39 protein-coding genes are annotated in these 46650 nt (G+C 74.0%); 17 read left to right on the top strand and 22 right to left on the bottom strand.

Annotation, left to right across the window (positions count from 1 at the left end):
* Window positions 1-493: 493 nt before the first annotated feature.
* The gene (locus tag MXD60_RS18825; protein WP_248820630.1) at window positions 494-943 is read right to left on the bottom strand and encodes a hypothetical protein; all 450 of its coding nucleotides are present in this window, start codon (window positions 941-943) and stop codon (window positions 494-496) included.
* Window positions 944-1806: 863 nt separating this feature from the next.
* Here MXD60_RS18825 and MXD60_RS18820 point away from each other — a divergent pair.
* From MXD60_RS18820 to MXD60_RS18810, 3 genes are all read left to right on the top strand, one after another.
* Complete coding sequence (locus tag MXD60_RS18820; RefSeq protein WP_248820629.1) at window positions 1807-3273, top strand: hypothetical protein; 1467 nt, start codon at window positions 1807-1809, stop codon at window positions 3271-3273.
* Window positions 3270-5684: a CHAT domain-containing protein gene (locus tag MXD60_RS18815; RefSeq protein WP_248820628.1), complete on the top strand. Its 2415-nt coding sequence runs from the start codon at window positions 3270-3272 to the stop codon at window positions 5682-5684. Before MXD60_RS18820 ends, MXD60_RS18815 begins: the two co-directional genes overlap by 4 nt.
* Before the next feature lie 2607 nt (window positions 5685-8291).
* Window positions 8292-11258: a hypothetical protein gene (locus tag MXD60_RS18810; protein ID WP_248820627.1), complete on the top strand. Its 2967-nt coding sequence runs from the start codon at window positions 8292-8294 to the stop codon at window positions 11256-11258.
* Between the two features lie 4 nt (window positions 11259-11262).
* Here MXD60_RS18810 and MXD60_RS18805 read toward each other — a convergent pair whose 3' ends face one another.
* The 3 genes from MXD60_RS18805 to MXD60_RS18795 form a co-directional block, all read right to left on the bottom strand.
* Window positions 11263-12294, bottom strand: a complete 1032-nt coding sequence (locus tag MXD60_RS18805; protein WP_248820626.1) for a hypothetical protein — start codon at window positions 12292-12294, stop codon at window positions 11263-11265.
* Window positions 12295-12446: 152 nt separating this feature from the next.
* Complete coding sequence (locus MXD60_RS18800; RefSeq protein WP_248820625.1) at window positions 12447-13238, bottom strand: SDR family NAD(P)-dependent oxidoreductase; 792 nt, start codon at window positions 13236-13238, stop codon at window positions 12447-12449.
* A gap of 169 nt (window positions 13239-13407) precedes the next feature.
* Entirely contained in the window at window positions 13408-14532 is a 1125-nt protein-coding gene (locus MXD60_RS18795) for an Rv3169 family protein (protein ID WP_248820624.1), read from the bottom strand.
* A 277-nt stretch (window positions 14533-14809) separates the two neighbouring features.
* On the opposite strand from MXD60_RS18795, the gene MXD60_RS29465 reads away from it, so the two are divergent.
* Window positions 14810-16813: an ATP-binding protein gene (locus MXD60_RS29465; RefSeq protein WP_248820623.1), complete on the top strand. Its 2004-nt coding sequence runs from the start codon at window positions 14810-14812 to the stop codon at window positions 16811-16813.
* Between the two features lie 228 nt (window positions 16814-17041).
* Here the strand turns inward: MXD60_RS29465 and MXD60_RS18785 are convergent, their stop codons facing one another.
* The gene (locus tag MXD60_RS18785; RefSeq protein WP_248820622.1) at window positions 17042-17305 is read right to left on the bottom strand and encodes a hypothetical protein; all 264 of its coding nucleotides are present in this window, start codon (window positions 17303-17305) and stop codon (window positions 17042-17044) included.
* A 60-nt stretch (window positions 17306-17365) separates the two neighbouring features.
* Between MXD60_RS18785 and MXD60_RS18780 the strand changes: the two genes are divergently transcribed.
* From MXD60_RS18780 to MXD60_RS18765, 4 genes are all read left to right on the top strand, one after another.
* Complete coding sequence (locus MXD60_RS18780; protein ID WP_248820621.1) at window positions 17366-17908, top strand: ABC transporter substrate-binding protein; 543 nt, start codon at window positions 17366-17368, stop codon at window positions 17906-17908.
* Between the two features lie 195 nt (window positions 17909-18103).
* Entirely contained in the window at window positions 18104-18535 is a 432-nt protein-coding gene (locus MXD60_RS18775; protein ID WP_248820620.1) for a nitroreductase/quinone reductase family protein, read from the top strand.
* Entirely contained in the window at window positions 18532-19665 is a 1134-nt protein-coding gene (locus MXD60_RS18770; protein ID WP_248820619.1) for an SDR family NAD(P)-dependent oxidoreductase, read from the top strand. The genes MXD60_RS18775 and MXD60_RS18770 overlap by 4 nt, the downstream gene beginning before the upstream one ends.
* Window positions 19666-19826: 161 nt before the next feature.
* Window positions 19827-20003, top strand: a complete 177-nt coding sequence (locus MXD60_RS18765) for a hypothetical protein (RefSeq protein WP_248820618.1) — start codon at window positions 19827-19829, stop codon at window positions 20001-20003.
* A 105-nt stretch (window positions 20004-20108) separates the two neighbouring features.
* On the opposite strand, the gene MXD60_RS18760 is transcribed toward MXD60_RS18765, so the two are convergent.
* Window positions 20109-23465 (bottom strand): DEAD/DEAH box helicase, encoded by a 3357-nt coding sequence (locus MXD60_RS18760; protein ID WP_248820617.1) that lies wholly within the window; start codon window positions 23463-23465, stop codon window positions 20109-20111.
* A 254-nt stretch (window positions 23466-23719) separates the two neighbouring features.
* On the opposite strand from MXD60_RS18760, the gene MXD60_RS18755 reads away from it, so the two are divergent.
* Entirely contained in the window at window positions 23720-24667 is a 948-nt protein-coding gene (locus MXD60_RS18755) for an NAD(P)-dependent oxidoreductase (RefSeq protein ID WP_248820616.1), read from the top strand.
* A 50-nt stretch (window positions 24668-24717) separates the two neighbouring features.
* On the opposite strand, the gene MXD60_RS18750 is transcribed toward MXD60_RS18755, so the two are convergent.
* Together MXD60_RS18750 and MXD60_RS18745 are read right to left on the bottom strand one after the other, a co-directional pair.
* A complete protein-coding gene (locus MXD60_RS18750; RefSeq protein ID WP_248820615.1) occupies window positions 24718-25467 on the bottom strand; it encodes a DUF4184 family protein in 750 nt (249 codons plus the stop codon).
* 99 nt (window positions 25468-25566) lie between these two features.
* Complete coding sequence (locus MXD60_RS18745) at window positions 25567-26274, bottom strand: IclR family transcriptional regulator (RefSeq protein ID WP_248820614.1); 708 nt, start codon at window positions 26272-26274, stop codon at window positions 25567-25569.
* 330 nt (window positions 26275-26604) lie between these two features.
* Between MXD60_RS18745 and MXD60_RS18740 the strand changes: the two genes are divergently transcribed.
* The 4 genes from MXD60_RS18740 to MXD60_RS18730 all read left to right on the top strand — a co-directional run bounded on the left by MXD60_RS18740 (window position 26605) and on the right by MXD60_RS18730 (window position 27579).
* The gene (locus MXD60_RS18740) at window positions 26605-26805 is read left to right on the top strand and encodes a hypothetical protein (RefSeq protein ID WP_248820613.1); all 201 of its coding nucleotides are present in this window, start codon (window positions 26605-26607) and stop codon (window positions 26803-26805) included.
* On the top strand, window positions 26802-27047 hold the full coding sequence (locus MXD60_RS18735; RefSeq protein WP_248820612.1) for a hypothetical protein: 246 nt from the start codon (window positions 26802-26804) through the stop codon (window positions 27045-27047). Before MXD60_RS18740 ends, MXD60_RS18735 begins: the two co-directional genes overlap by 4 nt.
* Window positions 26941-27213, top strand: a complete 273-nt coding sequence (locus MXD60_RS29985; RefSeq protein ID WP_368861253.1) for a glycosyltransferase — start codon at window positions 26941-26943, stop codon at window positions 27211-27213. Before MXD60_RS18735 ends, MXD60_RS29985 begins: the two co-directional genes overlap by 107 nt.
* A gap of 81 nt (window positions 27214-27294) precedes the next feature.
* Window positions 27295-27579 (top strand): hypothetical protein, encoded by a 285-nt coding sequence (locus tag MXD60_RS18730; protein ID WP_248820611.1) that lies wholly within the window; start codon window positions 27295-27297, stop codon window positions 27577-27579.
* A gap of 26 nt (window positions 27580-27605) precedes the next feature.
* On the opposite strand, the gene MXD60_RS18725 is transcribed toward MXD60_RS18730, so the two are convergent.
* The 10 genes from MXD60_RS18725 to MXD60_RS18680 all read right to left on the bottom strand — a co-directional run bounded on the left by MXD60_RS18725 (window position 27606) and on the right by MXD60_RS18680 (window position 39644).
* On the bottom strand, window positions 27606-28661 hold the full coding sequence (locus tag MXD60_RS18725; RefSeq protein ID WP_248820610.1) for a type III polyketide synthase: 1056 nt from the start codon (window positions 28659-28661) through the stop codon (window positions 27606-27608).
* The gene (locus MXD60_RS18720) at window positions 28658-29959 is read right to left on the bottom strand and encodes an acyl-CoA dehydrogenase family protein (RefSeq protein ID WP_248820609.1); all 1302 of its coding nucleotides are present in this window, start codon (window positions 29957-29959) and stop codon (window positions 28658-28660) included. Before MXD60_RS18720 ends, MXD60_RS18725 begins: the two co-directional genes overlap by 4 nt.
* Complete coding sequence (locus MXD60_RS18715) at window positions 29956-30744, bottom strand: class I SAM-dependent methyltransferase (protein ID WP_248820608.1); 789 nt, start codon at window positions 30742-30744, stop codon at window positions 29956-29958. Before MXD60_RS18715 ends, MXD60_RS18720 begins: the two co-directional genes overlap by 4 nt.
* 265 nt (window positions 30745-31009) lie before the next feature.
* Complete coding sequence (locus MXD60_RS18710) at window positions 31010-31894, bottom strand: UbiA family prenyltransferase (RefSeq protein WP_308222535.1); 885 nt, start codon at window positions 31892-31894, stop codon at window positions 31010-31012.
* Window positions 31895-32142: 248 nt separating this feature from the next.
* Window positions 32143-35544, bottom strand: a complete 3402-nt coding sequence (locus tag MXD60_RS18705; protein WP_248820607.1) for a protein kinase domain-containing protein — start codon at window positions 35542-35544, stop codon at window positions 32143-32145.
* Window positions 35544-36860 carry a protein kinase family protein gene (locus MXD60_RS18700; protein ID WP_248820606.1) on the bottom strand — a complete coding sequence of 439 codons (1317 nt, stop codon included), beginning with the start codon at window positions 36858-36860 and terminating at the stop codon, window positions 35544-35546. The genes MXD60_RS18705 and MXD60_RS18700 overlap by 1 nt, the downstream gene beginning before the upstream one ends.
* Window positions 36857-37651, bottom strand: a complete 795-nt coding sequence (locus MXD60_RS18695) for a hypothetical protein (RefSeq protein WP_248820605.1) — start codon at window positions 37649-37651, stop codon at window positions 36857-36859. Before MXD60_RS18695 ends, MXD60_RS18700 begins: the two co-directional genes overlap by 4 nt.
* A gap of 10 nt (window positions 37652-37661) precedes the next feature.
* The gene (locus tag MXD60_RS18690) at window positions 37662-38522 is read right to left on the bottom strand and encodes a vWA domain-containing protein (protein WP_248820604.1); all 861 of its coding nucleotides are present in this window, start codon (window positions 38520-38522) and stop codon (window positions 37662-37664) included.
* Window positions 38523-38622: 100 nt separating this feature from the next.
* Complete coding sequence (locus MXD60_RS18685; RefSeq protein ID WP_248820603.1) at window positions 38623-39222, bottom strand: hypothetical protein; 600 nt, start codon at window positions 39220-39222, stop codon at window positions 38623-38625.
* A gap of 56 nt (window positions 39223-39278) precedes the next feature.
* Window positions 39279-39644, bottom strand: a complete 366-nt coding sequence (locus tag MXD60_RS18680) for a hypothetical protein (RefSeq protein WP_248820602.1) — start codon at window positions 39642-39644, stop codon at window positions 39279-39281.
* A gap of 222 nt (window positions 39645-39866) precedes the next feature.
* On the opposite strand from MXD60_RS18680, the gene MXD60_RS18675 reads away from it, so the two are divergent.
* Window positions 39867-40250, top strand: a complete 384-nt coding sequence (locus MXD60_RS18675) for a response regulator transcription factor (protein WP_248820631.1) — start codon at window positions 39867-39869, stop codon at window positions 40248-40250.
* On the opposite strand, the gene MXD60_RS18670 is transcribed toward MXD60_RS18675, so the two are convergent.
* The 4 genes from MXD60_RS18670 to sigK all read right to left on the bottom strand — a co-directional run bounded on the left by MXD60_RS18670 (window position 40232) and on the right by sigK (window position 44321).
* The gene (locus MXD60_RS18670) at window positions 40232-40960 is read right to left on the bottom strand and encodes a response regulator transcription factor (RefSeq protein WP_248820601.1); all 729 of its coding nucleotides are present in this window, start codon (window positions 40958-40960) and stop codon (window positions 40232-40234) included. The two genes, MXD60_RS18675 and MXD60_RS18670, sit on opposite strands and share 19 nt — an antisense overlap.
* Window positions 40957-42765, bottom strand: coding sequence for a sensor histidine kinase (locus tag MXD60_RS18665; RefSeq protein WP_248820600.1), 1809 nt, complete (start codon window positions 42763-42765; stop codon window positions 40957-40959). The genes MXD60_RS18670 and MXD60_RS18665 overlap by 4 nt, the downstream gene beginning before the upstream one ends.
* A gap of 198 nt (window positions 42766-42963) precedes the next feature.
* On the bottom strand, window positions 42964-43686 hold the full coding sequence (locus MXD60_RS18660) for an anti-sigma factor (RefSeq protein ID WP_248820599.1): 723 nt from the start codon (window positions 43684-43686) through the stop codon (window positions 42964-42966).
* Window positions 43683-44321 carry an ECF RNA polymerase sigma factor SigK gene (gene sigK, locus MXD60_RS18655; protein ID WP_248820598.1) on the bottom strand — a complete coding sequence of 213 codons (639 nt, stop codon included), beginning with the start codon at window positions 44319-44321 and terminating at the stop codon, window positions 43683-43685. The genes MXD60_RS18660 and sigK overlap by 4 nt, the downstream gene beginning before the upstream one ends.
* 344 nt (window positions 44322-44665) lie before the next feature.
* Here sigK and MXD60_RS18650 point away from each other — a divergent pair, with 344 nt between their 5' ends.
* The 3 genes from MXD60_RS18650 to MXD60_RS18640 all read left to right on the top strand — a co-directional run.
* On the top strand, window positions 44666-45454 hold the full coding sequence (locus MXD60_RS18650) for a ferritin-like domain-containing protein (protein WP_248820597.1): 789 nt from the start codon (window positions 44666-44668) through the stop codon (window positions 45452-45454).
* Complete coding sequence (locus MXD60_RS18645) at window positions 45454-46326, top strand: ferritin-like domain-containing protein (RefSeq protein ID WP_248820596.1); 873 nt, start codon at window positions 45454-45456, stop codon at window positions 46324-46326. The genes MXD60_RS18650 and MXD60_RS18645 overlap by 1 nt, the downstream gene beginning before the upstream one ends.
* A gap of 86 nt (window positions 46327-46412) precedes the next feature.
* On the top strand, window positions 46413-46650 hold a 238-nt coding region (locus MXD60_RS18640), incomplete at its 3' end, for a hypothetical protein (protein ID WP_248820595.1).

The raw sequence follows: 46650 nt of genomic DNA, 5'->3' as shown, positions 1-46650 counted from the left end.
GCAGGGTGATGTAGTTGCCGCCGAGCTGGGGATCGCCGGTGGCGCCGAGCACCTCGGGGCGCAGTTCCAGGCGGCGGGCGCGGCCGCCGGGGGGGGGGGGGGGGGGGGTGGGGGGCCCCCCGGCCGGCCGCGGGCGGAGAGCGGGCAGGTGGCCACCGGAGGGTGGTCGGAGCAGTGGGTGCGGGGCGGGCTGGTCGTCGGGACGGGGGGTGGCTGCCCGCCGGTCGGCGTCTCGGCGGACCCGGGGCCTGCCGGTGGAGGCACCGGTCGGGGTCGCGCGCCGGCGCGTGGGGGCACGGCGGGCAGCCGGTCTGGGGCGAGTCGACCAGGGCGGGCCGACTCGGGACTGGGGGTTCGGTGTGGCGGGCTGCCCGCCGTGAGGGGTGCGGCGGGCAGCCCGCAGGTCCGACGCGGTGAACCAGGGAAGTCCGATCCGCGCAGGCCATCGCTGGGGCCCGGCGCGGTCCGCCCTCCACGGACCGCGACGAGCCGGCTATCCGGTCGGGCGCGGCAGGCGGGGGCGCGGCGGGACGGCCCGGGAGCGGTCGGGGCCGTCGTCCCGGGGACGCACCGGTTTCAGTGCGCTGCCGTGCATGGTCCGGAACCCGCTCGGGCGCCGTTCGACACTGTCGGCGTCCCCGCGGGCGTCGAGGTCGTCGACCGCGTGTGCCCGGACGGCGACCAGGATCTGATCCCAGATGATCGCCGGCAGGCGGCTCTCCAGCCGCGCCTGCGCCGCGCCGTGCCGGATGATCACCTCGTCGGGCAGGGCCCGGGCGACCTCGCCGCCGCCGGCGCCCCAGGGGGTCCAGCCGCCCGGGGCATCCGACGGCGCGAGCCGGTCCAACCGGCCGCGGCGCACCTCCTCGACGAAGGGCGACCACAGCGCGGTGGGGACCCGCAGCTCCCGGGTCCGACCGGCATACCGGTAGCGAATGATCACCTCGGCCTGGTGGCGGGCGAACCGGAGCCCGGGAGCGCACGCCGGTCGGCGCCACCGCGGCGGCACCGCCACGACCGGCGGGCCCTGTCCGTCCCGCGCACCGCCCGCGGCGGCGCCGTTCTCGTTCGGGCGCGGCGTGGACTGGCCCGTGGCCTCCGCGTCGCCGTCCGCCGCACGACCAGGCCCCGCCGAGCGGCGGGGGTGGTCACCGGAAGCGGACGGCCCGGTGGAAACCGAGCTGGCCGCCGCGATGTGGCGGGTGGTGCTGGGGCGGGTGGTGTGAAGGTGGGTGGTGTGAAGGGGACCGGCGGTAGGAACGTAGATGGTCGAAGAAACAGGAGTGGAGGTGGTGGCGGTTGCCAGCCGCCGCGAACTCGTGGAAACAGGGTCCGGGAGAGGACCCCTGCATGCGATGCCCAAGGTCCTCTCCCGGTGTGCCTCACCGCCCATGAAGGCCCGCGTGGCGACTCGCCCTCGGCAATGGGTTGTCGGATGCGGGTGGGGCAGCAACCCTCGGCGGAATCCGCTGTCCCAGGAGGTGGACCCCGTCGCTCTCACCAGGTGTCCTCCTCGCCTACGGATGCTGGGACGCGGGCTGCGCGTCCGCCGGTGGACACATCACACCGTGCTGGGCGCATCAGGAACAGACCGCAACAACTTGGTGCGGCCCCGCACCTTGCCGTTGCACTGTTTTCCGGTGGCAGGCGCGGCCGGAGCCGGCGGCGGGCCGTGATGGCCGGCCTCCGCAGCGGCGTGATTCTGTTCGCTCCGGCGTCGAAAGCCCCCAGGGGCGGATAGCGGTCAGGCCGACGACAGCAGATGGGACGTACTGTGGCCAACTGGGTACTCTTACGGCCGTGGGGGTGGATCTAGGATCCGAGCGCGGTGGCAGGCGGGTCGATCGTTCGGCGGCGGCGGTCGGCCAGGCCCGTCGGGAGGTCGTCGCCTGGTTCGCCGAGCGCACCGACGATCCCCGCTTCGTCCGCTTCGGCCCCCAGCTGCGCGTCCTCGACGTGGTGCTCGGCAGGATGCTGGCGGCTCTCGACGGGCGCCTGCGCGAGCTGGGACCGGAGCTCGGCCGGACCTACGACGACTGCCGTGCCGTCGAGACGATGCTCACCGTCGTCCGCCGAACCTTCGCCTGGTACCGCGACCGTTACGACCAGCGCGTCGATCCTCGGCTCGGCCCGGTCCTGCTCGCCGCCGACGAACTCGTCCGCTCCTGCTGGACGCAGCCGTTCGTCGCGCTGCGACGGACGCCCCCGCAGGGACCGCTCGCCTACGTCGACCCGCGTTTCAACGCCTTCGCCCTCACCCGCGCGGCGGTGCCGGTGGAGCTGCGACCGCCCGCCCGGACCGACGCCGTGGACGGCGCGGTGCACGCGCTGCTGCGCGAGTTACCCGTCGCGACAATCGCGCTGCCGGAATGGGTGACGCGGGAGGCGTGGTGGCTCGCCGTCGCCGCCCACGAGACCGGCCACCTCGTCGCCCGGGAGATCGACGCACTGGACCTCGATGGGTCCGGATCGGGCCGCGGCCTCGCCGACGTGACCCGGTCGGTCCTCGCGGAGACCGTGCATGCAGCTGACGATGGCCGCCCCGACCTGGCCGAACAGTGGTCGAGCTGGCACGGCGAACTGTTCGCGGACGCCTTCTCGGCGGTGATGATCGCCGACGCGGCGGCCTGGGCGGTCGACGAGCTGGAGCACGGCGGCCCGGACCGGCTCGCGGCCCTGTCCGCGCCGGGCTACCCGTACCCGCCGCCGCTGGTTCGCCGGGCGCTGCTCGGTGAGCTCGCCCGCCGAGTCCGCGGCGCGGACCCAACCCAGGCGGCGGCTGCGGCGGGCGGGGTTGCCGAGGCCGAAGCATGGCTGGGCACCGACGCCGGCACCGCGGAGCTGCGCCGGCACCTGGCCGTCGTTCCCGCGGTCGCCGACGCCCTGCTCGCGCTGCCCTTGGGCGGTCAGAGGCTGCTCGACCTCGGCGCTGTCGACCAGGCATGGTACAGCCCGCACGGGCGAGTCGACGGCTGGTCCTCGGCACTGCGCCGTGATCCGGTGCCGATCACCCCCTCGGCGCTGCGGGGGCGTCCGGCGGCCCGGCTCGCGGTTCAGGCCGGCGTTGCGGCCCAGCTCACCGCGTCCCCCGGCGACCTCGCCGGTCTGCACGGCAGGCTGGTCACGGTCATGCGCGCCGCCGGCCCGGAGGGCACCCTCGCCCCGCCGCCGGTGCCAGCCGGCGACCTGGCCGACCTGGCCACCCGCCTGACCACGCGGCTGCTGGGCGGCACGCTGACGGCTGGTCCGGACCGGGAACGCGAGGGACGGTGACGATCCCGCGGATCCTGGTGGACGTGGCGCGTCGCGGCGACGGATGGGCCGTGCGGGTCCACGGATACGGCGACGGACCGCCGGCGGGTGTTGATCCCGTCGACGTCCGGTCGGAACACGAGATGGCCGCCGTCATGGTGACGGACGTCGACGACTCACCGCGGCAGGTGCCGGCCGTGCCGGCGGTGCGGCTCGGCCAGCTCGCCGGCGACCTGCCCGCGTCCCTGGCGAGCCTGTGTCGTGGCGACGCCGAGGCGGTCCACGGGCTGCTCGTCCGGGTCGCCGGGCTCGACCTGCGGCCAGGAGACGCGGAGCTCTACGGGCGCTGGCTGTTCGAATGCCTGCTCGCCCCGGTCTGGCCGGCGATCCTGCGCGCGGCCGGCGGCCACGGCCCTGGGCACGGCCACGGGGTGGAGCTGGCGTTGCGGTGGCCGGCGGGTGACCGCGCGCTCGACAGCCTGGTGTGGGAGTCGATGCACGACGGCGCCGCGCCGCTGCTCGGACACCCGCTGATCCTCATCGCCGTCACGCGGGTCGTGCCGGCCACGACGCCCGCGCCGGCCACGATCCGGCGCGTGCCGCGGGTGCTGTTCGCGGCCGGCTCCGCGTTGGACGAGGCGGTGATCCGTCCCGGCGCGATGTTCATGGGGCTGGTCCGCGCCTTCGAGGCCGAGGGGCTGTGCGTGTCACGGCTGCTGGACCGGGTGACGATCACCGAGCTCGGCGAGGCCTGCGCCCGGCACGCACCAGACGTCGTGCACCTCGTCGCCCACGGGGATGTCGCCCACGGGGATGTCGCCCACGGGGATGTCGCCCACGGCGACGGCGAGGGCTGGGATGACGCCGGCGAGCATGCCGCCCGCGACCGTCCGGTCATCCGCCTCGCGGACAAACCGGTGGGCGCGCGTCGGGGTGACCCACCGACCGGCTCGCGGTACGTCGATGCCGAGGCGCTGGCTCTCGCGCTGCGCGGGCCGGCCGGCATGCCCGCCGTGGTGGTCCTCAGCGCCTGCGGCAGCGCCCTGCCCGCTCCGGCGGGCGGCGCCGACGCCGGTGGCAGCGGCGGTGTCGCGCGGGTGGCTGGCCGGTCGATGGCCGCGGAGCTCGTCGAGCGCGGCGTGCCGATCGTCGTCGCGATGTCCGGTGAGGTCAGCGAGCAGGCCAGCCGGATGTTCGCCCGGGGCTTCGTCCGGGCCGTGCACGAGGGGGCGTCGGTGGTCGCCGCCGCGACGGCCGGCCGGCGGGCGGCCCTGCTGCACGGCGACCCGCCCAGCGGCTACCTGGACTGGGCGATGCCGACGCTGCTGCTCGCCGAGAACGTCCCGCCGGATCTGCGGCTCGTCGATCCCGAACCGGTCGCCCGGTTGCGCCACGTCGCGGAGAGCCTCGAACTGCGCCACGCACCGATGTTCATCGGGCACGAGGCGATCCTCGACGCCGTGGAGGATCTCGCCGGCCCGGCGGTCGGCGGCGGTCCGGGCCTGCTCGCCGCGGTGGCGGAGCGCTCGATCAGGGGGCTCGGCGGCACCCGGCTGCTGCGGGAGACCGGACTGCGGCTGCTGCGGCGCGGTCACCTGCCACTGCTCGTCGGGCCGTTCGGGGACGGCGCCGCGCCGCAGGACGTGGGCGCGGTGGTCGTCCAGATACTCGCGAAGATGATTTCGGTCGCCAGCGCGCTGAGAATGGATCCGAGTTCCCTGACCGTGCTGGGCGCCGACCCGGCGGAAACGCCGCCCGGAAACGTCGCCGGCGGGTATCCGCCAGCGCTGGACGAACATGCCCGGCTGTTGCGCATCGCTAGATTGCAGGGCGCGGTCGACCGATTCGCAGCCAGTCCCTCGCCGTATGGTCCGGAGACGCTGCGGGCCCTGCTGAGAATCGATCTGGCGGCCTTCGCCGGCGCGGCGGCCGCGCTGGGCGAGCCGTTCGGCCCGGAATCCCGGGTGGTCGTGCTCGGCGACGAGGTGCACCGGTGGGCTGGCGCGCTCGCGCCGCTCCTGGCCCTGATCAACCGTGATGGGCTGGGCGAACCCGGCCGTCCGGTGCCCGTGGTGGTCACGGCCTCGCTCGTCGGCGGCGCGGGCGAGGTGCTCAAACGCCGGCGGGACGCACTCGCCGGCCAGCCCGGATACCTTTTCCCCGAACTGGCCCCGCTGTCGCCGGCGAGCGCGATACTGGGATTCCAGTGGATTCTTCTGCACCCGTGGCGCCCGGATTTTCCGCTGGTCTACGCCGCGGCCCGCGGTGCCTCCCGGGAGCAGATCGAGCGGAACATCGGGCTGCTGAGGCGGATGCCGACCGCGGTGCGGGAATCGCTCTACCTGATAGCCGCGTCGATGGAAATAGGTGGGATCCTCGTCGGCGCTGACGACGAGCAGGCACTGCGGATCTACGAGGAGCAGTTCCAGTGAACACGCCGGCGGACCGGGCGACCGGCTCCCCCGCGGCCGCCGGGGAGCCGCTGGACCTCGCCGCGCTGCTCGCGCGGGCCCGGCGGGAGTCGCTGGCCGGCTTCGACCCGGCCCAGCTGTGCCGGTTCGCCCTGCTCCCGGAATGGACGGACGACACCGCCGTCCGCTTCGGCCTCGCCAGCGCCGAGGACCTCCCGGACCTGCATGCCCGGCTCGACCGGGCCGGGCTCGTCGACCACCGCTCGTCGACCGGCCCGCGCGGAGCCGCCATCCGGGTGTTCTGGCTCCGCCTGTCCCGCCGCGACGAGGTCGGCCGCTACCTGCGCGAGCTCGACCTGCCAGTGGACCTCGAGATCTCCAGATTCGCCGAGGCCGTCGTCGCGGCGATCCGCCTGCCCGGCGAGGCCAACCGGGTGCTGGCCGCCGAGCTCGCGCCGTGGCTGGAGGTCGCCACCGAACATCGCTACGACCGCTCCGGCAGCGTCCTGTACGAGCGCGTCGACGACCTGCTGGCCGGGGAGACCGGGCTGGCCGCCGCGACGCGGTTGGTCGCCGCCGCGCGGACCATCGGCGTGATCAGCGGCGGCACACTCGCCGAGGCGGCGCGCCGCGCCGGCTGGCGGCTCGACCGTGCCCACCGGGACGCCCAGGACGCCGACTACCTGCGGGACTACCAGAGCCGTGCCGACGTCGAGGACGCGCTCGCCGCGATCATCGACGGTGCGGGCCCCGGCTCACCCTGGGCACTGCATCTGCTCGGCGCCGGCGGCATCGGCAAGACGATGCTGCTGCGCTACCTGGCCTCGGGGCGGTACGCCGCCGCCCGGGACCTGCCGCCGTTCCCCGTGGCGCGCGTCGACTTCGACCATCTCGACCCGCGTTACCCCGAACACCGGCCGGCGGAGGTGCTCCTCGCTCTCGCCGACGAGCTGACCGGCTACGGCCGGAGCCGGGCCTGGTCCTACGCCTACCGGCGGTTCTGCGACGCCGCCGGCGCCCTGCACGAGCATCTCGGCCGGGACGAGGCCGAGCGCGGGCCGGACCCGGCGTCCGGCCGGCCCGAGCAGGTGTACGGCAGCGCCCTCTACCCGTCGCACGGCCCCACCCGATCCACCATCGGCGCGATCCGGGCCGCCGCCGCGCAGACCCTCCAGGTCCTGTTCGCCGAGGTGGTGCGCGCCTTCGCCAAGGTGCTGCGGGAACTCGGCCGTCCGCGGGTCGTCCTGGTCCTCGACACCTGCGAGGAACTGTCCAAGCTGTATGTGCCGGGAGCGCCCGCCCCCGCCATCGACCGCACCTTCGACCTGCTCGAACGCCTCCACGGCGAGATGCCGGACGTGCGGATCGTCCTCGCCGGCCGCCGGCCGCTGACACCGCCCGCCGACGCGAACGCCCGGGCCGCCGGACCACGGCTGCACCATCGCGACTACCTGCGCGTCGTCCCCGTCACCGGTTTCACCGCCGACGAGGCCGAGAGCTTCCTCGACGCGGGACTCGCCGCGGTGGACAGCCCCGACGCGCCGGTCCACCCCGGCCCGAGCGCCGATCTGCGCGCGGCGCTGCTGGACCTGGCCCGGATGCCCGCGCCGACACCGGAGGAGGCCCGGTACAACCCGTTCGAGCTGGCCGCCTACCGCGACTGGATCACCCGCGAACCCGACCTGCGCCCCGAGGTGCTGCGGGACTCCGGTGACCCGCTCGTCGAGCGCCGCATCATCCAGCGCCTCGCCGACGACGACACCCGCGGCGCCCTCGGCGTCGCCGTCGAGCTCGGCCGCTTCGACCACGCCATGATCGCGCCCGCGCTGCGCCGCGTCGGCCTCGACCCCGGGGCCGCCTTCGACGGCCTCGCCGCCCAGGAATGGGTCCAGGTGGCGGCCGTCGGTGCCGACGGCCGTCCATCGTTGCTGGAGATCGACGAGCCGCTGCGGGAACGGATCCGGACCGTCATCGCCGCCGACCCGGCCGGCTACCCGATGGACCGCGCCGCCCTCGGCCGCGACGCCGCCGCCCTCGTCGACGCCGGCCCGCTCGCCGAGGTTCGCGCCGAGGCCGTCGTCGCCGCCGTCCGGCTGCTCCCCCCCCGACGAGGGCGCCGACTTCTGGTCGAGGCTGGAGGCGCGGATCGTCGCGACCGGCGAGTGGGCCTGGGCCGCCCAGATCACGGCCCGCGCCGCCGCCGCGGAACGCCCCCGCGCCGAGGCCGCCGAAGCCGCCGAGGCCGCCGAGGCCGCCGAAGCCGCCGAAGCCGCCGAAGCCGCCGAAGCCGCCGAAGTCGGCACCGACTCGGAGGCCGCCACGCAACGGCGAAGCCCCGCACCACCGGCGGGGAACGTCACGATCACGGCGGCGATCCTCGCCACCCAGGCCGCAGCCCGCATCCACACCGGCCATCGCGCCGACACGCTCCCGCTGTGGAACGCGGTGTCCGACCACGCACCCCGCCATCCGCGCCCCGCCGAGGGCAGGTGCCTGGCCACGCGCGGGCTGCTGGGACGCATCGCCGCCGGGGGCGGTCGCGACGAGCGGTTCCCGGGTCTGCCTGTCGGCCGTGTCTCGGCCGGGGTCATCGGGGACCAGCTCGTCCTCGCCGGCTCCGTGCCGGGCGTGCCGGCGGGCTCGGTTCTCGGCGCCCTGGACGCCGTCGTCAACGAGGAGCCACCCGACGACGACCCGTCCGTCTTCGCACGGTCAGGCGCCGAGTGGGAAGAGGATCTCGCCCGGCTGCGCGACCACAACGATTCCACCGTCCGGCTGGCCGCCGAGCTGGCCGGAGCCGTCCTGGGAATGCGTGCCGGTGCTCAGCCCGCGTGGGGGACGGTTCCGCGGTTGCTGGCCTCCGTTGACACCTTCGAGCGGACCAGCCGGGAGGCCCGGACATCCTGGGCGGACTGGGCGGCCCCACCGGGCCTGGTCGATCGCACCCACGCCGTCGTTCTGCTGATGCGGTCCAGCGCGCTCACGTCGAGCGATCCGCCCGACCTCACCGGCGGCTGGGTCGACGGCGTGCTTGCCCGCGTCGAGGACATCGACGCCGAACGGCACGCCGCGACGGCGCTCCGGCTGGCCCTTGAGCATCGGGTCGTGCCCAGGGAGATCCTGAGCCGGTTCGACCAGCACGTCACCTACATGCCGGGACGCGTGCCCACGGCCTGGTCGCACCGTCAGACGCGGTCGCTGGCCGCCGAGGTCGCCGATGCCTGGGCGCTGCTCGACGAACCGCACCGGGCCGCCTTCATCCTCACCGTCTACCGGGAGGACGCGCGGGCAACCGGTGCCGATCCCGGCGCCGTCGAAGAATGTGACCTGGCGTTGTTGGACCTGTGCCGGCGCTACCGGACAACCGAGTTCTGCCCCTCCATCCGCCAGCTGGCCAGAGAGGGGCCGCCGCGCGTGCGGGCCGAGGCATGGCTCGTGCTGACGCTTGTCGAGGGCAGTCGTCCCGAGACTCCCACCGAGGCCGGCAGCTGGCACGGCTGGTGGCGCTGCCAGGACTATTACTCGCTCACCCAGGGCGACGCGGCACGCTGGATGGAACCCCAACTGACGTCCCCCGACGCCCGCTGGCCGGCACGGACGGCGGACGTCGACAACGCCGAGTGGGCCCGTCTGCGTGGCCTGCCAGCCTCCTCGGACGATCATGCCATGCCGGGCGGAAACCCGTGGGACCCACACCTGTGGCTGCGATGGGCCGCCCTGCGCGCCACCGAACCCGACTCCTGGCCCGACGAGGTGCAGGATCTGTTGGATGGGCTGCCTCCCCTGGCGGGCACACGCGCGGCGGTACGTGTCGCTGAGGAGCTCAACCAGCGTCTGCCACGCGAGGCGCTGGCGCTGATCGACTCCCCCGGCCGTTGGTCCCGGCGGAGTTCTGAAGCACTCCGCTCGGCGGGTGACGTGTTCGGAGCCGCCGCCGCAACGATCCTGCGTGCGCGGATCCGGCAGCGGGCCGGACTACCCGTTGACGACCGTGCCGAGGTAGGGCGAGCTGCGACCGCCCTCGCGGGCTGGCCGGCGTGGGCGCAACGGGCTCGCCTGGCCGTCCTGGCCGACGGTGCGCAGGTCCAGCTGACCACGACGGAGGCGTCCGTCGAGATGTCCGGCGAGGTGGTGCCGCCGCCGAGCATGGACCTGGACGGGTGGGGCGCTCAACCGGGCGTCCGCCGACAGCCCGGTGAGAGATCCACCGTCGGGGAAGCCGGTGGCCTGGCGCCGGCTCGCCGCGCCGAGCCTGCCGATGTCATGTCGGCCATTCCGGTGCTGCGCCATAACCCCCCCGGGAGCGTGAAGTCATCGCCTGACAGGCGGACAGCGGTCCGCCGAGGAGGCCCCGTCACGGGGTCTGGCCTGCTCGCGCGACGCGTTCTGGGGGGCGCGTGGCTCCTGATGTCGGTTCCGCTGATCATCGTGGCGACGTCGATCGACCTGCCGCGGGCGGTGCAGGTCGCTCTGCTGGTGCTGGCGGCCGTTCCGATCGTTGGCAGCGCGGGACTGATGGCGATCTTTACCTGGGACTGGGCGGAGCAGCGCCATCGCGGGCGGCTGCCGGCGCAGCTGCTGAACCCGCTGCCACCGCGCCGGTTCGGACCGTACCGGGTTCGCCGCGGCGGATGGTTCTCCGTGGGCGTGGATGGGAGAGTGCGTCCCGCTGAGCCGCGCAGGCCGGCGCGCGATCGGCTCATACACCCGTCGTTGACGCTTCCTGCCATCGCGGTGGACTGGTTGGCGAAGCTCGTCAGGTCGCTAGGTCCACGTCTGCTGTCCGGCCGCTCGCTGTGGGACCTCAGGGATGGTCGAATCCGGGGCAGCGGTCGGGCGCGGGCGGGGCGGGCTCCCAGGTCTCAACCCGAGCTGCGACTCGTGGTGCTGGAGGTCGACAGGCTGGAGGACGGCGGCGACTGGGAGCGACGCCTCGCCGAGGTCGTGTCCCCCGAGGCCAGCCAGTGCGTGGTGTTCGCACGATTGAGGCCGGGCACGCTGAGGGGGTACCTGCGCTTCGGCCGGAGACCTTCCGGCGCCGCGGACTTCCACGGCCCGCCACACCTACGGCCGACGGACGCCGCCGGCGCGCCGATCACGGTCCCCGGGCTGACCCACGTGATCGGCACTCCGGTGCGTACCTCGTCGGGCATACGTCTGCGCGTCGCGGACGGCGACGCCGAACCCGAGGGCCCACGAGGCGGAATGCTGCTGGGCATCGAGGATCTCGACGTGCATGGCAGCGGGCTGACCGTGTTGCAGGCCGATCCGGTCGACGGCGGTGCCGCGCCGCTGGACGAGGATCGGCGCGGCTTCGTCGACCTGGCGATCGCGGCGCTCGACGCGGGATCACTCGCCGTCATCGTGCTCCCGCCCCTGCCGGACGCGCTCGCGGCCGCGGCGGCGGAGGCGATTTGGGTGGCCGCCAGAGCCGTGCGGCCGGGCGCGGATCGCGGTGCGCGCAGCGGCGACGTCCTGCCAGTCATCGCCGTCCGCGAGGCGAAGGCGGCGATCTACGCCGGGCTGCGAGCGGCGTCCGGGGAACCGGCCACCGATCTCCGCGCGGGCGACGATGTCCTGTTGTTCCTGGGCTGAGCCGTCACCGGGCGAGGAGGTCGGGCAGGGTGAGGCCGGCGAGGGCCGGGTCGCCCTGGGCGGGGAGGTGGGCGAGCACCTCGTCGGTGAGGGCGACGTCCGGGTCGGCGCCGGCGCCCTGTTCGCCCGGGTCGAGGGCGGCGGCGATGGCCGTGGCGATCCGGGCCCGGTCGGACTCGACGTAGTCGCCGGACGTCCAGGCCAGGGTGAGGGCCTCGGCGCGATAGTCGGCGAAGGCGGCCAGCCGTCCGTGCGCCCGGGCCAGGCGGGCCTGGGTGACCAGGGCCAGGAGCGCGGGGGAGAGCCAGACGTCGTGCTCCGTGCGGGTCTCGACGCGTACGACGAGGTAGTCGACGCCGATCAGGCGGCGGGTCGAACCGTCGACGAGCAGTGCGAGGCGGCCGTCGGCGTCGATCGTGAGTTCGCCGGGCAGTGAGCCGGGCGCCGCGTGCACCACGGCGAGGTGGCCGGCCCGCACCGGTTGCCCCCCGCCGCCAGGGCTTGTCAGCGCGTGGTGGACGCCGAGAACCGGCTTGTCACCGGCGGCGCCGATCAGCGTGTCGAGGCCGGTCGAGACGGCTTTGGCGACCGACGCCGCGGTCGCCAGCGGCGGTCCGAGCAGCTCCGCGAACCCGCTGACCAGCTGCAACGCCGTGCCCAGCGGGCCGCCGGCGGTCGCCTCGTAGACGGCGGCCTCGATCTCGATGATCCCACCGTTGAACGGCAGCAGCGGGGTGACGGAAAAATCGACCTGGTCGCCGGGCGCCGCCCACGCGACCGCCGGTCGGGAGAAGCTCGTGAACGCGACCTGCCCGGACGTCCCGAAGTCCAGCGAGGCGCCCGCGTGCAGCACCGGGAAACGATCCTGCCCCCAGCCGCGGGCCCGGGCGAGAAACCCCTCGGCGAGCCACAGCCGCACGTATCCCTGCGCCGGCCAGATCGGCGCCGACCCGGGCTCGGGCAGGAAACACGTCGTCACATGCTCCGCGTCCGCCCCGAACCAGCCCCTAACCCGCTCCCACAACCCCCCGGCCATACACATGATCCTATCGCTGCGATTCCAGGCGGACCGGCTTTTGTACTGAGCGCAGATCCTGGTCCCTCTGTACGGTTCCGTGTCCTTTTTGCCGTACAGAGGGACCATTGATCGCGATTACCGGGGGGGAGCCCGGCGGCACGCCGGAGCTGTCAGATTTCCGGGCGGGCCGGTGGGGGGACGGCGCCGTGCATGGCGGTGAGGCCGCCGTCGGCGGCGAGGGTGGCGCCGGTGACGTAGGAGGCGTCGGGGGAGGCGAGGAAGAAGATCGCGGCGGCGTGTTCCTCGGCGCGTCCCCAGCGTTGCAGCGGGATGCGGCGGCCGACCGCGTCGACCACGTGGGGATCGGTGCGGTGGCGGGCCATCAGGGGGGTGTCGGTGAGGCCGGGGGCGATCGCGTTGACCCGGATGCCCTCAGCGGCGTGGTCGAGCGCGGCGGCCCGGACCAGGTTGATCACGGCGCCCTTCGAGGCGTTGTAGGCCCAGTTCCCGGCGTCCGCCGCCAGCCCGGCGCTGGACGCGGTCACCACGATCGACCCGCCGCCGCCGGAGCGTATCGCGGGCACGACCGACCGGATCCCGATCGCGACGCCGCGCACGTTCACGGCGAGGATCCGGTCGAGCCGGTCGATGGCGTCCTCGTGCGCCCACGGCAGCGTGCCGCCGATCCCGGCGTTGAGCACCGCGACGTCGAGCCGGCCGAACCGCTCCAGCGCGGCCTGGACCATCGCCGTTCCGGTCGCCTTGCGGGCGACGTCCCCGACCAGCGGGACGATCGACGCCGCCGGGCCGGCGTCCGTCCCGCCGGGGCCGGCCAGCGCCGCCAGGCCGGCCTCGTCGACGTCGACGGCGACCACGCCGAAACCCCGCTCGGCGAACAGCCGTACACAGGCGCGTCCGATCCCGGACGCCGCGCCGGTGATGACGACCGAGGGGGTGCTCACACGTCCTCCAGCGAGCACCGGCGTGCGTCCGCCCCGGCGGCGAAAGCGGCCCCGCGCATCCGCAAAGCATCACCGACCGGTGCGAACAGCCGTTGTCCGCACCGTGACGTCCCGGTGCGGCGACGGTGACCAGATGGGAGGTTGATCAGAAGGGACGGTGATAAGACGGTCAGCTGGCGGGCCGCGCCGGGGCGCCGTCGAACAGTTCGCGGAAGCCGCCGGGCGCGTAGGGGCCGATGATGAGCTGCTCCATCACCCCGAGGCCGCGGCGCTCGCCCCAGCTGGCCCGCATGACCTGCTGGACGTGGATGCAGTCGAACGAGAGCGTGTCCAGCTCGGCGGACTTGTGCACCTCGCCGCCGACGACGAGCTCGTCATGCCACTTGCCGTGCCCCCAGACCGGGTGCTGGTAGCCGACGCCCTTCATCCGGAACGTGCGGATCGGCTCAAGCTCCACCGCACCGGCGTCGCCGAGGTGCAGGGTCGCGCCCTCGGAGCGGCGCAGGCCGGGGGCCCACCGCACGTCGTGGTGGGATTCGCCGAGCCACCGCGTGCCGGTGTCGGGACCGAACACCGGGCCACCCTCGGCGATCACGGGCAGCACCGCGGCGGTCCGCTGGCGCGGCCGGCCGAGCTCGTCCTCCATCGACATGAAGTGCAGGCACTCGTCGGCGAAGTTCAGCGGCGCCCAGAGGAAGAACGTCTGTGGCTTCATCGGCCGCGGCGCCATCCGAATACGGTCGCCGAGGCCGCGCAGCCCCCAGGACCGGTCCTTCGAGCCGACGACCGGCTGGCCGCCGGACGTCGTGACCGGAACGGACTGGCCGCCGGCGGTGATCTCGCCGGTCCAGCTCACCATCTGGGTGGCGCGGGTGTTGTCCATCAGCGGGTAGGCGCCGTCGTACAGGGTCTGGCGCGGCTCCTCGAAGGCAGCGGTGCGGGCGGTCGCGGTCAGGTCGGCGACCAGCCCGTGCTCCGGCGCGTCGACGCGGATCCGGGTGATCCGCAGCGGCTCCACGATCTCCACGCTGATCGGGCCGATCCGGGTCCGGGTCCGGTCGAGCGGGACCCGGCCGGAGGCGAACACCGACCGCTGGACGTCCTCGTGGACCACGGAGAACGCCGCGTCGATGATGCCGCGGTTCGGGTAGACGCCCATCGCGAGCGCGAAGAACATGTCCTCGCTGTAACCGTTGAACCAGAACCGGTCGAAGTGGTCGGGGTGTCCGTTGCCGACGTGGGCGACCGGCAGGGACGTCTGGTGCACGGGGTAGTCGTCGAACGGCGTGAGCATGCGGGGGGATTCCCTTCGAGCATCGGCGCACGGGCGGAACCCGCCCCGCCGGTGGGTCGCGCGTAGCTCGCCGGTCCGTTCGGAGCGTAAGTGACAGCATCCCGAGACGGCACCAACGTACCCGAGGCGGGTCGCCGCCAGGTCGGTTGACGCCGCCCGCGCCGGCTGCCGAGGATGAAACGGGGCCGCACCGTCACGATGGAGCCGCGCGGCGCCGGGCAGCGGCAGCCGTCGAGGGGGTCGTCGTTGAGCGGGCAGCCGGTGCTGCGAACATCTCGTGGGCGCCTGCGCCGCGCTGGTCGACGCGCTCCTGGACGCCTGCGCCGAGCTGCGGTTCCTGGTCACGAGCCGGGAGTCGGTCCGCGTCGACGGGGAGGCGGTGTACGTGCTGCGGCCGTTCCCGGTCGCGGGCTCGGGCTCGGGCCCGGGCCGGGAGAGTCCCACGGCGGATCACGACGCGGTCAGCCTGTTCGTCGAACGGGCCCGCGCGGTCCGGTCCGACTTCGCGGTCACCGACGCCAACCGCCCCGCCGTGCGGGAGATCTGCCGCCGGCTGGAGGGCATGCCGCTCGCGATCGAGCTGGCCGCGCGGCGCACCCGGGCGCTCGCTCCCGCGGAGATCCTCGCCCACCTCGACGACGGCGACCCCGAGATCCTGCGCCAGGACGGCCGGCGGGTCACCGCCCGCCAGCGCACCCCGCACGACAGCGCCGGATGGAGCCACGACCTGTGCACCCGGCTGGAGCAGCGGCTGTGGGCGAGCCTGTCGGTGTTCCCCGGTGAGTTCGACCTCGACGCGGCCGCGGCGATCGTCGGCCCGGACCTCGACGGGTCGCCACTGGAGCTGATGTTCGCGCTGGTGGACAAGTCCGTTCTCACCGTCGGGCCCGGGCCGGTGCGCGGCCGCTTCCGGCTGCCGCAGGCGCATCGCCGCTACGGCCTCGCGACGCTCGCCCGCCACCCCGGTGAGGCCGCCGCGCTGCGCCGCCGGCACCGCGACTGGTATGCCGCGATGGCCGCCCGGGCCACCCGCGAGGCCGGCGGCGCCGACTGGTCCGGCTGGCTGGGTCGGCTGCGCCGCGACGACGCGAATCTCCACGAGGCCCTGCGGTTCTGTGCCGAGGCGGGTGAGGGCCGGGCGGGCCTCACCCTGGCTGGTTCGCTGCACCGGTTCTGGCTGGTCGACGGCCGGTTCGCGCAGGGCCAGCGCTGGCTGACCCGGTTCCTCGACCAGACCGACGGCGACGACCGGGACCGGCTCGACGCCCTGCACGCCGCGGGCTGGCTCGCCACCCTGCACGGCGACCGGGACGCCGCGGCCCGGCTCCGTCACGACGGAGCGGCGCTCGCCGCCACCGCCCGGCCCGGACTGGACCGCACGGGCGGCCGCGCCGGACTGGACGGCCTGACGGGACGGGACGGGCCGGACGGACGCCGTGCGCTCGTCGCGCAGCTCGCTGGGCTCGGTGCGCTCTACGCGGGCAGCCCCGGCGCCGCCGAGGTGCTCGAACCGGCCCTGGCCGCGTTCCGCCGCGACGGCAACGTCGACCACCAGTTGAGGACCCTGTCGCTGCTGATGCTCGCGGCGGCGTTCGGCGCCGACCCGGGCCGCGTCGAGCGCTACCAGCGGGAGTGGCTTTCCATCGCGGAGCGGCTCGCCGCGCCCCAGCTTCGGACGTACGCGGACTGGGCGTACTCCATCGCGACCTGGCGCGGGGGCGATGCCGCGCGGGCCCGGAAGATCTCCTGTGCGACGCTCGCCGCGGCCGCCGACCACGACGGCGGACGGCCGGGCGAACTGGGTGTCGCGCTGCAGCTCGACGCGGCGGCCTGGTTCGAGAGCAGCCTCGGCGAGCACACCACGGCCGCCGTGCTGCTGGGCGCGGCGGATCGGGGGTGGGAACGGATGGGGACGTCGACCGCGGCGCTGCCCGGCCTGTTCGCGTGTCGTCGCCGGGCGGAGACGGCCGCCCGGCGAGCGCCGGGGGCCCGCGCGTTCGAGGCAGCCTGGGCCCGGGGCACCACCCTTGACCTGGCGGAGGCCCGTGCCTGCGCGGTGAGCGGCGCCGGTTCCCCCGCGGTGGAGCCGTTGACTCGACGGGAACTCGAGGTCGCCGAGCTGCTCGGCCGCGGGCTGAGCAACCGGGAGATCGCGGCCGCTCTGGTGATCTCCCCGCGCACCGCGGAGTCCCACGTCCAGCAGATCCTCAACAAACTCGGCATGCGTTCCCGCGCCCGGGTGGCCGCCTGGCTGGCGGCCCAGCCCATCAAGGCGTCCTGACGGGCCGTCGCTGTCGGCCGGCGCGGGCATCGTCGCCCGAGCCGAACGGATTCGCCGAACAGGCGGGGGTGCCCGGTCAGCAATGCGACATCTTTCAGCAACACTCGGGCTGGAAATACGACGGGATAACAGCCCGGCGGCGGCGGCGGCGAGGCGAGGCGAGCCGGCTGCGGCCCGGCTCGCGGCCTCGACGTCCGTGGCCGAGGTGCGGCCAGCGGCCCGGTGGGGCTACCCCTCGGTGACCGCGCTCCAGCGACGGTCGTGGGAAACAGCCGCGCCGGCGTCCTGCAGGCGCCGCAGCGCCGCGGTCACCTCGGCGGCGGGAAGGCCGAGGACGTGGGCCAGCGTTCGGGCGCGAAGTGGCTGGTCGGCTTGGCTAAGCGCCGCGTGGACGCGGGTGACGTTCCGGTCCGGTCGGCCGGGGTTCTCGCCGCCGGCCCGGGACTGCTGACGAGGTAGGTCAATACCTAAGTCGGCTTCTGTACCCGCCATGGTGACGGGATCCACATAATTCATTGGGTCACTCTCCAGAATTAGCCGTCGCCTATAACAATGCAACACGGAGCGGCTTTTCTGAATGCGAGTTCCATCGCGTCACCCGATGTAATTGTCGTAGTACGGCCCGGTGTTGGGTTGACGTGGTTCGTCGCGTGGTGGCGCGCATCGCTGTTCGGCGCCCGCCGCGGGTGGAGTCCGTCCGGACGCGCTAGGGTCGACGGCGTCTTCCCCTGGCTCCAGGGCAGGATCGACCTGTCGAAGAGCACCGCGCTCGACACCAGCGGCGACCTCAACCTGGAACCGATCGCAGGTCTGCACCCCGACCTGATCCTCGCCACGAACTTCTACAACCTCGCCGACCACTACGACCGTCTCTCCAGGATCGCGCCGACCGTCCACCGACGGCCGCGAGGCGGTGGATCTCGCGCACCGCAGCGCGTCGCTACGGGTGCACGCGGGTCCCCGGCACGCCGGCCGACAGCGGTGCGCCGTACACGGCACAGTGCGCGGCGGCGCACCTGGCGGCGCGCCATGTGCTGCGGCACACCTGGTTCGTGGGCATCGGTGGATCGCGACGGGACCCACGCCGGCGGCTGACGTGCTCCGATGGGCCTTCTCGCGGGTGGTGTGCGACGGGGGTACCCCGGTGGCGCGAACAAGACAATCCGGGCGCGGTGCATCGAGGATGTGCCAGCATCGGGCAGCGATCCGGTGTGCGCCCTCCCTGGCCGTGAGGAACACGGCGTTCGCCGGACCCCAGCGGGGAGGCTCCGGACAGGGGAGAGTTGGCGGGTGGCGAGGGACCGGATGTTCAAGGCGATGAACGCCGCGCACGGCGTTCTCCTGCGGGTGACCCGAGGGCGGCTCGGCGGTCGGGCCGGCGGGATGCCCGTGCTGGAGCTGACCACGACGGGCCGGCGCAGCGGGCGTGCCCACACGCTGCGGCTGACCTCCCCGATCCAGGAGGGCTCGACCATCGTCCTGGTCGCCTCCCGCGGCGGGGACGACCGCAACCCGGACTGGTACTTCAACGTCTGCGCCAACCCCGACGTGCAGGTGCGGCCCACCGGAAAGGACTGGCAGGCGATGCGTGCGCGGACAGCCACCCAGGAGGAGCGGGACCGCCTGTGGCCCCGCATCGTCGCCGACAACCGCTGGTACCGCGGCTATGAACGCAGGACGGAACGGCTGATCCCGCTGGTTCTGCTGGAGCCGGTGACATGACGCTTCGCCTGGACGGTGCCCGGAGGGTGCGACAACCGGGGATGTTCGGGGTGCGCCGCGGCGCACTCCGGAGGAGGACCCGTTCCGACCGCCAGCCGTGGACCCTCGCCGACGTGCCCGACCAGGATGGCCGGACGGCCGTCGTCACCGGCGCCGACTCCGGCATCGGCTTCGAGATCGCCCGGGTCCTCGCCGGCAGCGGCGCGACCGTCGTCATGGCCTGCCGCGACCTGGATCTGGCTGAGCGGGCCGCCGACCGCATCCGGGCCGACGCCGGCCCGTCGGGCGCGGACGTCCGCATCCAACGCCTCGACCTGGCCCGCCTCGCGTCCGTCGACGCGGCCGCCGACGCGATCCGCGCCGCGCATCCCCGCCTGGACCTGCTGGTCAACAACGCCGGCGTGATGCGCCCGACCGCCAGCCATACCGAGGACGGTTTCGACGCGACGTTCGGGGTCAACCACCTCGGGCACTTCGCCTTCACCGGCCTGCTGCTCGACCGGCTGCTGCCCACCCCCGGGTCGCGGATCGTCACCGTCAGCAGCCTCGCGCACCTCTGCGGCCGCCTGCGCGCCGACGTGCTGTCCCGCGTACCGGCACGGGCCGAACCGGCCGCCGCGATCATCGGCCGCCCCGCCGACGCGGCCCGCGTCCTCGGCTACCTGCCCCGCCCTCGGCGCAGCGCGGACGACACGCCCAGCGCCCCGCGGATGCGACTGCCGTATCCGAGCTCGAAACTCGCCAACCTGCTGTTCAGCCACGAGCTGCAGCGGCGCCTCGCAGCGGCGGGCGCCGAGACGATCGCGGTGGCCGCCCACCCCGGCATCGCCCGCACCGACCTGGTCCGAGAGCTCCCACCGTTCGCCCGCGCGTTCGTCACGGGACGCCTCGCACCGGCGATGGGCTGGCTCATCCACAGCTCGCAGGCCGGCGCCCTGTCGCCGATCCGCGCGACGGTCGACCCGACGGTGCGCGGCGGCGACTACTACGGCCCCGACGGCCTGTTCGGCGGCACCGGCCACCCGGCACCCGCCCGCGCCGGTCGCGTCACCCGCGACCACACCCGCCGCCGCCTGCTGTGGACCGAATCCGAACGCATCACCGCCGTCACCTACCCCCTGCCGCGCTGACACCGCTCGCGCTCCGCGGACACTGACCGCACCTGATCGGACTGTTCGTGAACTTTCGAGCGTGCGCTGCGATGCCTGTATTGGGCGTGGCGGTAGCGCATCATCACTGATGCCGGCGCCGCGATCGCGGCGGTGCCTCGGGTGTGGATGGTGATGGGGATATGCCTGAGCGTTCTTCGGGGCCGCCGCGGCCGCTCACGCCGCTGCGCCAGGTCCGGCTGGCCCGGAACTGGACCTTGGAGCGGGTCGTCCAGGAGATCGACCTGCGGACCGTGGGTGGTCACAGCGGGGTGACGCCGAGCATGAGTCTCCCACCGCTTCCTGTTAGCCGGCTGTGAGAAAGTGATCAGGACTGTCACCACCACCGTCACCAGCCCCGCGGCCGCGCCATCACGCTCCTGCGCGCCGGACGTTCCGCGCGCGGCCGCTGCGGTCGGGGAGCGTCAGGACAGCAGTTGGCGGATGTCGTCGGCGTCGAGGGTGGTGTCGACGAACTCGCCGCCGTCCAGGACGCTGGCGAACAGTTCCGCCTTGCGTGCCTTCAACGCCATAACCTTTTCCTCGATGGTGTCCCTGGCGACGAGGCGGTACACCATGACATTGCGGGTCTGGCCGATGCGGTGGGTACGGTCGACCGCCTGGGCCTCGGTGGCGGGATTCCACCACGGGTCGAGCAGGAAGCAGTAGTCCGCCTCGGTCAGGTTCAGACCGGAGCCGCCGGCCTTGAGACTGATGAGGAAGACCGGGGCGGTGCCCTCCTTGAAACGGCGCAGGACCGCCGGCCGGTTGCGGGTCGCGCCGTCGAGATAGCAGTAGTCGATGCCGGCGGCGTCGAGGGTTTCCCGCACCCGGCCGAGGAATCTGGTGAACTGGCTGAACACGAGCGCGCGGTGCCCGCCGTCGACGACGTCGTGCAGATGTTCGAGCAGGACGTCTATCTTCGCGCTGGGCAGGTCGTCGTGCGCCTCGTCGACGAGCCCCGCGTGCAGGCTGAGCTGGCGCATCGTCGTCAGGGACCGCAGGATGGTGAAGCGGTTGCGGTTCATGTCGTCGATCAGGCCCAGGACCTTCTGTCGTTCGCGCTGGAGCCGGGTCTGGTAGACGCGGCGGTGCCGGGGGTGCAGGTCGACGTCGATGACCTGTTCCTGCTTGGCGGGGAGGTCCGGCGCGACCTGTTCCTTGGTCCGCCGGATGACCAGTGGCCTGATCCGCCGCCGCAACCGGTCGAGGAGTTCGGCGTCACCGAGTTTCTCGATGGGGCGGGCGTAGTAGTCCTGAAATCGCGTCCGGTTCGGGAACAGCCCCGGCGCGGTGATCGACAAAAGCGACCACAGCTCCATCACGTTGTTCTCGAGCGGCGTTCCGGTGACCGCCAGTTTGAACGGCGCGGCCAGCAGCCGCGCGCACTGGTAGGCCTTCGACTGGTGGTTCTTGACGACCTGCGCCTCGTCGAGAACCAGCCCGGCCCAGTCGGCCGCGGAATACGCGTCGGCGTCGAGTCGGAAAAGCGTGTAGGACGTCACGATGACGTCGGCGGCAGCGCGCACCTCGTCGAGGGTCTCACCCCGGCGCCGCAGCGTGTCGGCGATGGCGGTGATCCGCAGGTGTGGGGCGAACCGGGCGGATTCGGCGGCCCAGTTCGCCACGACGCTCGTCGGCGCGACGATGAGGAACGGCGGCAGATCCGGGTCGCGCGCGTGGGCGTGGCAGATCAGCGCGAGTGACTGCAGCGTCTTGCCGAGGCCCATGTCGTCCGCGAGGATCCCGCCGAGCTGGCAGTCCCACAGCCGGCTCAGCCAGCGGAAACCGTCGACCTGGTAGGGCCGAAGGCCGGCCCGCAGGGTGTCCGGCGGCTGCTGCGCGCCGGCCGTGTCGACGGACAGCAGGGCCTCGACCTGCCGCTGCCAGGCCCGCGACTGGCGGGTGACGACGCCGAGTTCGACCAGTTCCTCCCACAGCCCGGCCTGGAACCGGCTCAGGCGCAGCGTCCCGCCGGCGGTGTCCTGCAGCGCCCGTGCCTCCTCGATCAGCGCGCGTAGCTGCCGCAGCTCGGGTTTGTCGAGGCTGAAGTAGGCGCCGTCGTCGAGCAGCAGGTGCGACTCGTCCCGGCCCAGGGCCAGGAAGACGGACGAGAAAGGGATCTCATGCCCGTCGAGGCGCAGGGTGATCCCGAGATCGAACCAGTCCGGTTCGTTCGGCACGTCGTCGGTCGACACCTCGATCCGCAGCGCGTCCCCGGCCTCGCGGTAGTCGGCAGGCCGGCCACCGACCTCGACGGCGATCCGGTCGTCCGCGGCCAGGCGCGGCAGCAGTTCGGTCGTGAACCGCATCGTGTCGACGCCGCGCAGCCGGACGGACGCGGCCAGGCCCGCTGCCCCGTCGCCGCCGGGCGCGAGGAGCCGACCGGCGTCGGCCGGCAGGTTCAGGCTGGTCAGGATCTCGGCCTCGGCGGCCCGGTCCCGGTGGGCGGCCGCGGCCGGGTCCGGTCCGTCGTCGTACAGGGGGGCGCGCCGGCGGGTGTCGCCGACCGCGTAGTCCCACTCCCAGCGCAGGTCGACGGTGTGGTCGGGGCCGTAGTCCGCCCGGGCGACGAGGGCGGGCGGCGCGATCACCGGCGGTTCGAACGACCCGTCGTGGGAAACGATCCTGGCCAGTCGGGTCAGGCGCGGGTAGTAGTCGGCGAGGAACCGCGGCCGCTCGGCGGCCGGAATCCGCAGACTGCTGTTCTCCACGGCGATCCGGACCAGTGCGGGCGGCACCGGCGCCGTCAGCCGGGCCAGCCTGAGGTGCCAGCTCTCGTGCTGGTCCGTCGCCTGGATCTCGGCGCGATCGACCCCGACGACGCCGTGACCACCGAGGAAGGCGAACGGCGCGACGTCCCGCTGCGCCTCGCCGTCCCGCTGCGCCTCGACGAACCGCAGCACCGGCCGGACGGTGAGCGCCGCGGCGGAGTCGGCGATGTCAAGGCACAGCTCCGCCGACCCGTATGGCTCGACGGTCCCCACGCTCTTGCGGCGGTGCACCAGCGGCATTCCCGCGGCCGCGGCCTCGTCGAGCAGCGGCCACAGCCGCGCACTCGCGAACGCGCAGAGGTCGAGGTGCTTCACGTCGGCGTAGCCATAGGAATACTGGCCGTACGCCGGCACCTCCTCGCCGGCCTGGTGGACGGCGTACATCTCCCGCAGGATCCGCAGGTGCGCCGGAAGATATGCCTCCCGCTGATGGTGCCCGTACGGCGACATCAGTTTCGACCAGGGGAGCGCCGCCACCCAGCCGGATTTTCCGGGCTTCACGATGCGCGCCAGCACGCGCAGGGACGGTTTGCCGCGTCCGGCCCGTCCCGTCGGCGCCTCGGCGGACAGCGTCAGCTCGATCGCCAGCGGCGTCGCCTGCGCCGGCCCGTCCTCGCCCGGCCCGTCGCCGAGCAGATCCGACAGGGTGGAAGCCCAGGTGGGAGCGGACGTCCCGCGGCGGCCGGTGGCGGCCCCGGTCGCCTGCTGGGCCGCCGTCAGCACGAGCGCGGCGGCGTGCTTGCAGTCGACACTCACCGGACAGCTGCACTCGCCGCTGCCGAACTGCCACGGCTGCGGATGGTCGCCGTCCGTGAGGAACGCGGTGGTCAGGTAGACCTCGCCGTGGCTTCCCTTCACCCGGCCCGTGATCGCGTTCGTCGCCCGTTGCCAGGACACCGCGCTGACGGCGCCCTGCTGGGTGTACTGCAGCGCGCGTTTGTAGGTGAGGTCTCCCACGACGGCCCGCAGCCGGACGCGGTCGATGGCCCGCAGCTCACCTGGCAGCATGCCAGCGACGTTACAGCGGCCCGTCGGTACGCGGCCGCACGGTACCAGCGCAGACCACGCTGGTTTCCGCTCCAGCCGAGATACCCCATCCTGAGATCGCCGGAGTGCACACCAGGTGATCGGCCCGCGTGGCGTCCACACCCCGGTCGGCGACCAGTGCACCGCCGCCGCGACCGTGTGGTCGACGATGCTTTTCGGATCGAATACCGTTCGCGAGTCGTTCGGCAACGGCTACCGGTAGACCGGCAACATCCATGAAACGGGAGTGCGCGCTGATGCGGGTTGCCTTCATCGGTCTCGGGAAGATGGGCTTTCCGATGGCCGGCCACATCGCGGGGGCAGGGTTCCAGGCGGCGGTCTTCAACCGCACGCCGGCCACGGCGCAGCGGTGGGCCGAGCAGCATCAGGGCACGGTGGGTCGGACCCCGGCGGCAGCGGCGGCGGGCACCGACGTGGTCTGCCTGTGCGTGGGCGCAGACGACGACGTCCGCGCCGTCGTCACCGGCCCGGACGGTGTGCTGGGCGCGCTGGCGCCGGGCGCGACGATCGTCGACCACACGACGACGTCCGCCGAGCTGGCCACCGAGATCGCCGCCGAGGCGGCCAAGCGCGGTGTCGGGTTCGTCGACGCGCCGGTGTCCGGCGGGCAGGCCGGCGCGGAGGCGGGGAAGCTCAGCATCATGTGCGGCGCCGACCCGGATGTCCTCGAACGGGTCCGTCCGGTGCTGGCCAGCTACGGTGCGACGATCACGCGGATCGGGCCGGTCGGCAGCGGTCAGCTCACCAAGATGGTCAACCAGATCCTCGTCGCCGCGGCGATCGAGGGCGCGGCGGAGGCGCTGAACTTCGCCGTCGCCGCCGGCCTCGACCCGGCCGTGGTGCTCCCCGCGGTCACCGGCGGCGCCGCCAGCTCCTGGTATCTGAACAACCGTGCCGAGACGATGATCCGCGACGAGTTCGACTTCGGTTTCGCCGTCGACTGGATGCGCAAGGACCTGCGGATCTGCCTCGCCGAAGCGGCCCGGCGCGGCATCCCGGTGCCCCTCGCGGACCTCGCCGAACGCGATTTCGCCGCCTCCCAGGCCCGCGGCGAGGGCCAGCTCGACGCCACCGCGATCATCCGCCTGCGCCGCGCCGCCACCACCGCAGGTACGACGGCAACCACCACCACCCAGCCGCACGCCGACCCGTCGTCCCCCTGAGGCGCCGCCGCTAAGCGGTGGGATGACCGTGCGTGGTCGGCTCCGGTGGATCAGGTGGGGTCCGGCCCGGCGAGCGGCCGTCGCCACCGCGCCACCCGCCATCCGACGGCGATCAGGAGCAGGCCGGTCGCCAGCGTCATGACGGCGGTGACGATGCCGTGATACGCGGCGGTGCGCACCCCGTCCGGCAGGTTCGCCAGCGCCGCGGCGGCGCTCGCTGCCACGGCGATCGCGCCGATGCCCGCGAGCACGGCCGGCCCCGACGCGTGCCGCGGCGGCCGTAGCGGCCCGCGCGGCGCCGCGCGCAGCCAGGCGACGCTGGCCGCCCCGACGACAGCGAACCCGAACACGCTGGACCCGTACTGGAGCCACGCGTGGCCCGCCAGGCCGCCATGGTCGGCGGCCAGCCACGGCACTTGGCGCACGCCCCACCGGTCATGATGGGTGAAGGCATCCCAGCCGACGTGCGTCATCGCCCCCACGGCCGCGGCGACCGGCGCCAGCAGCCACTGACGGCGCGTGGGCCGGGCGCGGGCCGTGAGTCGCGACCTGACCGGATCGGGGCTCAGGTCGACGACGGCATCGCGGATCAGGCAGAACCAGAGGGCCAGGGCGGCCACGGCCAGCACCGGGTCGGCGGTCACCACCCCGAGCGGGCTGTGGGTGAACCCGTAGACCCCCGGCCAGCTGAAGAACACCGGGATGTCCGGCACCATCGACCCGGCCACCAGCGCGCTCATCGGCAGGCCCAGTCGCCGCAGCGGCAGCACCGCCGCCGGGTGGCTCAACGTGAAAGGCACCTGTCCGCTCCCCGCTGCCACCGCGATGAATGATGCCCAGACGTCGGAGAGTGACGATATACGAGGGGATAGGTCGATCTTCCGCGCGTGGCGCGGGAATCAGCGGCGCTCCACGAGCGCCACCGGCCCGGTCGGTGAACCGGGGATCCGCCGACCGAGCTGGGTGGCGGTACGCCGGAGCTGTTCGACCAGGCCGGCGGGTATCTGGCTGGCGATCATGACGGATGCCAGTGCGGCCACCACCGCACCGTCCTGGTTCCGCACGGGTACCGCCGCACAGCAGACCCCGTCGGCGAGATCCTGGCGGTCGAGCGCGGCGCCCTCGCGTCGGATGGCCGCCCGCGCCCGTTGCCACTGCCGCGGCGACATGCTCGGCGGCGGTTCGGACTCCGGCGCCGCGGCGAGCAGAACCTGGCCCACGGCGGTGTCGAGCCGAAACGAGGTCCGCGACTCACGCAGGTCGATGCCCCGCTCGGGCGCGGCGACGGCGGCCATCATCAGCGTCCGCTCCCGCAGGACGACCAGCGTGATCGCCGAGCGGGTGCTCGCGCTCAGCGACGTGACCGGCGGCCGACCGATCCGGGTCAGGCCGTGCAGGGCCCGGTCCGGCGCCGCCAACCGGCGCAGCCCGCCGCCGATCCGGTAACTGCCGTCGTCGGTCCGGTCGACAAGGTCCAACGCGGTCATCTGCTCGAGCAGCCGGTGGACGGTCGTCTTCGGCAGCCCGATCAGCCGGGTAAGGTCCGACAGCCCCACCGCCTCGAAGCGCGACAGCGCGTCGAGGACGTCCACGGCACCCTCGAGCACGCCCCGTCCCCGGCTGCCATCCCCTCGGGCCGGCAGCCCACCGTCGGACGCACCCGGTCTCGCCGCCGAAGCGGCATCATCACGCCGGATCCGCAGCTCCGGCGACCTCTCGGCCGGCTCGGACACCAGCGGAGGGCGCAGCGCGGCAGAGTGCGGCAACTCGATCATTGCGGGCCATACCCCCCGTGGAGAGTCCGCGACGCGGTAGGAGCGCGACAACCCCACAGTTTCCCATGATTCCTGGCTGGAATGTGGCCGGAAGATCCGACCTGTCGAACCTCATTCGCTGCCTGGTGGCAGGTTTCCGGCCTGGGAACCAGGCGCGGTGGTGTGGAAATCGGTGAAGCCCGGGCCGTCGAGCTGCTGGGCCAGGGCGAGGATGAGGGCCGAACACACTGTGCTGCCGACCGCGACGCTGGGTCCGGCGCCGAAACCGTCGAAGGGACCGCGGTCGTCACCGTCGACCGCGTGCCACTCGCGCTGTGGATGCTGCGGAACTTCGCCGTTGATCCCTGGCGGGATCTACTATGAAAGCCGACCGATCCGTGACCAGATTCGCGAAGGAGCAAAAAGCCATGGAGAACCAGCCGGGCCGTTTCGCACCCGAGACGATCGGGGTGAGTCTCGTGCTCATGCTGTGTACTCTCGCCATCTTCGGCTCCAGCCGTGTCCTCAGCGGGCCCTGGATTGTCGCCGCCCAGATCGTGGGAATGGCCATTGGTGGCGTCTTTCTGGTTCTCCTCGGGGTTCTTGTTCAGCAGGTCCGACGGTAGTCGGAACTCGACGGACCACGCTTTCCTGCTCCTCTCGGCGGCTCCCGATCCGCGGGTGAGAGCGCTGGCCACGCCGGTCCGGCGCGGGCCGGGTCAGGCCCGGCGGGCCGGCTGCGCGGCCGCACAGGGTCGGCTGATCTCCTCTCTCGACCATGACGACTGGTGACCGCCGCGCCTGTAACGCCCCGCGCGGCAGCGCACCGCGAGTCCCGAGCCGGGTAGTCCCCGCCGGAGAAGGATGTGCTCCATGAGCGAAGGCACGAACTCCGCAGGTGAAGCCCCTACGTTTGTGGTCGACGGCTACGAGAACGTGGTTGAGGCCATCGCCGCGCTCCGCGAGCACGGCGTGGTGATCGCGGATTTTCGCGGGGCGGACGACCCGGTACGGCGGCGCATCGCGGACGCGCTCACCGGCGCCGGGCTGGCAAACGGGAACTCGCCTTTCATGCTGACCGAGAACGTACTTTTCGTCACCGCGGGAAGAATGCCGAACCGCGCGGAGGTCGAGCGGTACCGCGACGGCGACAAATGATCCGCCGGCGTCGGGGGAACGGCCGGTCAGCGGTGGCGTAGCAGCGCCAGGCAGAGCGTCAGGCCGGGACCGAAGGCCATCGCGACGACGGTCGCGTCGGCTGCGAGGCCCCGGCGGAGCTGGTCGAGGACGAGCAGGACCGTGCCCGACGAGCAGTTGCCCCGGGTGTCGAGGACGCCGCGGGTCGCCGCGGTCTGCGCGGGGGTGAGGCCCAGGCGTTCCTCGACGACGTCGACGATGCGCGGGCCGCCGGGATGCACGGCCCACCCGCCGACGTCGGTGATGTCCGCGCCGGTCGACGCGAGCAACGCCCCCGTCGCCTCCTCGACGTGCTTGGCGAGCACCCCCGGCACCCGCGGCGACAGGCCCATCCGGAAGCCGTGGTCGGTGACGTGCCAGCTCATCAGGTCCTCGCTGGCGGGCGCGGTCACGGCGGTGGTGTCGAGGACCTCCAGGCCGTGGGCGGCGTCGGGGACGACGACGACCGCGGCGGCGGCGTCGCCGAACAGCGCGTGCGCGACGACCTGCTCCAGGTCGCGATGTTCCTGCGCGGGCTGGACGTGCAGCGACGTCAGCTCCACGCAGAGCACGAGCGCGGGCAGCCCGCGGGCCCGCACGAAGTCCGCCGCCGCCCCCAGCCCGGGAATCGCGGCGTAGCAGCCCATGTGGCCGACGAGCAGCCGGCGCACGGTCGGCGCCATGCCGAGCTCGCGGGCGAGCCGGATGTCCAGGCCCGGCGTCGCGTAACCGGTGCAGGACACGACGACGAACAGCCCGACGTCGGCGGCGCTGATCCCGGCGTCGGCCAGCGCCTCGCTCGCCGCCCGGTGGCCCAGGGGCGGCGCCTCGTCGAGGTAGCGGCGCATCCGGGCCGCCGTCGACCAGTCGCTGACGTCCTCTCGACGCGGATTCACCACACCATGGCGGGTGCGGACACCGGAGCCGAGGAACAGCCGGCGGGACAGCGCGTCCCCCCGGTACCGGTGGGTGAAGTAGTCGTCCCAGAGCTCCTGCTGGTCATAGACGTCGGGGAAGGCCGAACCCAGGCCGGTGATGACCGCGGCGGCGGGCGCCGCGCTCACCACCGAGCCACGTCCGCGTCGGCCTCCGGGTCGCCGCCGAGCGCCGCGATGCCCAGCCAGTCCGCGCAGACGTCACTCGTCGCGGGTTGCAGTGAGCCGCACCGGGCATCGCGGTAGAGCCGTTCGAGTGGATGCCCGCGGCGGGTGACCGACGTTCCGCAGGCCTCGACGATCGAGGCGGCGACGTCCTGCGCGGTACGCCCGGCGAGCAGCTTCGCCCGCCACACCCACTGGTTCGTGGACGGCGACCCCGGGTCGGCATCCACGCGGCGGGCGCATTCGTCGACGACGGCGTCGAGTGCGGCGAGCGCGGCATCGGCCTGGCCGAACCGGGCGCGCACGGCGGGCAGCCCGGCGAGTCCCCGGGCCAGCCCGGTGCCGGCGCGGCCGCGGGCATGGGTGATCCCGGCGTCGAACACGGCCCGGCCCACACCGGCGTAGACGGCGGCGTAGGAGGCGACGAGCCACTGCGGCATGACCTGCGCGACCAGCAGGCTCAGCCCGGCGACACCACCGACCAGCGCGTCCGCCGGCACCCACACGTCGAGGTGCACGTCGTGGCTGCCGGTGCCGCGCATGCCGAGGGTGTCCCAGTTCGGTTCGACGCTCACCCCGGGTCCGCGCGGGACGAGAAAATGACTGACCGTCGCGGGGGCCGACGGGTCGGATTCGGCGGCGCGGGCGGCGACGAAGAAGACGTCGGCGTGCGACGCCCCCGAGCAGAACGACTTCGTGCCGGTGATCCGGTAGCCCTCGCCGTCGGGCTGATAGCTGGTCCGCAGCTCGGACAGCCGGGAGCCGGCACCCCGTTCGCTCATCGCGACGGCGATGAACGTCCCGGCCGCGGCGTCCGCCAGCGTCCGGTCCCGGGCGGCGAAGAACGACTCCGGCGCGCCCATCGCCCGGGCGAGGTCGTCGGGCGTCCTGGCCATCGCCCCGACGACCGAGGTGTGCATGTTCAGGACCAGCGCGGTCGCGCCGCTGCCCGCGGCGAGGACACGCGCGGCGTCCGCCCAGTCGGCGAAACCACCGCCGGACCCGCCGAGCCGCTTCGGCACGAGCAGGCCCAGCAGCCCGGCGCCGCGCAGCTCGTCGAGGTCGGCGGCGGGCAGCTCGCCGTCGCGGTCGGCCTCGGCGGCCCGCCCGGCCAGGCCGTCGACGGCACCGCGGGCGAGCGCGGCGCCATCGACGTCGCGGACGGCGAGTTCGTCGCCGTCGACGTCGACGTGGGCCGGTTCGGTGCCGTTGGCGTCGTCGTGAGTGGCGAGAGTGCGGGGCGACGGGATCGGGGCGTTCACAGGTGGTCCTTTCCGGTCACGGATCGGACGCCCACCGCCTGGTAGACCCCGGCGGTGGAACCGGTCGGCAGCATCCGGACCGCATCGGCGCGGCGCGCCAGCCACCGGGCGTAGTCGACGAGCGACGGGCGCAGCCCGCCGACGACGGTCATCTCGATCCCGGCGCGGCCGAGCGCGCGGGCCAACCGGTCGGGCGAGACGAGCAGCTTCGGGTCATGCAGTCGCCGCGGCGGCCCGCCGGGCAGATGCTCGGCGACGCGGATGAGGGCGAGCCGGCAGAACAGGGTGTCGGCGAGCGTGTCGATGACGACGGTGCCGCCCGGCGCGAGCACCCGGCCGATCTCCGCGCAGGCACCGTCGAGGTCGGCGAGATGCTCGAACAGCTCACCGGCGACGACGCAGGAGAACCGCGCGTCGGGAAACGGCAGGTGGTGCACGTCGGCGCGGATCGCCGCGACCCCGTGCCCGGCGGCCTGGCGCAGCGCGGGCGCCGACAGGTCGACGCCGACGTGGCGCCAGCCGGCGAGCCGGCCGGTGAGCGCCACCGACAGCAGCCCGGCGCCGCAGGCGAGGTCGAGCAGCGGCGCGCCCGGACGAGGCGGATCCGGGATGAGTCGCCCCCGGGCCTCGGCGAGCCAGCGCAGCGCGGCGAACTGCCCGTGCGTCCCCCACCACTCGTCGGTGAGGTCGTCGTACTGGGCGGGATCGTTCCTGGGCCGGCGAGGGGCGGGCCGGCGAGGGGCGGGCCGGCGAGATGCGGGCCGCGGCAGCGGGGGAGCGTTCACGGGTCTCCCGGTTGGGCGTCGGATCCGTCGGCCGGCGACCGAACCGGTATCTCCCCGGCACGATCTGCGGTGTAACCGATCTCAAGGTAATGGTAGGCCCAACCCATTCCCACCATCGACACAATGGCGGTACACGTTCGACCGGGCCGGACGTGGCGCGAGCAGGCCCGCCTCCGCCGACAGCCGGTGGCCGGCGGCAGGCCGGCGGCTGGCGGCAGGCCGGCGGCTGGTGGGCACGGGCGCGCCGGCGGCGGTGAGCCGCCGGTCAGTCCAGCCGGGTACCGGCGGCGACGACGAGCGCGACGTCGATCGCGGCGACGGCCATCGCGGTGCGAAACGCGGTCTCGTCGTCGCGGCGCAGGCCGACGCCGGTCAGCACGCCCACCGCGGTCAGCACGCTCACCCGCCAGGGCGACGGCCGAGCCGGCCCGAGCACCGCCACCGCGGAGCCGGCGGCGAGCAGCAGCGCGGCCGATCCGCGCGAACCGTCCGCCCCGAGGCGCTGGGGCAGGCCGCGCACGCCGGTGCGGGCATCGGCGTCGAGGTCGGGCAGCACGTTGGCGAAGTGCGCGCCCGCGCCGAGCAGCGCCGCCGCCGCCGGCAGCCACCACGGCGGCTCGGGACTGCCGGGCAGCCCCCGCACGACGAACGTGGGCAGCAGCGCGAACGACACCGCGTACGGGACGACGGACAGCGGCGTCGCCTTCAGCCCGAGGTTGTAACCCCAGGCGCTCGCGACCGCCGCTAGGTGGGTGAGCCCGGCCCGCCGCCCCGACGCCAGCGACAACGGCACACACGCGACCAGCGCCGACGCCGTGGCCGCCGCCACCGTCCCCGCCGCGAGCCCGTCGGCGACGAGCGGTTTGTCCCCCCGGCCCCCGGCCGCGTCCCGGTGCCGGTCGACGAGATCGTTGCTCCACCCCACCGAGAGCTGCCCGGCCAGCACCGCCGACGCCACCAGCCCCACCCCGCCCGCCGTCCGCCGGCTGGACCCCGCGAGCGCCGCCGCGAACAGCGTCACCGCCGCCGTCGGCTCCGGATGACACGCCCGCACCAGCGCCGCGACCTGCTTCGTGACGGCAGGCCGCCGCCGTGGCGTGCCGAGGCCGGGGATTCCAGCGAATCGCCGTCCCACGGCCGGTCGTGCCACAGGGGTGATCGTCGCACGAATCTCGCGTGCGGGACCCGCACCCGGTACCCCCGACGACACCGCGCCGCTGCGTGTCCACCGCCCGCTAGCCGAGGGCCTCGGTAGGGGTATGCAACGACAGATCGGCGCTCTTCGGGAAATATAATTCTCAACCTTCGAGCGTCATTGTTCAGAAAGACACCAACAGCCCCTGCGGCATGACGCGACGCGGGCGATGGACAGGCTCTCAGAGGTACTGATGGCGGCGGTCACCGGCCGCGGCGCGAGGTCGACCCGCGGCGCAGCGCGAGCCAGATGGCCCCGGCGAGGGCGGCGGTCAGCAGCAGCAGGGCGGCGAGATCGAACGTCCAGGTGCCGGCCTGGTCATGCCACAGGGGGTCATCGGGACCGTGTTGATAGCCGGTCGTCGCCGCGACCAGCGCGAAGCCCCACCTGGCGGGCATCAGGTACGCCACCTGTTCCAGCGGCGGCCTGTGGTTCAGCGGTACGAGCAGCCCGCACAGCAGGAACTGCAGCAGCAGGATGACGACGAGGATCGGCATGCCGCGGTCGGCGTTCGCGATCAGCGCGGAGACCAGCAGCCCCTGCACCATCGCGGCCAGCGTCACGGCGGTCATGGCGGCGGCGATCTCGGTGACCCCGTCGCCCAGGACCAGCGGGTGGTCCGGCCCCGGCTGGCCGGCCAGCCCCACGACGGCCAGGATCACGGCCTGCACGCAGGTGATCAGGCCGAGGACGGCGAGCTTCGACCAGAGGTAGGCGCCGCGGGACAGCCCGATCGCCTGCTCCCGCTGGAAGACCGAGCGCTCCTTGACCAGCTCGCGGAACGATCCGGCGAACCCCGTGAACGCACAGCCGAGGATGAGCACGAGCATGAGCGGCGCGATGTCCGTGCGATCCGCGCCGGGACCAGGCCCACCGCCGGGACCCCCGCCCGGGCCGACCTGCAGGCTCCGCCACGACAGCCCGGCATCGCCGGGCAGCAGCTGCGCGAAGAGGCTCAGGACCAGCGGCAGCGCCAGGAGGAACACGGCGTAGGCCCGGTCGGCCGCGATCACCGCGAGGTAGCGGCGGGCGAGCGCGGAGAACTGGCGCAGCGCCGGCTGCTGGCGCGGCGGCGCGTCCGGCACGGCCCGCGCCGGAGCCGCGGCCGGCGGCGCCGGGGCGCTCGGCGTCCCGTACTTCGCGTACTGCGGCGAGGCCTTGAACCGGGCCGTCCAGTCGACCTCGCGGGAACGGTCGAGCAGCAGGAACATGTCGGCGAAGTCGTGCTGGCCGAAGTACGCGAGCGCCTCGCCGGGCGGCCCGAAGTAGGCGAGCTTGCCGCCCGACGCGAGCACCAGCAGTCGGTCGCACAGGTCGAGCTGGGCCGGCGAGTGGGTGACGACGACGACCGTCCGGCCGTCGTCGGCCAGCGTGCGCAGGGTCTGCATCACCGACTTGTCCATGCCCGGGTCCAGGCCGGACGTCGGCTCGTCGAGGAAGAGCAGCGACGGGCGGGTGAGCAGCTCCAGGGCCACGCTGGTGCGTTTGCGCTGCCCGCCGGACAGGGTGCTGATCCGCTGCGCCGCCTGGTCGGTGAGTCCCAGCTCGCCGATGACCTCCTCGACCCGGGCGTTGCGTTCGGCCGCCGGGGTGTCGGCGGGGAAGCGCAGTTCGGCGGCGTAGCGCAGGGCCCGGCGGACGGTGAGCTGCGGGTGCAGGATGTCGTCCTGCGGGACCAGCCCGATGCGCTGGCGCAGCTCGTCGTAGGCGGCATACAGGTCGCGGCCGGCGTAGCGGACCTCGCCGGAGTCGGCGGGACGCTGCCCGGTCAGCGCGCCGAGCAGCGTCGACTTCCCGGCGCCGCTGGGCCCGACGACGGCCAGCAGGCTGCGCTGCCCCAACGCGAACCCGACCCCGTCGAGCAGGCGCCGGCCCGAGCGGGTGACAACCAGGTTGTCGGCCTCGAACGAGATGTCGCCGGAGTCGGTGTACTCGACGAGCGTGCCGCCCTGCAGCCGCAGCAGCGCGTGCCCGATGCCGACGATGTCGTCAGGGCCGATCGTCGCCTGGCCGACCCGGCGGCCGTTCACGAACGTCCCGTTCCAACTGCCGAGGTCGACGAGGTGCCACTCCGACCCGACCTGACGCAGCTCCGCGTGCCGCCGCGAGACGAGCGGTTCGGCGAGCACCACGTCACACTCGGGCCCGCGGCCGATGACGACCGTCGCCGCCCCGACCGGATGCAGCGCCGTGGCGCCGCGCCCCCACCAGGTTCCGCTTCGACCGGATGCGGGTGGCCCGCCGCCGCCCGGCCCGGCTGCCGGGAACGTGGCCGGCGGTGCGGCTGGTGCCGGTCGTTTCCAGGAGTGGCTCCCGGCGGCGACCCGGGTGGTTGGCACGGCCGGGGGGACAGGCCGCGGTGGGGCTGGTGGCGTCGGCGGTGCGGCTGGTGGGGCCTTGGGTGGGGCCGGTGGTGCCTTGGGCGGAGGCGGCCCAGCCGCCGATGGGGCGGGTGGTGTCGGTGCGGGGGCGGGTGGTGTCGAGGGCGGGCGGGGCGTCTGCCACCAGCCGGTCCCGGACGCCCTCGGCGGTGCGGCCGGGGTTGGCGGCGCCGCGGCGGCCGGTGTGACGGAGGGCTGGGCAGGCGGTGATGGCGGGGCGGGCGGGCCCTGCGGGATGGACGGGTTCTGCGGGGTGGGCGGGTTCTGTGGGGTGGGCGGGTTCTGTGGGGTGGGAGGTGGCGCTGGGTTGGGCGGCGTCTGGGCGGCGCCGTGACCGCGCGTCCACCAGGCACCTGCGGGGGCCGGGGCGGCGGGTGGCGGAACCGGGGCCGCCGGGGCGGCGGGGGTGAGGGCGGCGCGGATCGCGGCGGCGAAGGCGGACGCGGACGGATGCCGGTCGGCGGGGTCCTTCGCCATGCCCCGCGCGATCACGGCGTCCAGGGCCGCGGGCAGCCCGGGGCGCACGGCGGTGAGCGCGGGCGGCGGGTCCTGTAGGTGCGCCCGGATCAGGCCGAGCCGCTCGGGGGCCTCGAACGGCCGGCGTGCGGTCAGGCACTCGAAGAACAGGCAGGCCAGCGAGTAGACGTCCGTGCGGTGGTCGACCCGCCCCGGCCCGAACCGTTCGGGCGCCATGTAGTCGAGCGTGCCGATCATCGCGCCGGTGGTGGTCAGGCCGGCGCCGTCGACGGACCGGGCGATCCCGAAGTCGACGAGGTAGACGAAGTCCGTCGGCCGGCCGCCGCCGGCGCACAGCACGTTGGACGGCTTGACGTCACGGTGGATCAGCCCGTCGGCGTGCGCGGCGTCCAACGCGGCCGCGACCTGTTCGGCGACGCTGACGGCGATCAGCGGGTCGAGCGGCCCGTCGCGCAGGACCCGGCCGAGATGGTCGCCCTCCACCAGCCGCATGTCGAGGAAGAGCTGGCCGTCGATCTCGCCGTGGCGGTGGATCGGGATCACGTGCGGCTCGCGCAGCTGCGCCGCGATCTCGGCTTCCCGGCGGAACCGCTCGGTGAACTGCCGGTCGCCGGCCAGGCTCGGCAGCAGCAGCTTGAGCGCCACCATCCGCTGCTGCGCCGTGTCGTAGGCGCGGTAGACCTCGCCCATACCGCCGCGTCCCAGCACCGCCTCGATGCGGTACGGCCCGAACATCCGCTCTGCCATCATGACTTCCCCGGTGGTTGTTTCCGCTGACGTCGCCGGCGCATACGGATGAGGACGAGCAGCGCTGGCAGGGCGGCGAGCAGGACGCGCGGGGCCGGCGGCACGCCGGCCGGAGCCAGGAGACTGAAGAGGAGCAGGCAGAAGAACGCGGTCAGGGCTCCCTTGGCCGCGGCGCCCAGCACCTTGCCGGCGGTGCGCAGCCGCCGCCGGTCGCCGGTCGCCGGCCGCGGCTGCTCGGGCGGGGCGGGGCTCGGCGCGGGCTGGGCGGCCTCGGCCGGCTGCTGCCACCAGGTGGTCTGACCCGTCGGCCGGGAGCCAGGCCGCGGCTGGGGATGTGCCGGCACCGTGGTGGGCCCGGTGAACCCGGGCGGCGCGGCGACCGGCGGGTGCGTGGTCTCCGAGCGGGTCCACCAGGGCAGGGGTTGAGCGAGCAGTCCTTCGAGGTCGCCGGCGGCCGTCCAGCCGGGCGCGCAGCAGGCCCGCAGCCGGGCGGCGAGCCGGTCGATCCGCGGGTCGTGGAGCCGCTCCAGCGAGGACCAGGCCCGGGTCTGGTGCGGCGGCTGGTAGTCCTGGTCGCGCAGGAGCAGGTTCTCGCCGTCGTTGAGCTGCTCCCACTGCGCCGGATCGCGGGCGAGGGCCAGCAGCGACAGGTAGATGACGAGGCCGGGGAACGTGTCCATCCACGGGCCCCAGCGGCGGTTCTCGGGCTGGTAGTTGCGGTGCCCCACCTCCGTCGGCGCCGGTGAGCCGGCGAACGGGGCGATCCAGGAGCTGTCGAAGTCGACCAGGCGCAGCCGGCCGGCGGGGTCGACGAGCACGTTGCCGTGCTGCAGGTCGCCGTGCGCGAAGCGGGCGGCCTGGGTGCGGCGCAGCAGGTCGCGCCAGGAGTCGGCGAGCGCCGTCAGCGCCGCCCGGTCGTCGGCCTCGGCAAGGTCCTCGACGTGCTGGTCGAGGGTCCGCCCCTCGACCCATTCCATCTGGACCATCGGCCAGCGCCGCCCGTTGACCAGGATCGCCTGCTCCACCCAGTGGCAGACGGCGACGTCCCCGGTGAGGTTCCGCTCGGTGAACCAGGCGTTGAGCGCCGTGTAACGCACCTCGGTGGCGGCGTCGTCACGGGTGAAGAACCGCAGCGCCTGCGCGCTGCCGCCGACCGTCGCCCGGAACACCACCGCCGTGGAACCCGACGCGGGAACGGGAATGCCCAGCATCGGATGCTCGTCGAAGCGGGCCGCGACCAGCTCGGGCCGGTCGAACACGACCGCGGGCTGCTGCACGGCGCGGATGTAGTCCTCCGCGGAGGGATACGCGGTCACAGGTTCACGACCAGGTCGGCGGGCTCGTCGGTGACGAGCCGGACGCGCAGCAGGGTGACGTCGTCGTTGTGCAGCCGGCCTGTGGCGCGTTGGTCGGCGACGAGGGCCGCGAACGTCGCGTCGTGCGCCAGCTCGACGAGTACCGGCCACAGTGCCGCCTCGTCGTGCGCCGCCTGTGCGAGCAGCCAGGCGGCCAGCGCGTCGGTGGCGATGAACAGCACGTCGCCGGCGCGGACCTCGCCGGCGGCCAGGCCCAGGCCACGCACCATCGGGCCGAGCGCCCGCGGGTGGGTGCTGATGCCGTCGGGGGACAGGCCGAACTCGTCGACGCCGATCGGCGGGAAGTGGGTGAGCAGCCGCCCGGCACGGATGTGGAACAGCACGGTGTCGCCGAGCGCGGCGGCCTCCCAGCGGGCCCGCGGGCCGTCGAGGTCGGCCAGCCGGCAGCCCAGGAACGTCGCGAACGAGCCCTCCGCGCGGAACTTGTGCTCCTCGATGACCGTCGCGAACCTGGTCGGCGCCTCGGCCACCCACAGCCGCTGGACCTGCTCGAACCAGGCCCCCAGCCCGTCGGGGGTGAGGACGGGACCAGGCCGGGCGACGAACGAACCGACAAGGTGTTCCACCCAGCGGATCGCGTCGTACGCCTCGGTCGCCCCGTCCACGACCACATAGCGGGGCACTGTGCCCGCGGCCGGATCGCCGTCGTCGTACGCGGCGGCGTCCTCCCATTCCAGCGCGGCGCTGCCCTGCTTCTCCAGGGCGAAACAGGTGGAGCGGGCGAGGATCATCCGCGTCTCCTCACCGGTCCCGGACGGCGGCGACCCGGGTGCCGATCTCCAGGAACCACACGAGGGTGGCCAGGCCCGCGTTGAACACGAACCCGCGGGCACCGTCGGCGATCTCCACCCGGGCGCCCCGTGCGTTCGCGACCATCGACGCCGGCAGCGCGCTGGAGATCGCGAACAGGTCGGGTCCCGGCGCGGGCAGCCCGGCACCCGTGACGGGGAACAGCACCTCGGGCGCGATCGTCGGCGACAGGAAGATGTTGAACAGCAGCGTCCCGCCGTCCCGGGTCTCGATCGAGGTGAGCCGGGCGGCCCATTCGGCGAGGTCGGCGCCGTCGAACGGGCTGTCGGTGACCATCCCGTCGGTGATGTTGATGACGATCGGCGGGAACGAGTCGGGATGGTTCGCCGCCCACTCGTACACGTGCTCGCCGGCCGCCGCGATGGCCTGGCACATCGGCGTGCGGTAGCCGAACACGGGCTCGACCCAGACGGGCAGCCGGGAGCCGGCGACCGCGTCGACGGTCGGATCGTCGGGGCCACCGCGCAGCGGCTCGACCCGCAGCGGGCTGTCGAACACCTGCGGGATCGGCACGATCGGCCCGCCGCCGAGCGCGGGCTCGACCCCCTCGCCGCCCGCCGTCGGGCAGGCACCGTAACCGAAGACGCCGACGTCGAAGTAGTGCCGGGCCCGGCCACCGACCTCCTTCGCCGACTTCACGCACAGGTCGAGCAGGATCTTGTTCACGGCGCGGGCGGCGCCCTCGGCGAGCGTGCCCCCGCTGGACTGCCACGGCTGCTTCATCGAGTCGGATCGGTCCAGCAGGAACACGATGCAGCCGGGGTTAGCGCGGGAGAAGGTCTGCTCGTACATCTCGTCGTCCGTCCTGATCGTCCATTCGTGCTGGTCAACCGTCCGCGCCTGGTCGGGGCGCGGTCGGCGTCGTGCGAGCTCGTCGTCGGTCGCCAGGTCGTCAGGGGGCTCGGCGCCGACGGCTCGCGACGACGGTGGGCGGCCACGCGGTCCCGGGCCGCCACGTCCACTCGTGGGCGTCGACGCGGCAGCGGAACGCGTATCCGGCCGACGTGTGCCCGACGTCGACGCGGAACGCGCCGCAACGCGGGCACTGCACCACGCGGGGCGCCTCGGGTACCTGGATGGGGTCGTGGGTGGCCGGGCGGTCGGGCGCCGCGGACTCACCCCTGCCGACGGCGGGCGGCGGGGCACCCTGGTTCCACCACCGGCCCGCGGCCGGGGCGCCGGGCGGCCGCTCGACCGGCAGTATCACCTGTGTCGGTCGCTCGACGTCCGGGTCCCGCACGGTCCGCGGACCCGCGTCGAGGGCGCGCCGACCAGCGTGGCGGCCCTCCGGCTCGGTCGGCCGCCGGTGAGCCGGTTCCGGCGCCGGTTCGTCCGGGCGTGCCGGTAGCACCACCAGCCACGCGAGCAGCACGCCGCCGATGGCGGACCCGAGGACGACGGCGAGCGGGGCCCACCAGACCGGCCGGGCGGGCAGCCACAGCATCCAGCCACCCAGGGCCGCGACGAGCGCCCCCGCCACGGTGACAACCATGATCACGTATCGCGGGACCGGCTCCCCGTTGCTCCGTCCCGGCGCGGCCCGCCCGCTCACGGCCCGTCCGCCCGGAGGCGGAACGGCGCGCCGGTCGTCCCGACAACCGGCCGGCATCCCCGGCCGGCCGCTGGGTCCGGGGCGGCGGGATCCTGGGCAGCCGCGGCCGGGTCGGGGGTGGCCTGCGGTTTCGGGTCGACGAGGTGCCAACCGCCCGGAGGTCGCAGGCAGACGGTCGTCGTCGCCCGGGCGGACGCGGTGGACGAGGCGGACGCAGCGGACGGCGTGACCGACACGGTGACGGTGACGTCCGCGGTGACGGCTCCGAACAGGTGCACCAGGAAGACGACGCCGAACGCGACCACCGCCGCGTACACGGGTGCCAGCGCCGGGTGCTGCCACGGCGCGCGGGGCCGGGTCATCCCGGCTGCTGGATGGTTCCGGAGCCACCCCCCGAGCTGCCTCCGGGACCACCTCCGATCGCGGCGAGCGCGCGTCCGAGCACGGCCAGCACAGGCTTCATGCCCGGAAGTCTCGGGTGGTTCGGCCGCCGGCACATCGGTGCCAGCACGGACATTCCACGGCGAGACGCGTCAGTGATGACACTGATGGCATGGGCCGGCCGCGGTGCTACCGTCCGGCGGATGGACCGGGTGGCGGTGGGGCGCGTCTTCATCGTCGACGACAACGCGCCGTTTCGCGCCGTCGCCCGGGCGCTGCTGGAAAGCGGCGGCTACGAGGTCGTCGGGGACGCCGCGACCGGAGCCGAGGCGCTGGCCGGCGTGCCCGCGGCGGGCCCCGACATCGTGCTGCTGGACGTCGCCCTGCCGGACACCGACGGGTTCAGCGTCTGCCGGGAGCTGCGAAGCGCGGCGCCCGACGCGACGGTGGTGTTCTGCTCGGTGCGCGACGCCGAGCACTACGGCGACGCGGTCGAGCGTTCCACCGCGGCCGGGTTCCTGCCCAAGTCGGCGTTGTCGGCGGCGGCGCTGGCGTTGCTGGTGGCGCGTCAGGCCGAGCGCAGGTAGGTCAGCACCGCGAGGACGCGGCGGTTGTGCTCGGTCTCGTCGGGCAGCGCGAGCCGGACGAAGATGTTGCGGACGTGCGTCTCGACGGTGCGGGTCGTCAGGTGCAGCTCGTCGGCGATCGCCGCGTTGGACCGGCCCTGCGCCATCAGCCCGAGGACCTGCCGTTCCCGGGGGCTGAGTTCGGCCAGCTCGTCGCGTCTGCCCCGGCCGCCGGCGAGCAGCGGGACGACCTCGGGATCGAACGCGCAGCCGCCGGCGGCCACCCGGCGGACGGCGTCGAGGAAGTCCGGCCCGGTGACCCGGTCCTTGAGCAGGTAGCCGACGCCCCGCGCGGTGCGTCCGACGAGCTCGTCGAGATGCGCGACCTCCAGATGCTGGGACAGCAGCAGCGTTCCCGTCACGGGGTGGCGCCGCCGCAGCAGCACGGCCGCGCGCAGCCCCTCCAGGTGCTGGGTGGGCGGCATCCGGATATCGACCACCGCGAGGTCCGGGCGCTCCCGCTCGACCGCGTCGAGGAGCCGCTCCGCATCGCCGGCCTGCGCGACGACCCGGCACCCGTTGCCTTCCAGGAGTTCGACGAGCGCCACCCGGAACAACGCCGAGTCGTCAGCGAGCACGACCCGCGTCACCCCCGTCGTCGACGCGGTGGTGGTGGTGGCGGTGGTGGCGGTGGTCGTGGCAGGGGTGGCAGGGGTGGCGGCGATGGTCACGGTCCCTCCAGGGGGAGATCGGCGTGGACGGACGTTCCGGCGCCGGGGAAGCTGCGCACGACCAGGGTGCCGTCGAGCGCGGCGACCCGGTCACGCAGGCCGAGCAGACCGGTGCCCGCCGACAGGTCGGCCCCGCCGACGCCGTCGTCGGCGACGGTGACGAGCAGCCGGTTCCCGGACGCCCGGACGTGCACGTGGACCGCGCTGGCGCGGGCGTGTTTCGCCGCGTTCGTCACGGCCTCCGCGGCGACGAAGTAGACCGTCGCGGCGACCCGGGCCGCCAGCGGCGGCAGTGCGGGGCCGTCGACGACCCGTACCGGCGAGGCGGAGCGGGCGGCGAGCGCCCGCAGCGCGGGGAGCAGCCCGGCCTCCGTCAGCACGGCGGGATGGATACCGCGGGCGAGTTCGCGCAGCTCCGTCAGTCCCGCCTCCAGCCCGTCGGCGGCCCGCCGGAGCAGGGCGTCGAGCTCCCGGTCGGTCCCTTCGGGATCGAGCCGGTCGCGGGCGAGGCGCAGCACGAGCGCGGTGGTGACGAGCTGCTGCTGGGCGCCGTCGTGCAGGTCCCGCTCGATCCGGCGGCGCTGCTCGTCGGCGGCGGCGACGATACGGACCCGGGACGCGCGGACCTCGGCGAGCTGGGCCCGCACCGTCGCGGCGAGCCGCTGGTTGTCCAGCTCCAGGGCCGCGGCGGCGCTCACCGCGTGCAGGACATGCCGGTCGGCGCGCAGCGCGGGGTCGTGCAGGAACACGGCGACCACCCGCTCGTCGCGCCGGACCGGTGTGATCGCGTCGTACGGGCCGGGCGTGACGGGCTGCCCGGCGCCGTCCACGTAGCTGTCGGGGGAGCCCGTCTCGTCCGGGTGGTGGTAGGCGATGCGCAGTGTCGGGTCGCCGAGCGCACGGGCCAGCAGGTCCCGCAGGTCCGCATGCGGTGTCCGGGGCAGGTCGAGCAGGAGGTCCGCGACCGCCGTGCGGCCCAGCCGGACCCGTAGCGCCCCCGCCAGGAACGCCACCGGCAGCCCCAGGGTCGCCAGGTGGGCGACCGCGTTGAGCGACGACGCGCCGGACTCCGCCAGCGCCGAGTCCAGGATCGCCGCGATGCTCCCGACGAGCCCGACGCCGTACACCGGCGCGAGCACCCGTCGCGCGGGCGGGGTGGCGACGATCCAGCGCCGGACCAGCAGCGCGACGACGGCCACGGCGACGACCACCTGCGCGCCATCGAACAGCGTGTTCTGCGGCCGGGACAGATCGGCGACGAACAGCAGGTTCGGCGTCACCGACCGATAGAACGGCACCCCCAGCGGCACGAGGACGCCCACGATCACGTAGACCACGCCGGTCAGGATCCGTTCGACGCGGGTGCGCAGCCGCCCGTCCGGGAAGGCCAGCAGGAGGTGCACCAGGCATCCTGAGGCCGCCGACCGCAGGAACATCCCGGCGGTGTGCGGCCCCGGGTCGCTGGAGATCTGCAGGTCCTCGGCGAACCAGGCGATCCCGACCGTCACCATCCGCAGGCCGAGGCGTCCCGGCCGGCGCAGATGCGTGACCAGGCCGGTGACCAGGTACAGCCCGCCGACCAGGCCGGAGAACAGGGCCGTGGTCGTGTTCGGATCCCGGCCCGAGTCGGACAGCACGAGCACGACCGCGCCGAAAACCGCCCCGGCCACGGCGAGCACCGGGACGCCGGGGCCGGCAGACCCGGCGATCGCCCAGGGACGGCTCTTCCACCCGCGTGATCGCGTCAGGCCGAGTTCGCCGCCCCCGGCACCGTCCCGACCTGACCGCACGATGGATCCGGTCACTGATCGATTATTTGGGTGTCGATCACCGTCGGCAAGCGCCCTGTTCCGCTCAGCGGACCACCTGGATGGCGCGGAGGAGGGAGTTCGCAGGCAGAGCGGGTAGGCGGCGGTGTGTGAGGTCGCCGCGGGAGTCAGGGCCGGATGTCCGCGCGCCCGCCGTCGGCGCCGCGTCTCGCGTCGTGCCCCGGGCCGGCCGCGTCAGCCCGGCAGGGGGGCCGAGCCGATGACCGCGCTGGTCGGCTGCTTGGAGCCGCCGGCTGGCTCGACCGTCACCTTCACGGCCGTCGCCTCCTTGCCGAGCGCGAGGAGCCGGTGTGCCCGTCCGACGTTGCCGCCGACGATGCCGGCGGACTCGACGCCCTTCGCGCTCGCCGCCCAGAGCTGATACACCCGGTTGGCCGGCAGGTCAGGCAGGTCGCGGATGTCGACGAACGCCCGGCCCGCGACGGCGACGACCGCGAGCCGGCCCCCGCCGGCCATCGGCTGCGCCGACCGGGCCGCCACCTCCGACGCGACCGCTTCGAGATCCGCCGCCTGGGCCCGGACGTCGGCGAGCTGATGACGCTGGTTGATCGTCAACGTGCCGACGACACCGAGCGCCACGAAAGCGACGACCGCGGCGACCCCTGAGGCGATCGCGGCGAAGGTCGCCCGCCGCTGCCCGCGGGAACGGCGGTCGGCGAGCCGGGGCGGCAGCTGCGGCGTCGTTTCGATCTCCCGCAGGACCGCCGCGCGCAGCGACGCCGGCGGTGTCCTCGGAACCGCGCCGCCCATCGTGGTCGCGACCGCGCGCAGCTCCCGCAGCTCCGTGGCGCACTCGGGGCAGGCGGCGAGATGGGACTCCAGCCTGGCGCGCTCGGCGTCGTCCAGCGCGTCGAGGGCGTAGGCGCCGATCAGCGTGTGTGCCTCCGGCGAGGTCACGCGGTCACCCCCAGGCAGTCGCGCAGCCGGATCAGTCCGTCGCGCATGCGGGTCTTCACGGTCGGCACCGGGGTCGAGAGCATCTCCGCGACCTCCCGGTAGGTGTAACCGCTGTAGTAGGCCAGGGAGATCGACTCCCGTTGCAGGTCGGTGAGGCCGTGCAGGCAGCGGCGCAGCCGCTCGTACTCCATCCGCAGCTCCACCTGTTCGACGACCTCGTCGTAGCCGGTCTCGCCGCCGCGCGCATCCATGGGGCCGGCCCGCCGCTCCCGGTCCGTCGCGGCCTGCGCGGAACGCACCCGGTCGACCGCGCGGCGGTGCGCGAGGGTGCAGATCCACCCCGTGGCGTTCCCGCGGGCCGGGTCGAACCGGTTCGCCTGCCGCCAGACCTCGACGAAGACCTCCTGGGTGACCTCCTCGGCCTGCGCCGGGTCCCGGACGACCCGGCGGACCAGTCCGTAGACCCGGGCGGCGAGCTGGTCGTAGACGACGGCGAACGCGCGGGTGTCGCCGCGGCCGGCGCGCAGCAGGGCGCTGTCCACGCTGGACGTGCCGTTGCCGGCGTCCAGCGTGGGGTCGTGATCGGCGACGGCGCGTAGCGCGCGCCCGTCGTCGTCATCGGTTCGTCGTTGCATCAGGCGGGACCTCCAGTGCGGGGGATCGGCCCGGCTGCGCCGGGGGTGGGGGCACCGTCGTCGGGCGCCGCGTCGCCGTCAGGTCGATCACCGGTGGCGCTGGCGCCAGCGGTGCTGCTTCGTTCTTCGGAGCGAGCGAACCGTCGGATTGCCGCCGGGCCAGGGAATCTCGCCGCCGGCCGGAACTTTCCGCGACTCGGACCCATCCGGCTGGCCGACAGCTCCGAATCCTCGTCGTCCACCGCCGGTGCGGCCGCTCGGCGGAGTCGGGGACACGGGTCACCGACGAGCACTCCGACAGTGACCACCCCGACAGCGAGCACCATCGGCCACAGGAGGATGCGGTGTCTGACACCGTTGACGAACGGCGCCTGCGGGAACTGAGCGAGGCGTCCGAGGATCTGCACAGCGACTCCATGCGGGCCAACCGCGCGGCCGTCGCCGACTATGTCGAGGCGACCCCGTCCGGCACCCGTCCGTTGTTCGCCGCCCGCGGCGCGGCGGTCGCCGCCGGCCTGGCCGGCGCGGGCGTGCTCGCGATGGGTTCCCGCGCCTGCGCGGCGACGAACGACGTGGCGATTCTCCAGACCGCCGCGTCCATCGAGAACCTCGCGGTCAGCACCTACCAGACCGCCCTGACGCTGCCGTTCGTCGGCGGCGCCGAGGCGAACGGTGTCGTCAAGGCATTCTCGATGAAGACGATGACGCAGCACACCGAGCATGCCGCCGCGTTCAACGCGGCGGCGGTCCGCCTCGGCGGCAAGGCCCAGACCGCCCCGGACCCGAAGTACGCGAAGGTCGTCCAGGCGGCCGTGCCGACAATCAAGGGGCCGGGTGACGTCGTGTCGCTCGCGATCACCCTGGAGGACGTCGCGGCGCAGACCTACACGAAGAACGTCAGCCAGGTCGGCAGCTCGATGCTGCGCCAGCTGTTCGGCAGCGTCGCCGCGGTGGAGGCACAGCACCGGGCCATCCTGCTCGCCGTCTCCGCGCTGCTCAGCGGCGGTGCCGCCGACCTGATCGCGCTGCCGCCCGACGCGGCGAAGCTCCCGAAGGCCGCCGGCAGCGTCGGCTTCCCCGTCGCCTTCTACCCCACCTCGATGGCCTCCCCGGCCACTGAAGGAGCCCTGTGATGACCAGGCGTGACCAGGCTCGCCGGCGTGTCGTACGGCGCGCCGAGCCGGGCATTGGCGACGCGGAGCTGCGCCTGCTGACAGGCGACCTCGACGCGCTGCACCGGGACACGTTCCCGGCGGCGCTGGAGGAGCTTCGCGACACCACCGGCGGGAGGCGGGCGGCGCCGGGGGCGGCCCCCCCCCCCCCCGGGGGGGGGGGGGGCCCCCCGGGGGGCCCCCCCCCCCCCCCGACCAGCCGCCGCGGCGTGCTCCTCGGTGGCATCGCGGCGGCCGGCGCGGGCCTGCTCGCGGCCTGTGGTGGCGGCTCGGACAGCGGCGGCAGCCAGTACGCCGCCGGCGCGACGCCGACCGGCAAGGCCAGCCCGTACACCGGGGACCTGCGGGTCGTCGCGCTGGCCGTGGCCCTGGAGAACCTCGCCGTCGCGGCGTACACGATGGCACTGGCGAAGGCGAAGGCCGGCGACTACGGCACTGTTCCCGCCGCGGTCGGGGAGTTCGCGACCCTCGCCCGCTCGCAGCACACCGATCACGCGAAGGCGTGGAACGGGGTGCTGTCCGGCGCCAAGCTGCCGACGATCACCGGCACGCCGCTGACGATCGCCGCGAGCGAGGTCGCGAAGCTGAAGGCGACGAAGTCCGTCCCCGAACTCGCCGCCTTCGCCCTCAACCTGGAGAACGCCGCGGCCCACACCTACCTGTACGCCATGACCAACGTGACGGGCAGCGGCGGCATCGCGACCGCCGCGACGATCGCCCCGGTGGAGGCGATGCACGCGGCCATCCTGAGCTTCATCGCCGGCGACTACCCGGTGCCCGACTCCTTCATCGACACCAGCAACGCCGTCGGCCCCGCTGCCCTGACCGCCTGACCGCCTGAGGGCCCGGCGGCCACCACCACTCCGCTTCGCGCCGAGAATCCCCCTCGGCGCGAAGCGGCTGTTCGTCCCTGACTCTGATGTCGGCCTCTGACTCTGACGTCGGCCCTGGCCCGGGGGTCCGCCCACGGCCGGCCACCCCGTTCGTCGAACCGCAGCGCGAGGCTGTAACCGACGAGAACCAGCAGGTTCAGCAGGAACAACCAGAAGCCGACCCCGACGGCGGCGCCGACGGCGCGCACTTGAACATCTGCTGCAGACTGAAACCCTGCCCGCGCAGGACCGAGGCGACCGCGGAATGGCTGATCTCGCGCCCCA

This window comes from Frankia sp. AgB32 (assembly GCF_023243045.1).
In the GTDB taxonomy this organism is placed as follows: Bacteria; Actinomycetota; Actinomycetes; order Frankiales; family Frankiaceae; genus Frankia.
The sequence above is the reverse complement of the archived record's forward strand: the minus strand, read 5'-3'. Positions and strand labels throughout refer to the sequence as shown.

Excerpts from the sequence above, each read along its gene's own strand:
- MXD60_RS18805 (WP_248820626.1), bottom strand. The coding sequence starts at position 12,294 with ATGGCCGGGGGGTTGTGGGAGCGGGTTAGGGGCTGGTTCGGGGCGGAC.
- MXD60_RS18795 (WP_248820624.1), bottom strand. The coding sequence starts at position 14,532 with ATGCTCACGCCGTTCGACGACTACCCCGTGCACCAGACGTCCCTGCCG.
- MXD60_RS18785 (WP_248820622.1), bottom strand. The coding sequence starts at position 17,305 with ATGGCGGGTACAGAAGCCGACTTAGGTATTGACCTACCTCGTCAGCAG.
- MXD60_RS18780 (WP_248820621.1), top strand. The coding sequence starts at position 17,366 with ATGCAACACGGAGCGGCTTTTCTGAATGCGAGTTCCATCGCGTCACCC.
- MXD60_RS18770 (WP_248820619.1), top strand. The coding sequence starts at position 18,532 with ATGACGCTTCGCCTGGACGGTGCCCGGAGGGTGCGACAACCGGGGATG.
- MXD60_RS18765 (WP_248820618.1), top strand. The coding sequence starts at position 19,827 with ATGCCTGAGCGTTCTTCGGGGCCGCCGCGGCCGCTCACGCCGCTGCGC.
- MXD60_RS18760 (WP_248820617.1), bottom strand. The coding sequence starts at position 23,465 with ATGCTGCCAGGTGAGCTGCGGGCCATCGACCGCGTCCGGCTGCGGGCC.
- MXD60_RS18755 (WP_248820616.1), top strand. The coding sequence starts at position 23,720 with ATGAAACGGGAGTGCGCGCTGATGCGGGTTGCCTTCATCGGTCTCGGG.
- MXD60_RS18735 (WP_248820612.1), top strand. The coding sequence starts at position 26,802 with ATGAAAGCCGACCGATCCGTGACCAGATTCGCGAAGGAGCAAAAAGCC.
- MXD60_RS18730 (WP_248820611.1), top strand. The coding sequence starts at position 27,295 with ATGAGCGAAGGCACGAACTCCGCAGGTGAAGCCCCTACGTTTGTGGTC.
- MXD60_RS18705 (WP_248820607.1), bottom strand. The coding sequence starts at position 35,544 with ATGGCAGAGCGGATGTTCGGGCCGTACCGCATCGAGGCGGTGCTGGGA.
- MXD60_RS18695 (WP_248820605.1), bottom strand. The coding sequence starts at position 37,651 with ATGATCCTCGCCCGCTCCACCTGTTTCGCCCTGGAGAAGCAGGGCAGC.
- MXD60_RS18690 (WP_248820604.1), bottom strand. The coding sequence starts at position 38,522 with ATGTACGAGCAGACCTTCTCCCGCGCTAACCCCGGCTGCATCGTGTTC.
- MXD60_RS18685 (WP_248820603.1), bottom strand. The coding sequence starts at position 39,222 with ATGGTTGTCACCGTGGCGGGGGCGCTCGTCGCGGCCCTGGGTGGCTGG.
- MXD60_RS18680 (WP_248820602.1), bottom strand. The coding sequence starts at position 39,644 with ATGACCCGGCCCCGCGCGCCGTGGCAGCACCCGGCGCTGGCACCCGTG.
- MXD60_RS18675 (WP_248820631.1), top strand. The coding sequence starts at position 39,867 with ATGGACCGGGTGGCGGTGGGGCGCGTCTTCATCGTCGACGACAACGCG.
- sigK (WP_248820598.1), bottom strand. The coding sequence starts at position 44,321 with ATGCAACGACGAACCGATGACGACGACGGGCGCGCGCTACGCGCCGTC.
- MXD60_RS18645 (WP_248820596.1), top strand. The coding sequence starts at position 45,454 with ATGACCAGGCGTGACCAGGCTCGCCGGCGTGTCGTACGGCGCGCCGAG.